This window comes from Pseudidiomarina aquimaris (genome assembly GCF_003987395.1).
Classification (GTDB): Bacteria; Pseudomonadota; Gammaproteobacteria; order Enterobacterales; family Alteromonadaceae; genus Pseudidiomarina; species Pseudidiomarina aquimaris.
In genome coordinates this window covers 57,672-115,342 of the sequence record NZ_PIPT01000006.1, presented here as the reverse complement: position 1 = coordinate 115,342, position 57,671 = coordinate 57,672, and the positions used below count along the sequence as shown (strand labels likewise).

The window sequence follows — 57,671 nt, the reverse complement described above, 5'->3', positions numbered from 1 at the left end:
TTATGTACTCATCGCCGATTTCAGTCCGCTTCTGGCGTTGCTCGTGGGCGGTGTGGTTACTTTGCTAATGCGGCTCGGAGCGATTCGCTGGCAGTGGCATTTGCCAGTTTTCCAAGAACACGGTGAATCACGTTAGTCATGTTACCGACGTCGCTTGCTGTTGTCCTCGCCATTCTCTATATAGCATTACTTTACAGTATTGCCTATCGTGGTGAGCGCAAGACGCCGAACGAAATAAAGCCCTACCGCTATGCGCTCGCCCAAGGTATTCACTGTACCACTTGGGCGTTTTACGGCACCGTCACTCAGTCCGCATACTACGGTTGGTCGATGGCTCCCACCTACCTCGGTGCTATCGCGGTCTTTCTATTTGCCCATCGCGTACAAATGCGTTTGTTGCACGTCTGTAAGCAAAAAAACCTAACGTCCATTGCTGACGTCATTAGTCATCGTTACGGTAAGTCATCTAGCTTGGCAATCGTTGTCGCCCTATTGGCGCTGCTTGGGATTGTGCCCTATATAGCGCTGCAGTTGCGTGCCGTAACGGGGAGTTTTGCGACGGTCACCGGCCTTGTCGATCAGCCGTTGCCTTGGTTTGGCGATGTCGCCGCATTAGTTGCGTTAGCAATGATGGGCTTTGCCATTCTATTCGGTACCCGTCGCTTGAGCCTTGCGGAGCAACACTCAGGCCTGATGGATGCTGTAGCCTTTGAGTCAGTCGTCAAGCTCGGTGCTTTTATGCTGGTTGGGGCATTCGTTAGCTACACCATGTTTGATGGTGTCGGCGATCTCTTCACACAGGCCGCGCAACAAGCCGAAATTGCAGAGGTCATGCAAGGCCAACCTAACGGCGCCTTTATTTATGTTACCCATGTTTTATTGGGGGCTATTTCGATGTTTTGTTTGCCGCGCCAATTTCACGTCAGCTACATCGAAAATACCGATCCAGAGGAGTTACGTACCGCACGCTGGGCATTCCCGCTTTATCTATTTGCCATCAACTTATTTATTTTGCCAATCGCCCTGGCAGGCTTGTTACTGGTACCACAGGCGGCGACGCAAGACACCTTTATGCTGCAATTACTGCTGCTAGCCGACCAACCGACTATTACCGCGGTCGCCTTTATCGGCGGGCTTGCCTCAGCCACGAGCATGGTCATCATCGCGACCCTTGCACTCAGTATCATGATGTCAAATGACGTGATTATGCCGATGTGGTTAAAGCTTACCCAGCGCAAATTGCGCAAACTGACCTTTACCCCCAATCGTATATTGACGATTCGCCGAACCACAATTGCGACCATCATCATACTGGCCTTTGGCTTCCATAAACTGACCGAAGCGAATTTACCGCTGGTGAATGCCGGCTTATTATCGCTCGCCCTGCTTGCCCAACTGGCACCAGCCTTGCTCGGTGGCTTGGTATGGCGTCGTGGCAGTTATTATGGCGTGGTGAGCGGATTGGTCGCCGGCACTGCGTTATGGGCTTGGTTACTCTTCTGGCCATCACTGGCTACGTCTCACAATTTACTCGACGTGGAACTCGCCTCAGGGGTACTAGTGAGTTTAGCCTGTAACCTTGGCCTTTATCTTTCAGTCTCGTGGTTCACAACGCTGCGCACCCCACCGAGCGAACAGCGCGACTGGACCAATCCGACCCTTTATCACCAAGAACTTTATCAACACCAACCTATTAACTGGGGCCGTCTCCGTCAGGTGCTCGCACGCTTTTTCGATTCGGTTGAAATCGAGCGCCTACAACAGCGTGCGCAGCTTAATCTCACCAGCGCTGATAGCGACGAATGGGTGCCCACGCCAATACTTGCGCGAGTCGAACGTGAACTTGCTGCAGTCATTGGTAGCGCCGCCAGCCGCATATTGCTTGAGGCCGTGGCACAACAACCGGCCATGCCCATAGCGCAAGTGGTCAACTGGGCAACTCAAGCGTCGCAGCTCTACAAGTTTAACCGCGAACTGCTCCAAGCCTCGGTCGAGAATATTCCGCAAGGGATCAGCGTTGTCGATCAGGATTTGCGGCTAGTCGCTTGGAATCAACGCTACGAAGAAATCTTCAACTACCCCGAGGGCTTCTTAACCGCCGGCATGCCGGTCGCTGAGCTACTGCGGTATAACGCTGACCGCGGACTCCTTGGTAGTGGGCAGGCTGCGGACCTAGAACTCGAAATCGACAAGCGCCTGAATTACCTACGCTCGGGTAGTGCCTATCGCTATCAGCGCCAACAAGGCTCGCTGCATATTGAATTGCAAGGTGCGCCCATGCCAGGTGGCGGTTTCGTTACCACCTATACCGACATCACAGAACTTGTTGCCGCCCAACAGCAGCTCGAAGAAATTAACCGTGAGCTGGAGCAGCGCGTTGCCGATCGCACCCAGCAGTTGCTGCTAGCCAAGCAAGCCGAGGAAAAAGCACACGAGAGTAAAACGCGCTTCTTTGCTGCGGTCAGTCACGACCTCATGCAACCCTTTAACGCCGCCACGCTGTTTTGCGACATGTTACGTCAGCGCTTGGATGGCGAGCACGGCGCGTTGGCACGGCAGATCCAGCAATCACTGCAAAATGCCGAAGAGCTGTTGACCATGCTCTTGGATATGACACGACTCGAAGCCGGCAACCTGCCGGTGAATAAACAACGCCTTAATCTGCATGAGGTGGTGGCGCCGGTTATCGACGCACAGCGCGTGATTGCGGCAGAAAAAGGTCTCACCATCAGCTATGTGCCTTGCCAAGCGGAGGTTTATACGGACCGCAAACTACTCAGCCGTATGCTACAAAACCTGCTTTCGAATGCTGTGCGCTACACCCAGCAGGGCAAGATAGTGGTTGGTTGCCGGCGACATGAACAAAATGTGCGACTGCATGTCATCGATAGCGGCGAGGGCATTCCACCGAATCAGCTCAAAGCTATTTTCCGAGAGTTTCATCAAGTTTCGCCCCAAGGTGACAATCCAGGTATTGGGCTAGGTTTGGCTATCGTGGAAAGGTTGGGGCAATTGTTGGAAATACCGTTACAAGTGCGCTCTACCGTCGGCCAAGGCACCGATTTCTCAATGCAACTGCCAGTGGAGCGTTGGCGCAGTGTCAGTCTGCGTTCTGAAGCACCTGCGCTGCCCAATGATGAGCGTTTTTTACACGGCAACGACTTCTGGCTTATCGATAACGATAGCCGTATGTTAGCGGCGGTCCAACAGCTGCTCGAAAGCTGGGGGGCCCGCGTCACCAGTGCAACCAGTGCAACAGCGCTCGCGGCAGTCAGCAATGGTCAACAGCCAGACCTCCTTATCATCGATTACCACCTCGACAACAACGTGACTGGCATCGAAGTGCTGCACGAATTGCGCCAGCAACCCGGCCTCCATGACTTAGCTGCCATTGTCATTTCAGCTGATCCTGATGAAGTGTTACGTGAACAGGCAATTGCGGCACAAGCGGGATTCATGCCTAAGCCTCTTAAACCAGCAGCATTACGTCGACTCCTGAAACGTTACCTAAAGTAAGTCGCAGGCTTATTCTTGGTGTTGATCCGGCACGCTGAGCATTTGCTTAAACACAATACCTGCTTGCGTACGATTGGTGACTTCTAGTTTACGTAGAATGGCCGAAACATGCTGTTTAATCGTGGTTTCTTGCACATTAAGCTCATAGGCGATTTGTTTGTTCAACAAGCCATCCGCCAAACACTCCAATACACGGTATTGTTGTGGCGTCAAAAGCTCTAAACGCTGCGCAAAATCAACCTCGGGCGCACTTTCATCATTGGCAATAGCATCTCGCAGGTGCGCTGGCAGCCAAGTATCACCCGCTAAAACATGGTGAATGGCAGCCTGTAACTCTGCTAAGGGCATGGATTTGGGGATATAAGCACTGGCGCCAAAAGCCATTGCTTGACGGATCACCGGAAGTTGCTCATTCGCCGAAACCACCACTACCAAAATGTCGGGATAGCGACTACGCAGCGAGGTGATGGCCGAAAGCCCTTTGTTACCCGGCATCGACAAGTCGAGTAGCACCAACTCGAGTTGCGGTTGCTGCTGAAGAACTTCAAGCAATTGCGGGAAGCTCGCGGCCTCGGCAATATCGGTTGAAAGTGTTTCGCCAAGTGCCTGCTTTAACGCCGCGCGAAATAAAGGATGATCATCAGCAATAACAGCTCGAGCCATAGTTGTATCGGATTGGTGAAGACTGATGACCATGCTAGCGTGTCCAGAGAGAAAAGTCAGTGGTTACCTACTCGCAATTCCCTGTGAGTAAGTAACCACTTGTAACAGAGGGGTTTAGAACTTATACCCCACTGACAGGGAGACAGTACGTGGGTCACCGTAGTAACCAACGATGGCGTCATCACCGAAGGTCGGGCCAAAGTTATAGCCACCTACGCGATACTCCTCATCGGTCAGGTTTTTACCGTGCAAGCCCACACTCCATTGACCACTATTTGAGTACCACACCACGCTGGTATTGAGCAGACCATAGCTATCTTGGTCCAGCGGCGATGCTGCTTCAAACATTTGTACGTCATCGCGGTAAGCATAGTTACCCGACCATACGATTTGCCCACTTTCGAGGTCAAAGGTCTGGTTAAAACCGATGTTGTAGGTCAGTTCAGGTGTGTTTTGGAACGACCATGCGTCAGTCACATCCGTTGTTTCGCCGGTAGCCGGTTCAGTGTAAACCACCGCATCGAATTCAGCATCGATGTAACCTAACATTGCCGTAAAGTTAAGACTATCGGTCGCAGCAAAGACGGTTTCAACTTCAAAACCTTTCACCGTTGACTCACCCGCATTCAAGACTTGCGATGAGATACCTGCTTCAACTACACGCTGCACAGTGACTTGCATATCGGTGTAATCCGAGAAGAACACCGCACTGTTCAAGCGCATGCGGCCATCTAGCAACTCTGACTTCAAACCAAATTCGAAGGTATCCACGATTTCTGGATCATACGGCTCATCAATGGTTGGGTTGAGCGACTTGTCAGCCCGCATATCCACACCGCCCGACTTAAAGCCGTTACTGTAGCTTGCATAAAGCATTACGTCGTCAGTCGCTTGGAAGTTGACCGCAACGTGCGGCGAGAAACGGCTCCAATCACCACCACTCGTGAATTCAGAGTTCACCGCGAATGGGTCACCATAAGCTGCTCGTACTTGTGCCGGATCGTAAGGCGTACCAACACTTCCATCATTGATGTAGTGCACACCTAGGTAGGTGTAACGGAAGACATCTGCTTCTTTTTCGTCTTTGGTATAACGACCACCGAGCGTAAGGCTCCAATCGTCGTTCATTTGGTAGGTACCTTGGCCGTAGAATGCAAGGCTATCAGTATCTACACAACCGCCGTTATCCACGGTAACCCCACCTAATGCAGCAAGGTACATTGGCAATACGGTACCGAATACACCACAAGCTTCACCGTCGTAGAAATAGACACCGCCAACGAAATCAAAGTCACGGTTGTTGGTATAGCTTAACTGGAATTCTTGGGTGAATTGCTCATCTTCATAAATTGCTGGAACCATGAAGATCGGCTCACCTGTCGAGTTAAAGTCGATATTGGTGTTGGTATAACCCTCACGACTCGCGGTTACCGACTTGAAGCCCCAATTAGCGTTCACATCCCAATTATAGATAAGTGACCAGCCTTCGGTTTCAACCAAGTTATCAACCGGCATTGCAGTATTCGAGTTATAAACGTCGTCATAAGGTTCTTGACCCGTTACGGCGCTAGTTTGTAGGCGATAGGCACCCTTCGCATTCGAGTCATCTTCGGTTTTGTCATAAGAAAACTTCAGATCCATATCGCTATTGATCAGCCACTTGGCTGAAATACGATAGGTGAGTAGATCTTTATTGTAGTTATCTTCACCGGTGTTAACGTATTCACCGAAGCCGTCACGTTGCAGAGAAGCCACCGCTGCGCCAACATAAAGATTGTCGCTGATGGCAGTTTGTCCCGAAATTTTGATATCGCGCTGGTTGTAGCTACCTACAGTGCCTTGAATCGACAGCTCATCGTAACCGGTCAACTCTTTAGTCACGTATTTTAACGCGCCACCGATGGTGTTCTTACCGTAAAGAGTTCCCTGCGGGCCACGTAAAACCTCAATACGCTCAAGATCGAAGACTTCCAATACCGCACCCTGTGGCCGCGCCATGTAAACGTCATCGATGTAGACACCTACGCCAGGTTCGAAGCCCCACAAAGGATCTTGTTGGCCAACACCGCGAATGTAGGCAGTCAGGGTTGAGTTGGTACCACGACTGACCTGAATAGTAGCATTCGGAATACGTTGTTGGAGCTCTGTGATGTCCTCAACACCAACGTCTGTAAGATCGCCAGCACTGAATGAAGACACCGAAACCGGAACCTCTTGCAGACTTTCTGTTTTACGGCGTGCGGTTACTTCAATACGCTCAAGCGCTTTCGCTTCATTTTCTTCGCTTTGCGCTTCTTGTTGCGCGTACGCAGGCATGCTGACCACTGACGCGACGGCTAAAGCCAGCAAGGAATGTCGAAACTTGGGTTGACTCATGATGTCATTCTCCCGGTAACTGTTATTGTTGTACTGTTATCGTTACGTGCTGTCGTAGCACATTTTTTTTATGGCAGGCTTACCCTAGCGCAAAGAATCGAGTTTGTATTCTGTACGTTAGTACTATGTAAATTCTACCGCGTCTCACGCATGATGTTGCTGTCAAAAATAATAACAACGAGGTAATGCATGTTAAGCATGATTGGATTAGTCGGCGGTCTGGTACTTTTAATAGTCCTTACCTTGCGCGGCATGAACCTGTTTATCAGTGCGCCATTGTGCGCCGTTATCGTCGCCCTCACCAGTGGAGTGCCACTGTTTCAAGGCGACATTAACTTTGTCAGTGCCTACATGGACGGCTTTGCTAGCTTTGTTGCCGCTTGGTTTTTCATGTTCTTACTTGGTTCGCTGTTCGGTAAGTTTATGGAAGATACCGGCGCCGCAGATAGCGTTGCCCATTGGATTATTGGCAAGCTTGGTAAAAGCCAGGCAGTCCTTGCCGTAGTTTTAGCCTGTGCAATTTTGACCTATGGTGGCGTGAGCGTTTTTGTCGTAGCTTTCTCGGTTTACCCCATGGCTCTGGCATTGTTCAAAGATGCCGACCTACCGCGACGCTTCATTCCAGCTGCATTAGCCTTTGGCTCGGTCACCTTTACTATGACTTCGGCCGGTTCACCAGAAATTCAGAACTGGATCCCGATTCAGTACCTCGGTACTTCACCTTACGCCGCTTGGGAAGTTTCTTTAGTGGTCGCCGTCATTATGTTCGTGTTGGGCTACTGGTGGCTGTCGAAAATGATCAAAGCTGCAGTTTCTCGTGGCGAGAGCTTTCAACAACGCGAGGGTGACCCAAAGCTCGTTGAACGGAAATTACCCTCACCGTTTAGCGGCTTAGTACCGTTGATTGTCGTGCTCACCCTGAGCTTTTTATTTCATGAAGACCTCAAGCAAAATGCTTTGATTATTGCCTTAAGTGGCGGTGTTCTTGCCATCGCAATCATCAACTTTCGCTACTTCCAGAATATGTCACGGGCGATTGGTGAAGCTTCTACCGGCGCACTTATTGCCATCGGTAATACCTCAGCTGTGGTTGGCTTTGGCAGCATTGCGAAAGTCACACCAGCCTTTGCCGATGCGGTGACCTTTATGACCAGCCTTCCAGGTAACGAACTAGTCGGTGCTGCGGTTGCAGTTAGCGTTATCGCTGGCTTAACTGGTTCCGCATCGGGCGGTCAGGCCATCGCGCTACCGGAAATTGGACCTCATTATATGGAGCAAGGGGTCAACGCCGATCAGTTGCACCGTATCGTGGCTATCTCATCGGGTGCATTAGACTCGTTGCCACACAACGGCTACGTGGTGACCACAATTCGGGCAATCTGTGGTGAGACCCATCAGGCAGCCTATTGGCCCGTGGCGGCCGTTACTGTCGTAGTGCCGTTTATTGGCTTGAGCATTGCTATTGCCTTGTTCAACTTCTTCTAATTTCACCTGTTTTAAGCGAAGGCCGTAACATATGTTTGAAACAACACCGCAATCCGCTCCAGTGATGGCTGCAGCAATGCAGCCAAGCCAATTGCTCATTATAGATTTACTCCGTCATGGCGTGCGCCGGCACCCACAGCAAGAAATCGTCAGTCGCCGCATCGAAGGCGATATTCATCGCTATACCTATGCTGATTGCTATGCCCGCACCAGCCAATTAGCTCACACCCTGGCCAAGCTCAACATTCAGCCTGGTGACCGTGTTGCCACCTTGGCTTGGAATACCTACCGCCACCTCGAACTCTATTACGCCGTAAGTGGCATAGGTGCGGTTCTACATACCGTCAATCCACGCCTGTTGGCAGAGCAAATTGCCTGGATCATGGCCGATGCCGATGCCCAGTGGCTATTTGTTGACGCCTGTTTTGCTGAACTTGCCGCAGAAGTGGTTGCGCAGCTTCCTAAGCTAAAAGGTATTGTGGTTTTAGCTGATACCAAGAATCAACCTGCGTTCAGTGATGTTAAGCAACCCCTTTATGCCTATGAACAACTGTTGCTCGAACAAGCCACAGATTACACTTGGCCTGCCTTGCATGAGGATACCGCAGCATTGCTCTGTTACACCTCAGGCACTACCGGTCATCCGAAGGGCGTACTCAGTTCCCACCGCGCCATGGTGCTACATGCCCAAGCAACCGCCAGTGCCGAGTTACTCGATTTACGTGCGAACACCGTACTAATGCCAATGGTCGCGATGTACCACGCAGGCGCATGGGGCGCACCTTATGCCGCGCCGTTGGCGGGTAGCAAACTGGTATTACCGGGCAGCGGTATGAGCGGCGCCGACATGCATGAGCTGATAACGCAAGAACACGTCACCGTGGGCCTCGGCGTACCGACGATTTGGTTAACCCTGCATAACTATTTACATGAAAAGGCTGCTGCGGTGCCCTCACTCGAACGAGTTTGCGTCGGCGGCGCAGCATCACCGTTAGGTTTGGTCAAAACGTTCGATGAAAGCTACGACGTTTACTGGCAGCCGATTTGGGGGATGACCGAAACCGGTCCACTGGCATGCTCAGCACCACCTGAACCGAGTCTGATGGCGTTGCCAAAAGAGCAGCGCTACCGTATCCAAACCACCGCAGGACGCGCCTGTTTCGGTGTCGAGATGGAGATTGTCAATGCCGATGGCGTTGCCCAGCCCCACGATGGCGAGACCAGTGGTGAGCTGCGGGTACGCGGCCCGTGGATAGCGAGCAGCTATTTTCAGCGCGACGACCCTGATACCTTTGCTGATGGCTGGCTCGCCACTGGCGATATTGCCGTCATTGATGCGCATGGCTACATGAAAGTCGTCGACCGTAAAAAAGACGTGATCAAGAGTGGTGGCGAATGGATAAGCTCGTTGGATATTGAAAATATCTGTAGCCAACACCCTGCAGTGAACGAAAGCTGCGTGATTGGCGTGAAGCATCCAAAGTGGGACGAACGACCGTTATTGTTAGTCGTTGCCAACAAAGGCAAGAAACTCGACAAAGCGATGCTTTACGATTTTCTACAAGGCAAGATTGCCAAATGGTGGATGCCCGATGACATTCTCATCGTCGACGACCTGCCCCATACCGGCACCGGCAAACTGGTCAAGAACGAGCTGCGCAAGCAGTATGCCAACTATCTTATTGAAGCGCAGGACGCGAACGAGGAGTAGCCAATGCAAACTATGATGCAACGTGTATTTACCAGCATTTTTATGATCTCGGCAGTATTTTTTAGTGCTAGCTGTGCCGCACAAGAAGCCTCCGAGCCGCTGCTGGTCGAGAAGCAAAGCTTTACCTTTAACAACTACACCACCTTAGGTGGCGAGGTGATTCCAGAAGTAACCGTTGGTTGGGAGAGTTATGGTGAGCTCAATACGGCCAAAGATAATGTCATTCTGATCACGCATTTCTTTTCCGGCAACAGCCATGCCGCTGGAAAATACAGCGCTGACGACGTCTTACCAGGCTACTGGGATAGCATTATTGGTCCGGGCAAAGCCATTGATACGAATAAGTTCTTTGTTATCAGTTCCGATACCTTAGTGAACGCTTTTCCTAACGATCCGAACGTCATCACCACGGGCCCTGCTTCGCTGAATCCAGAAACAGGGAAGCCTTACGGTCTCGACTTTCCAGTCGTAACTATTCGTGACTTTGTGAATGTGCAATATGAGTTGCTGAAGAGTCTAGATATCAATAAGTTACACGCTGTTGTGGGTGCCTCAATGGGCTCACTGCAGGCATTAGAATGGTCCGTTGCCTATCCTGACATGGTCGAGCGCATGGTTTCCGTGATTGGCGCCGGAGCAATGGACGCTTGGACCATTATGGCTTTAGAGCACTGGGCACGACCTATCAAGCATGACCCTAACTTCAACGGTGGCGATTACTATGAGGGCGAGGCGCCACTGACAGGAATCACTAGTACGCTAGCAATGATCACGCAACAAGCCATGCATCCAGTCATCATGAACATGCGTGCGCCACAACCGGAAGTGATGCCTGAAACTGCGCTTGAGAGTGTGCTTAAAAGCACTCCTGTGCTGGATTATTTGTTTGCTAACTCGGCTAACCGCGCGCCTTTAGCCGATGGTAACCACTTACTTTACCTCGTCCGTGCCAACCAGCTGTTTGTTGCTGGGCATGAGGGCGATCTAGCGAGTGGGTTGGCAAAGGTCAAAGCAAAAACATTGTTTTTACCGGCAACCAATGACCTCTTGCTACAACCTTACTTAGCCAAACAGGCGGTTACGATTTTAGAGAAGCAAGGGAAGAATCCTCAGTATGCCGAAATAGAGGGCGTCTGGGGTCACCTCGATGGATTGTTCTCGATTCCGACCAAAGCAGAAGATTTACGAACGTTTTTAGAGAGTGATTAAAAAAGGGGCATTGCGCCCCTTTTTTCTTGATTTTAGTTGCCGCCGAGCAGGCCTTTAAGCTTATCTTTCACTTTATCTTCGAGCTTATCTTGCAGCTTGGCTTCGAGTAAACTTTGCAGACGCTCTTCACGATTTTCTGCATCGGTAAGCAAACCCGATAACTCACTTAAATCATCACCGTACTCACCGACAAAACCCTCTGACTGGGTGGCTAACCGTTGTCGAAGCTCCGTAAGTTCACTGCCGGCAGCGTCCATTGCGGCACTTTTCAGCGCTTGCCCCAACTGACGGTCAAGGTCAGAACTTAATTTGAAATCAGGTGACATTAAGGCGCCTTTGATATCGGCATTTATATCCAATCGGTTCAAGCTTTCCAGCGCTTTTGCGATAACTTGTGCCCATTGATTCTCGGCTTCCGCATCAATGGTCATATTGGCGAGTCGTAAGATGGCGTTACCATCAAATTGGCTATCGCGCAGCACGATATTGCCCTCACTGTCGAGCAACGCCGACAAGATCTTAGCTGCAAACTCACTGCGTTGACTCAAAGCGGTTTCAGCTAAGTTAACGCCCTGCACTTTCCATTGCTGACGCGCATCGAAACCTTCGGCAGTCAGCGCGAGCTCACCATTTAGCTGTAACAGCGACCACAATGCATTATTTTCACCACGGGCACGGAACACCGTCGGCTGGCCAAGTTGTGCATGTTGATGGGTGATGTTTTCCCAGTCCACGTCGAGCACCGTAGGCCCGACTGCAAACTCAGTTCGCGCTTTCTTAATCAAGAAATCCGGCGGCGCATCTGCGCCGGTGAAGGAAAACCAAATGCCCTCGCCGCGTGGCGGTTTGACTGCCGTTTCGTCAGCAGAGCGCTGTAACATCGGCATCAATTGCTCATAAGCGAGGAGCATATAGTCAGCCCAACGGCGCGCCTGCTCACCAAACAGCACCGCGGTGATCTCACTTAGCCCTTGGCTATTGAGCTGCATCAACTCACCGACGCGATCGAGGTCATGCTGCGGCGCCTCTTTAACGTTTTGCATTTGCGTCTTCAGCTCTGCTACCGCAGTGGTCGCCACTTCTTTAAATTCTTCAATGGCGGCCTTGTCGCTGGCGAACTGTTGTTTTAACTTGTCGAACTTCTCTTTGCGCTGCTGCAACTGCGCTGGAGTAGAGATATCTCCTTCAGACAGCTCTTTAACTTGGGCTTCATATTCGGCAAGACGCTCCTTACTCGGTAGCTTGCTGATGAGACCTTCGACACGTTGTTTCTGTGTTTCAAAACTTTGTCTCGCTTCGCTAATCGCGGTTGGCGTGCGCAAATCCACGCGGTCTATGACTTCATCAACCGAAGGCATTGAAAGTTGCAGCTCTTGCATGTTCTCACCGAACCAACTTTGCATCTGCGACTTATCGGGGAGCTGATACACCTCACCGGCGTTATCCCGCTGCGTATGCACACGAATACCGGTGCTAACCACCTCTTCGAAATGGAAGCGTCCGAGCAACAGTTGTTCCCAACTCAATTCGCCCGCAACTTCACCAATAGCCACACGGTTGTACTCTGGCTGTGCCGGGTCGGTCACCTGGACGTCACTCATACGAATCTTCAGCGGCACCCACTGATGCTCGACTTGTGCAATGTTCACTTCTGCGCCATTGAGAGTGCCCAAGGTCCGCTCCAGCGACCACTTCAAAATAGTATCGAGCAACAACCAAGAAAATGCTGCAATCACCCCAACAATAATCAAGAAGGCGACTAATCCCGGCCAACGGAAGGCGCTACGGCGGACGGTATGCTGTTCCATGCTCATTACCCCTTTAAGTTCGCATAAATGGTGTAAAAGCGATTTGCTTTCAACGCCTGCACAATCTTTAACTTATTAAACCAAGCCTGAATACGGCGCCGATACTGACTCACAATCCAGAAACTAACGACCGCCAAAATAGGAGCGAAGGCTAGACTTAAGACGAGACTGCCGAGGGTAATGGTGTGATGAAATTGCACCACTCGCCAAAAGGCCGAGTCGTACATGCTTTGCCATACTGGCTGCCAGCTCTCTGCCGATAAAATCGCAAAGCCGATAGCGTGGAAAACGGGATCAAGGAGATAGGCCAAACCGGAGCAGATGACAAAACTCAAAATAAAGCCAGATAGATTGACTCGGAATAACAATGCTACGAGTAAGATCACTAGATTATGTACACGCCACAACGGCGTAAATCCCATAATCATTCCAAGCACGAAGGCGATAGCAAGCGCCCATGCACCCGACTCAGAATTGAGTGCTTTCAATAGCCTAGCTAATAAAGTTAGCATCCGATAGCTCCCTTAGTTAATGCTGATTTAAAGCATAGCGTAATGGTTTTTATCTGCTACCCTTTTTTTGTAAACACACGACGAAAATTTTACTTGTGTTTTCGTTAATTTAGCCTTAAATATGCGCGCAATTTTCATGCGGAGCTTTTATGCAAAATGCAGCCTTGATCATCCTTGATGATATTACCGATTGGCAACCCTATTACCCGAGCCAATCTATCGTTACCGCCAGTGAGTATTTACTGCAACAAAACGCCAAAGCACGTGCGCAAATCCTTAATTTGTGCGGCGACCTAAGCTATTTGTCGACTGGCTACTATGTCAGCCTTCTCGCTGAGGCGCGGGGCCAACGTGTTCTGCCTTCGGTAACCACAATTAACGACTTGGCGAACTTTTCACACTATCAATTGGTGCTGCCCGCTAATACCGATAAGCAAATTAGTAAGTACTTAGCTCAGCAGTCGACCGCGGCGTCGCAACGCGTACTTATTTGCTTCGGACAAGCCGAAAATCAACAACTGAGCAACTTTGCCCGACAGATCTTCGACCGCTATCCGTGTCCGATTCTCTGGGTTGAGTTCAGCCATCAGGGACGTTGGTTTATCACTAACATTGGTGCGGGTCACCTCGCTGAGCTAGATGATGAGCAACAAACCTTTTTCGGCAACGCACTTGATAGCTTCAGTAAACGCGTGTGGCGGAAAGCTCGCGCGCCTAAAGAGTACCGCTACGACTTGGCGATCTTGCACGATCCAGAAGAGACCATACCGACCAGCGACAAGAAAGCCTTGCAGAAGTTTATCAAAGCGGCCAAAGACGCCGATATTGACGCGGAGCTGATCACCGCTGACGACTACAATCGGCTGCTGGAATTTGATGCACTGTTTATTCGCGAGACCACGCGAATTAACCATTACACGTATCATTTTGCCAAGAAAGCTGAAGCTAATGGCATGGTTGTAATTGACGCACCGCACTCGATTTTGCAATGTGCGAATAAGGTCTTTCTGAAAGAGCTATTGGACAAACATAAGATCCCTACGCCGCGTACTGAGCTTTTGTTAAACCAACAAGCGATTGATTTTCAAGCGATTGGTGAACGTTTAGGTTACCCGGTGGTGTTAAAGATTCCAGATGGCTCTTTCTCGATTGGTGTCGAAAAAGCCGAGAATATCGACGAACTTAAAGCGATCGCCGCCGATCTTTTCAAAAAATCGACGATCTTATTGGCGCAAGAATTTGTTCGTACTGAATTCGATTGGCGTATCGGTGTGCTCAACAACCGCCCCATTTACGCCTGTAAGTACCTCATGGCGCGCAACCATTGGCAAATCTACAACCATGCCAGTGCAAGCAGCCGCGGTAAGTCGGGTGGTTTTGAAACCGTGGGCGTGCATCAGGTACCGAAAGAAGTAGTCAAAACCGCTTTGCAAGCCACCCGCTTGATTGGCGATGGCCTCTATGGTGTTGATATGAAGGTCACCGACAAAGGGCCTGTGATCATTGAGATTAATGACAACCCTTCGATTGAGTCTGGGGTTGAAGATTTACTGTTGGGCGATGAGCTGTATTACATCATTATGCGAGATTTCGCGCGCCGCTTGGATGAGAAGTAATGACGCAAACTTTGCGGCAAGCGACGCTTGCAGATCTGAGTGACTTGGTCACACTGGAAGCGGCCACCTTTAATTACAGTCAACTCGGCAGGCAAAGTTTTCGCCGTCTACTGCAAAGCCCGAGCGCTAAGTTATTTGTCATGCATGACGCCCAACAACTGCTTGGTTACAGCTTATTGCTCACGCGCAAAAATAGCCGTGTTTGGCGCTTGTACTCCATTGCAGTAGCTGCGGCTGCACGCGGGACAGGCGTTGGGCGCAAATTGTTAGAGCACGCACTAGAGTTGGCGCGCAGCCAAGGCGCTAGCGCTCTCTCATTAGAAGTAAAAGTGGATAACAAAGCGGCGATAGAACTCTATCGCCGCTATGACTTTGAAGTTGTCGATGTGTTGCACGATTACTATCCGGGCCATGCCGATGGCTACCGCATGCGTCTAAGCTTCACTTAACTTGGCTTGTACCAAACTCGTTCGCCGCTATCACGATAGCGTGCGAACATTTCATTAATTGGCTCCAACTCAAGGTTTAAGCCCCGACCTTTCAGGTAATCTTCATTGTAGAGTTTACTCGCCGAGCGCTCGCCTAGGTCACAAGCGAAAGTGACGATGGTTTTGCCGGGGCCATGCAGTGCGGCAGCTTGCAATGCACCGGCGAGATTAAGCGCTGAACTACTGCCCAAGACAATGGCATCGTGATCGCGTACATAGCGCGACAACGCCAGCAAGTCTTGGTCAGGGAGATTGACCGCCGCATCTATTTTCGCTTGCTTGAAATTCTCGACTAAGCGCATGATGCCTATGCCTTCAGTGAACGAACCACCGTTAGCTACGTACTCGCCCTGCTTCAAGTAGCTATAAATGCCTGAGCCATCAGGATCGGTGAGCCAAACTTGCACGTCTTGCTTACGCTCTTTCAAATACATCGAATTGCCCGCAATGGTGCCACCGGTACCCGCTACCGAAACGAATATATCAACGTCTCCGTCCGTCTGCTGCCAAATCTCTGGCCCTGTGGTTAGATAGTGAGCACGCGCATTGCTGGTGTTTTCAAACTGATTCGCCCACCAATAGTCATCACGACTCTCAGCTAGCTTGCGCGCCGTGTGATAGAAGTGGTTTTCATTGCGAAACGGCACAGGATCAACGGTTTTTAGCTGCGCACCGTGCAAGCTGATCATGCGCTCTTTTTCTGGCGACTGATCGTTTGGCATAACCGCCAGCATGTTGAGCCCAAGTGAACGAGCCACAATCGCCAAACCAATGCCGGTATTACCTGCAGTCCCCTCGACCACCGTCATACCTGGCTCTAGTTCGCCACTGGCCATCGCATCTTTGATAATTTGTAAGGCGGCGCGATCTTTTATCGAGCCACCGGGGTTCTGTGATTCTAATTTTAACCAAATTTCACAGCCAGTGAGCTTCGATAACGACGCCACTCGAATCATGTCTGTCTGACCGATCAAGTCAATCGGACGGTGCGCACTACGCATAAACGACTCCTATACAGCTTACTCGTTCACTTTGCCTATTGTAACGGGCGCATTTGGAAAGCGGTACCCTCGCACCACCAACGCGCCGTACAGCCATCCTTACTATCTTGTTGACAACGTTTTAGCACAACACGATTGGCTTGCTTGTCTGCTGCGGCTAATTTCATTGCGATAAGCGCCTCTTCCTGCGAGGCCTGGCCGTCAAGCAAAGGCCGTTGGCACGATTCACCACGGACCGTGCCCATATCAACAAACTCAACGTCCGTCCTCGATAGCTGATAAGGCTGGATGAACTCAACCGAATTACTGCGCGCTAGCTCAGCGGCAGGAAACCGATCGACCTGTGTTGCACAGCCCAGCAACACACCACAACTTAGCACTGCCATCAGTAAAATACGCATACTCTGCCTCTTCCATGTTTACTTTCATCACCCTAAGGCGCTCGTTACTATAAGTCTAGTCTGTTTGTGACTAAGCTATAACTTTCCTGCGCTTAGCTGCATTTTTTCTCAGCTTAGCTACACTTAGTGGCAACCTGCGGAGGCCTTATGAAAACTGAAGCTTATATCGCAAAACTATTAGAACAAGCCGATGTACAACTCAATGGTTCGCGCCCTTGGGATCTGAAGGTTCACAATAACAAGATGTTCGCCGACGTTTTGGCGCGCGGGAACCTTGGTCTTGGCGAAGCTTATATGCGCGGCGATTGGGATTGCGATCAACTCGACGTGTTTTTTCAGCGCATTTTACAGGCACAGCTTGGCCAGCATATTCGCCCTGTCAAACTTCTTTGGCATCACCTTAAAGCGCGACTCTTAAATCTACAAAATAGCCGCCGCGCCTGGCAAGTTGGCCAGCAGCATTATGACTTGGGTAATAACCTTTACCGCGCGATGCTCGACCAACGCATGGTCTATACCTGTGGCTACTGGCGTAAAGCGGATAACCTCGATGACGCACAGCGCGACAAGCTCGAATTAGTCTGTCGTAAACTACAATTGAAACCCGGTATGCGCGTGCTTGATATTGGCTGTGGTTGGGGGAGTTTCATGAAATACGCTGCCGAAAATTACGGCGTGCGTTGTGTTGGGCTCACTGTATCCGAAGCACAGGTTGAATTGGGACAACAACTCTGTGAAGGACTCCCCATAGAGTTTCGCTTGCAAGACTATCGGGAAATTAGCGAACCTTTCGATGCTGTGGTCAGCATTGGTATGTTTGAACACGTCGGACAGAAAAATTACGCCTCCTTTATGCAAGTTGCGCAGCGCTGTCTCAGCGACGATGGACTTTTTTTACTGCACACCATCGGCCGCAATCGTGATGTTCGCGGCACGGATCCATGGATTAATCGCTATATCTTTCCCAATGGCGAACTCCCTTGCATCAGCCATATCGACGACGCCTCGCGTGAGCTTTTCTGCTGCGAAGATATGCACAATTTTGGTGCTGATTACGATACTACTCTAATGGCATGGTGTGCTAATTTCGAAGAGCACTGGCCTGAGTTAAAGGACCAGTATGACGAGACGTTTTTCCGGATGTGGCGTTACTATCTTCTGTCATGTGCCGGTGCTTTCCGGGCCCGCGACCTACAAGTTTGGCAGTGGGTATTTAGCAAGCAGGGCCTAGCAAATGGCTATCACCGCCCTGTTCTCGATTAACTGGCGAGCAATTAAAGCTCGCCATTAAAGTCCTTCATAAAAATTTGCCAGGTTGCCATGAAAAGAGCGGCGACGAGCGGGCCAATGACAAAGCCATTAATACCGAACAAGACAATCCCGCCAATGGTGGAAAACAACACCACATAATCCGGCAACTTCGTGTCACGACCAACTAGAATAGGACGCAACAAGTTGTCCGCCAAGCCAATCACGATGGCGCCGTAAGCCAACAGCACCGTTGCGCTTATCCAAGCGCCGGTCGCATATAAATACAAACTAACTGGGAACCAAATAATTGCTGCACCCACCGCTGGGATAAGGGACAGAAAGGCCATTACCACCCCCCACAACAGCGGGCCCGGAATGTCCAATATCCAAAATATAATCCCGCCCAGCGCACCCTGGACGATTGCCACCACCAAGTTGCCTTTCACGGTTGCCCGCGTTACCTCGGCAAACTTGGTAAATAACGCATGTTCACGCTCATCACCGAGCGGTAAGGCTTTGATAATCAAATTCACCAAAGTCTTGCCATCGCGCAGCAAGAAGAAGGTCAAATACAGCATTAGTGCAAGACTGACCAAAAAGCTAAAGGTGTTCTGGCCGATCGTAAATGTTTCTTTCGCCAAGAACTGGCTGGCACTCATCAGTGCTTGCGATAAGCGTTCCTTTAGATTGTTCGTATCAACACCAAACTCAACGAGGAGCTGATCAACCCATGGGAAGGCGTCGCGTAGGCGTTGCAAGATTTGCCGCGGATCGATTTCGCCAGCTTCAATGCGCTGGTAAAACTGGATACCCTCGCTGACAAATGCCGAGGTTAGTAAAATCACCGGAATCACGACAATCGCCATGAGCGCGAATAGCGTCAATAAAGCAGCTGTATTCGGTCGTTCGCCAATCTTGCTAAGCACCCAGCGCTGCAACGGTGCAAAAATGACCGACACGGCACAAGCCCAAAAGATAGCGCCCCAGAAGGGTTCTAAAATAAATCCAAACGCAATGCTGACCAATACCAGCAATATCAAAAATGAGCGACGTTCCAGTTTATCGCGCATGGGCTTTCCTTTCTGTTTATTTTCTATTTATAGTAGATGGCAGAGCTACATAGTGACAAGAGTTCATCAGGGTAGCAAAGATTAATTGCCAAGAGCGGAGCAAGCGTATGAAAACTATTACCGATCACCTCGCCGATTATGCGGCGTATCATCGTGACCGCCGCAATATTGCGACCCACCTCGTGGGCATCCCAATGATTGTCATTGCCTTGCAAATTCTATTGTCGCGTCCCTACTGGGGCTTTGACGGCTGGTTTATTACCCCCGCGCTCATCGTTGCCGTGTTGGCGTCGCTGTTTTACTTACGTCTTGACCGCCCTCTTGGCATCCTAATGACGTTACTACTGGCGCTCACGGTTATCCTAGGCGTGAAGGTTGCGGCACTCAGCACTACGCTGTGGCTAACATGGGGAATTGGGTTATTTGTGGTTGGCTGGCTATTTCAGTTCATCGGTCATTATTTTGAAGGACGCAAGCCAGCATTCGTTGACGATATTATGGGTCTTGCGATTGGTCCGCTGTTTGTTGTCGCCGAAGTGGTGTTTATGGTCGGCGGAAAAAAGCAGCTGCAGCAAGCCATTGAGGCTCGCTTCGAGAAAGGCTAAATGACATCCGTGTCAACAATGACGTCCTAGCTTAGCTTTAATGCTGAGTCTTACTTGCACCATTGTCGGCTACTTCTTCCGTTGGTGGATTGACCCAAATGATGCGGTTTTGGACTGTTGAACGGTTCGCAGCCGCTTCTACTGCTGCTACATACTCCTGATCAACTACCCGTTTGGTTGACGTTTGTGCTGTGTGCGTGCTCGAACATCCACTGATCAATACAACGCCCAACAGGCCTAGTGTGAGTACTAACGTACGCATAATCACCTCCTGCGGTGTCTGTTGCTAACTAAAGTATAGCTACAATTTTTGGGATTTTTGCAACTTCAATTGTCTCAATGAGTTACAAGTTGTATGCTAGCTAAAACACCTAAATAAGCTACTTGCATCAAGTTGTACAATGAGAAAATTAAGTGCACTTCTTATCTCCGTATCAGTGTTTTCCGCGCTTGCGCAGGAACCGCGTAGTAATGTCAGTTTCAGTGACGTGCTCGCAGTACCTTTTGCTGAGCCTGACCAACGAATTTTCTATGGCGATTCACCGATACAGTTTGTTGAAAATTGGCAAGCTTTGGAGCGCCAATCGTCAGCGCCCATCATCCTATCGATTCATGGTGGCTGTTGGTTGAATGCTTATGCAATTGAACATACCTATGCCATGAACACAGCGTTACGCGATGCCGGCTTTGACGTCTGGTCACTCGAGTATCGCCGTGTGGGAGACCATGGCGGAGGTTGGCCGGGTACTTTCAACGATATTCAAAACGGTCTCGTAACCATCGCCGCACAGTATGGTGGAGAACAAGCCTTGGCCCAACGCGATGTCACCTTGATTGGCCACAGTGCTGGCGGACATTTAGCTTTGCTGGCAGGAAAGCAACAAGCAGCGCTCATTGACCGCATCGTTGGCTTGGCAGCAATCACGGATATCAAGGCCTACGCTGCAGGTGAAAATAGCTGCCAACAGGCAGGTAAGCGTTTTATGGAAGGCGCGGATGATCAAGCGTGGAAGGCAGCAAACCCAGCAGAGCAAGCAGCCCAACACATCACCTATCTGTTCCATGGTGATGCAGATAACATCGTGCCAGTCTCCCAAAGCCACGAATTTGCCACCCGCGAACAGGTCGAAGTGGTTTGGTTGGAGGGCGCAGGACACTTTGATGTCATTGATCCGCAAAGCAGAGCATGGCTTACTATCCTAAACAAGCTTAAACAGCTAAGCGCACAAGATTAGGAAGCTTTTATGAGTAGTATAGACTTCGCCGCCCTTGCCGAGCGGGATCATGCCGATCCGCTTGCCGCCAAGCGTAACCTGTTTCGTATCCCCACAGATACGATTTACCTCGATGGTAACTCGCTCGGCTTAATGACCCATGCCACCGCCACACGGGTGCAAGAGGTGGTACAGCGGCAATGGGCAAACGACGGCATTAAGAGTTGGAACCAGCACGACTGGGTCAATCTGCCCTCGCTGGTGGGTGATAAGATTGCCCCCATCATCGGTGCAGCGCCCGGGCAAGTGATTTGTTGTGACTCTATTTCGGTCAACCTTTTCAAAGTTCTGAGCGCAGCGATCAAACTGCAAGATGGCCGCACACAAGTGGTTTCAACGCAGGATAACTTTCCCACCGACCTCTATATGGTGCAAGGGCTCAGCCAACTGCTTGGTGAAAAACATTGTGCGTTAACGACGGTTGATGAAAACGCTATACTCGAACAACCGAGTCAGTTCATCAACGAGCACACTGCGGTCGTGCTGTTGACTGAAGTCAACTTCCGTACCGGTCGGCGCTTACCTTTACAACAACTCATTGCACATGCGCATGCGGTCGGAGCTTTAGTCATTGTCGACCTTGCCCATAGTGCTGGCGCGATGCCGGTCGAGCTAGACGCGTGGCAAGCCGACTTCGCTGTAGGTTGCACCTACAAGTACCTGAATGGTGGCCCTGGCGCACCAGCCTTCGTCTATGTTGCCAAACGCCACTTACAACGCCTGAACCAACCACTGGCTGGTTGGTTCGGTCATGCCCAACCGTTCGCTTTTGACCCTGTTTACCAGCCAGCGGATACCATTAAACAAATGCTCAGCGGTACCCCTTCGATCATTGCGATGAGCGCAGTTGACGCTGCCTTAGATGCTTTTACTGGGGTGGACCTGCAACAGGTAAGAGAAAAGTCGATAGCGCTGAGTGAACTCTTTCTCGAGCTGCTTGCTAGTTATGACTTTGCTCACGCATTTGAGTGTATTTCGCCAGCCGATCCACGAGCACGCGGCAGCCAGCTTTCGTTTGCCCACGACGATGCTTATGCTATTTGCCAGGCCTTGATCGAAGCCAACGTTATCGCCGATTTTCGCGCACCTAACTATTTACGGGTCGGATTTACGCCGCTTTATACCAGCTATACCGACATCGGTGTGGCGGTCGAACGCCTCGCGGCGATTATGCAGGAAGAAAGTTACCGCGCGCCGCGCTTTCAGCAGCGACACGCAGTGACTTAGGCAGCTTGAAGTGAGTTTATTAGCGCAGCACCAGCACTGGAGTGGTGCTTTCTTGCAGCATACGCATGGTGGTGCTACCGACTAAGAACTGGCGGATGCGTGAGTGCCCAAAGGCGCCCATCACCATCATGTCAATGCTGTGCTGCTGTTGGTAACGATGCAAGGCGTGCTCAACATCACCGGCAAGCAGCGCCGTTTCGACTTCATGGCCGCCGGCACGCAACTGCTCTGCCGCCCACTCCAGACGCTCACGATTGTCCGCTGTATCCGCATCCACCATTACCACATGCACTGGCATACCTTTGAATAACGGACTTTCCGCTAATAGCTCAACACCTTTTTTGGTGGTCGCACTCGCATCAAACGCTAACATCGCACTTTGCGGTTCATTAAAAGCATCAGGGGTAAGCAACAAAGGCCGATGGACGGTGCGGATCACCGTTTCCAAATGACTGCCGACTTTATGCAGTTGATTCACCGAGTCCTCGCCATGCAGCCCTAGTACCGCCAAACGCACATCGCCTTCCATCTCAACCAAAGTTTCCGCAAGCTCACCGTGGCGTTGACGTTGATGAACGGTCTCAACGCCCAGCTCCCGTACTTTGCTAGCGGCTTGATCTAGCACCATATGCCCATGCTTGAGTGCCAGTTTGGCGCGCTGTTCGTCCAGCGCGGCAAGTTGCTCAAGTAAGCCTTCACGCGTGCCTAGGCCGATGTTACCGGTCACATCCGTACTCGCTTCCCGTTCGTGGTTTTCCAGCACGTGCAACAGCATCAGCGGCGCAGACAATTGCCGTGCGGCCCACGCCGAATAGTCACATACGGCGGTATTCGTCGTTGCTGCATCGATGCATCCAATTACATATGACATGGTTTTCTCCTCAACTGGGTCGCTTAATGGCCGCCCATAATCTCGTCCGTTGCGCCTGGCTTATCATGCACACCAAAACGGTCAACGATGGTGGCACTTGCTTCATTAAGGCCAATCACTTCAACTGCAGCACCTTCACGGCGGAATTTGATGACAACTTTATCAAGTGCGCCGACCGCAGTGATGTCCCAAAAGTGGGCTTTGGTCAAATCAATCACTACCTTATCAACGGCTTCTTTAAAGTCAAAGGACGCGACAAACTTATCCGCTGAACTAAAGAATACCTGACCTACGACCTGGTATTGACGGGTCACACCATCGTCATCAATCGTTGAGCTGACATGCATGAAATGGCCAATCTTGTTGGCAAAGAACATTGCTGCCAACAGCACGCCCACACCGACACCCAGCGCTAAATTATGCGTTGCTACTACGACAACTACAGTGCTTACCATCACAATATTAGTCGACAACGGATGCTTGCGCAGGTCACGTATCGAAGCCCAGCTAAAGGTACCGATGGATACCATGATCATCACTGCGACCAGTGCCGCCATCGGGATTTGTTTGAGCCATTCGTCGAGTACCACAATCATCACCATGAGGAACACCCCAGCGACGAGGGTCGACAGCCGCCCACGACCGCCTGACTTCACATTTATGACAGACTGTCCAATCATGGCACAACCCGCCATACCACCGAACAAGCCAGCACCAATATTGGCAATCCCTTGACCACGACACTCGCGGTTCTTGTCACTGGTGGTATCGGTAAGGTCATCCACAATGGTTGCGGTCATCATCGACTCAAGTAAACCCACCACGGCCAAACCGATGGAGTACGGCAAGATGATCATCAGCGTGTTGAGATTCAGCGGTACATCAGGCCAGAGGAATACCGGTAACGTATCCGGTAATTGCCCCATATCGCCAACGGTACGGATATCAATGTCCCAGACAATCGCGACGATGGTCATGCTAACGATACACACCAACGGTGACGGCAGTAACTTGCCGATTTTAGGCACATAAGGGAACAGATAAATGATACCCAAGCCCGCAGCGGTCATCGCATAGACATGCCACGTCACATTGGTTAGCTCTGGTAGCTGTGCCATAAATATCAAGATGGCCAACGCGTTGACAAAGCCAGTCACAACCGAGCGCGACACGAAGCGCATTAAGTCACCAAGCTTCAAGGCGCCCATGATGATCTGCAATACGCCGGTCAAAAGGGTCGCTGCCAATAAATATTCCAATCCATGCTCCCGGACCAGCGTCACCATAAGCAGAGCCATCGCACCGGTGGCGGCAGAGATCATGCCCGGACGTCCACCAACAAAGGCAATGATCACGGCAATACAGAACGAGGCATACAGCCCGACTTTTGGATCGACACCGGCGATAATTGAAAACGCGATGGCCTCAGGAATAAGCGCCAGCGCGACCACGATACCCGCAAGCACATCGCCACGAATGTTCGCTAGCCACTGACTACGAATCGTATTCATCATAATTTTCACTTTTAAAAGTTATAGGTTTTCTATCTCGGAGCGAGAACAATAAAATTGCCGCCTCTTCATGAGGCAGCCAACAAGGGAGGTCTGTTACGTCTAGGGTGGCGTAAGCAGCTGCAACGCTCTTTCTCCAAATACTCGAAAAACAGGGCGCGGAGTATACACTACCCGCCCCCTGTCCTCAAATTTACAAAGCTCTGCGCTATGCTGCTTGGTTAGTTGCCGCGGCTTCCTGACAGCACATCGGCGATGCTACCTTGGCCTTTTTGCGGACGCACAACGGCACAGGGACTGCCGGTGTCACCACACCCTACTCCTTGGATACGCGAACCAATGGAGCGCTTATCAAATTTGGGAGAAGATTCTAAATTTTCCAGCAATCGTCCTAATTGAGTTCGGTACAGACTGGCATCCGCCGTCACCGTAATACGTTCCATGGCTTGTTCGGCCGCCTGCAGGCGTTCACCTTGCTCAGTTTGCGCAAATTCCGTTTGCTTCAGTTCTTTGTTGATAGCACTCAGTTGTTGCCTCGCGTCGCTATAGCCAACGCGTGCTAACCGAGCAAAGAACACGCCCGCCGTAGGTAGGTCTTGCTCCACTAGGGTACCCGTCTGATACAAGCGAGCTAACGCATAGAGTGCCGTCAGTAAGTTCGCCTCGGCGGCTTGCTCAAGTAACGGGACCCCAGCCATTTGCTCATCACGATCGGCTGAGCCAAGAAGCTGCACTGCACGTTCATACTGCGCCGGCGCATAGCCGGCAGCAACCGAGCGTTCAAGCCATTGTTGCGCTAACGCCTGATCCTGCTCGACGATAAAACCACGAGCATGCCAATCAGCCAGCACAAACATCGCCATTGGGTTGCGGCGATGCGCACCTTCTTGAATAAAGCTTCGGGCTTTATCATGGTCTTGTGCAACCCCATCGCCACTAGCGTAGGCGAGTGCGACAACAGCAGCAGCATCGCCACTGCCCTTGCGCGCAAACCGTTCTAACTTGGCTAATTCGGTTGCGCAATTGCCGTCTTGGCAAATCGTTACCGACTCGGTTCCATCCGCAATAGCGACGCTGGGCATCAAGGTTAAAGCGCCTAGTAGAGCTAGCGTGCCTAATCGCATCATTACATCATCTGCCCTAAAGGTAACTGCTGGCCATTTAGATTAAGCATGCCTTGCGCGACTTCCGCATGGAATAAATAATGCTCTTCTTCGCTCGTTAACATGCCTTGCTGGACAAAGTTCTGCAGCATCGTGGTTGCCTGTTGTTCGGCGAGCTCATTTAACTGCTCAGGGTCCATGTCAACCGGTCCACCTGCGGCAAATGCGGTGCGCACGTAGGCGCTCGCAAGTTTATGCGCTAGCGCTTTGTCGATTTTCAGATCGGCATTGGCTATCAGGTTCTGCTGAATAAAGGCATCGTCAACTTGCGCGGGCAACTGATCAATTTGCGCTAGCGTCATCAACATTGAGCCATCCAGACTTCCTTCTGTCATGCTAAAGCCAAAGTCAGGGAAAGCGAGCTCAGGTTGTGCTGTCAGTAAGTCAGCCTTATGCCGCTCCATCATCGCCGTCATTCTCGTGGCAAGAACTTGTGGATCGTCCTCACCCACAAGATCTTTCATTGAGCTAAAGTAGTCATCGATAAACCCACGATCAATATTATTTACCTGCGTCAGCATACGCACGTCGCTCACTTCGGTCCCATCGACATAGAGGTTATCCGCTTTATAACCCATGTGAACGTGCACGAGGCTGCCGTCTTCACTTTCTAGCATCGCTATATCACTGACTAAGTGACTCATCAAAAAGAGTTCTTCTTCAGCAGCAGCCATACGCATCTGCCCCAGCGTAAAAGTGACTGCAGAGGGGTAATAAACACCTCGCAGCATGGTCTTCAGATCCGCAGTTGCATCAAAGTTTATCGCCATCGCATTAACATCAACCGAAAACTCATCAGCTACGTTTAGCTGTAACTGTTCGTGGTTACCTTGATAGCTGAATTCACCATTACTGTAGTGACCATCGCCACGGAACTCGGTCATACTAAAGCTGAAGTCTGGCAGTGCAGAGGTGCTCTGAATAGCAGGGATGTAGTCTTGAAAAACGCCGATGCCTAAGAGGTTGACTGTGCCTTGCTGCAAATAAAATGGTTGTTCAGTATCCCACTGAACATAAGTCTCAAGCCCGGCGCCATCATTGGTGGCTTGCCAAGCGGCGAGACCTAAGCCAAATCCTTGATCCGTCAGAATCGGACCATGCTGAATCGAAACGTCGATAAGCGTACTGACTTCCTCAGCGTCTGGATCTACCATTAACGTTGCCAAATCGACACTCATTTTTAGCACCGCATTAGCGCTAAACCAACCGCGCTCGTAACTGACCACTTCTAGACTGTAGGCAGGTTGCTCTTGGTCAAATAGCGCCACATGTTCACGTATACTCGATTCTGCTTGCGAGCCAATTAATGTTGGGCTGATAACCAACCCAGCAACCACTACAGCAACGCCAATGCCCCATCCTTTTTTGCTCATTTTGTAACTTCCGTAGCTTGTTGTAAAAACGTTATCCTAACGAAATAAAAGCAATAGTTCACTAGAATTCCGTTACAAATGCTAGGTTGAATTGTAAACAAACGCGTAAGGTCACTTAATTTACCGTCTAATGTAACTTAAGGCGTGGCCGCAAGCGGCGATTGATAACTTGCGCCAGCATGTATAACAAGGTCCGAAAATAGCCATGTACCGCTACCTGATGCATACGGTAGAGCGATTTATACATCACCCGGGCCAGTAAACCTTCGACTTTCATTGAGCCTTTGGTCAAATTGCCCATAAGACTGCCGACTGCTGAATAACTCGATAGCGAAACCAATGAACCGTGATCACGATAACGGAAAGACGGTAGCTCGTGCCCTTGTTTTTGTGCACAAATGACCTTGTAGATATGGCTTGCCATTTGGTGTGCCGCTTGCGCTCGTGGCGGTACACGAGAACCATCGGGCTGCTCAACCGCAGCGCAGTCGCCGAGCACAAACACATTGTCGTAAGTCGAACTTTGCAACGTTGGGCGAGCAATGATCTGGTTGCCTCGATTACATTCAAAGCCATTGAGATTGGCGAGAAATGGTGGCGCTTTTACCCCTGCTGCCCATACTTTGATGGGTGCTGCGATGAGTTCACCGTCTTTAGTAACCAGGCCTTGCTCATTGATTTCGGTGACTGCCGTGGCGGTCCGCACCTGCACGCCAAGCGCTTCTAATTCATGCAATGCCGACGCCGCAATGCGCTCTGGTAATGCCGGCAAGATCCGCTCACCCGCTTCAACCAAAGTGATTTGTAGCTGGCTCATATTGAAATCATCAAAGCCATAAGCACGAATAAGTTCCGCAGACTTATGTAATTCGGCCGAAAGCTCTACTCCCGTTGCGCCACCACCAACAATCGCGACACTTAGTGGTTGCGGATATTGCTTCGCTTGGAGTGCGAGAAAGGTATTCATAAGAGTATGGTGGAAGCGTCGCGCTTGGCGCACACTATCAAGAAAATAACAGTGCTCGGCCGCGCCTTTCGTACCAAAGTCATTCGTCACCGAACCGATTGCGAGAACCAAAGTGGTGTAGGGAATCACGCGTTCCGCGACAATTTCATGCCCCGCATCATCAGTCATCGCGGCTAAGCGAATCTGTTGCTGCTCAGCATCAACATCGATTAACTCGCCGGGCTGAAAGCGAAATCCCGCACTTGCCGCCTGTACGCGATAATCAACGCCATCAACATCAGCATCCAATGCGCCTGCAGCCACTTCATGCAATAAGGGTTTCCAGATATGCGTGAGATTGCGATCCACGAGCGTGACTTGAACTGAGCTGTCACGTTTAAACTTGCGCGCAAGACGCGTCACCAACTCTAAACCACCGGCCCCACCCCCTACCACAACAATGTGTTCGGTCATCTCGTCATCCCTATTTGCTGTTTTCAATGTACTCGGCGTAAGCTAATTGTAACAGCGAATGAAGTGATCTTTTAGCTACTCAAGGCAGAATTAAATAGTCTTAAACTTGAATTTTGGAGTTAAAACTTTGCAGCGTTCTATCTTTTCAATCTTTGCCGTACTGCTGCTAACGAGCAGCGTGGTTGCCTGTTCCTCGCAAGACTGGCGCAACACTTCGCGCGAGCCGGCAGGCCTTTCGTTATCGCCAACTGTTACCAGCGAGGCGGTGATTGAAGCCTATGCTGCGGACGCCTTTGGTTGGCGCGGCTGGTTTGCTGTGCATAGCTGGCTCGCAGTGAAGCCTGCCGATGCGAGTGAATATACGGTCTATGAGGTGGTCGGTTGGCGCGTCGATAGTGGCCAACCAGCACTACGCATTTACCAAACGGCAACGCCGGATCGTTATTGGTATGGCGCACGACCAGAGAAGCTGCTGACAGTTACAGGGAGTCAAGCTGCACAGCTAATTCCACAGATTGCCGCTGCAGCAGATGAATATCCTTGGGCGAATGAATACGAAGCAGTGCCGGGTCCAAACAGCAACACCTTTCCCGCCTGGATCGCGCTGCGTTTTCCTGAATTAGGTCTACAGCTACCGTTCAGTGCTATTGGTAGCGGTTACGCTGACAACGACCCACGCTTGCCTTATTAATTGGTCTCGCGCGAAAGGCTCACGTCGCTGGCCTCACCATAGACACAGACACAGTCACGGCCGTTGCCTTTCGCTTGGTAGAGAGCTGTATCCGCATCATGTAGCGCCAGCTCGATAGATGACACATTGAGGTCGACACCAGCAACGCCAACACTCACGGTGACCCTCAAGGCTTGAGAGCTCGGTTCGGCTACATTGATATCGTGCACTTGTCGACGCAAGGTTTCAGCAATGGCTTCAGCGCTGTTCAAAGAAGTGCGGTAGAGCAAGATCATGAACTCTTCGCCGCCAAAGCGCGCAACGATGTCATGTGATCGACATGAGGCGGTTAGAAGCTTTGCTAGCTCTATCAAAACACGGTCGCCCACATGATGGCCATGCGCATCATTCACCTGTTTAAAGTCGTCAAGATCAACAGCAAGTACCGCCATCTCGACGCCCTGCGCTTTCGCTTTCTCTAACAGCTCGTTCGCACGACGATGAAAATAGCGGCGATTATAAAGACCGGTCAACGAGTCGGTTTGCGCCTCGATACGCAATTGCTCTTGGCTGGCTTTCACCTGCTCTAACATCTTGATGCGATAGGCGACAATGAAAGCAAGCATGAGTGCTTCAAGCATAATGCCAATGCCAACACCATGCTTGGTGATATAGCTGAAATCGAGGATAGACTTGTAGTACAGCACCGCAAGCGCATTGAAGATAAAGAAAAAGCTATGGCCAAGTAAAAAGTAGATCGCCAGCGGATGCCCTTTACGCCAAATCGAGAGGCCAACGGAGAGTGTGATCACGATCATAATTGCGGCAATACTACTGGCATAACTAAGCGCTGCGACAATATCAAAAATGCCATAGATAAAGTCCGCCACGATGACGGCAAGAAGTGCTACCAGTATCTTGTGTTCAATCGGAAAGCTGCGCTTGGTATCAAATATGGCAATCATGAATAACACCAGAAACATTGCCATTGCCATGAGCGATAAATGAAACTGCAACGCTATATCGCCAAATAGCCCAAGCATATTGCTCAGCAAGCCGTATGAAAGTGCAATCCATGTTGCGCCTGATATCAAATACAAGGCGTAGTAGACGTTTTCAACAGAGCGAGAAGAAAAGTAGAGCAAGAAGTTAAAGATAAACAACGCGAGTAAAATACCTACCATCAACGCGATATCGAGCATTGTTCCTGCCAGCGCATCACGTGAATGTTGCTCGTCATAAACATTGAGTGCGAACCATTGATGTGAATATGACCAGCTATGCACGTAAAAGGTAGCACTTTGCCCAGCCGCAAGCGTGGTGTCATAAACCGCCTGCTCGCGAATCATCTTCGGATGTTGCTCAGCATCATTTAATTCTATTTTAACGCGCTCATGCACGACGCCCTCGCGTAATTCGTAAAATTCTACCGCGCGGTTGTGATAAGCCTCAGGAAAATGAATAAATAGTCGGCGCGCCTCACTGCCCGTATTTTCTATACGGAAGCGGACCCATACTGATTTCGCCTCAGTTCCAAGCGCCAACCTGCTTTCATAAGGGGTGTAAGACAGCGTGCGAACTTCACTTAAGCTCATATCAGTGCGCGGTGCAACTGTGTACTCAATCGGAAAGCTTTCGAGTCGAATCGGCTCGGCACCAATCTTGCTGGTAGGTATAGCAGCACGAGCCGACGTTGCCGTAGCCAACAATAGGAAGCTGAGTAAGCAGATAGACACCCAGCTGAGCTGGCGTAACAATGCATTCATGTAGAAAAGTCTTTACGGTTTGTATAATTATTATTGTTTGCCAAGCGTAATACATAATGGCGAAAAATTCCACGCAGACGAAAGGGGTGAAAATGTGGATAATAGCGCAGGTTGAATACATTCAGGGCAAACGCCCCCGCAAAAAGTAGCGCACATCATGGAAATCAAAGTAAATTTTCTCGACAATCTTCGTCTTGAAGCTAAATTCGACGACTTTACCGTCGTTACCGATCAACCGATTCGTTATAAAGGCGACGGTTCGGCACCTAGCCCATTTGATTATTTCTTGGCTTCTTCAGCCATGTGCGCCGCCTACTTTGTCAAAGTCTATTGCTTGTCACGCGATATCCCGACTGAAAATATTCGTTTGTCACAGAACAATATTGTTGACCCAGAAAATCGTTACAACCAGATTTTCAAAATCCAAGTCGAACTACCGGAAGATATTTCCGAGAAAGATCGCCAAGGTATTTTGCGTTCTATCGAGCGCTGCACAGTAAAAAAAGTGGTGCAAACTGGGCCTGAGTTCCAAATTGAGGTGGTCGAGAATCTTGACGAAGATACCCAAGCATTGCTCATGGGAGCTCCTGAAGGAAGCGCTCTCACCTACATCGAAGGGAAGGACCTACCGCTCGAGCAAACCATCGCCAATATGACCCAGATCTTGGCCGACCTAGGGATGAAAATCGAGATTGCCTCTTGGCGCAACATCGTCCCCCATGTTTGGTCGCTTCACATACGTGATGCCGCCTCCCCTATGTGCTTCACCAATGGTAAGGGCGCGACCAAAGAGGCTGCTTTGGCTTCAGCTCTAGGCGAGTTCATTGAACGTCTGAATTGTAACTTTTTCTACAACGACCAGTTTTTTGGCGAAGAGATTGCCAATAGTGAATTTGTCCATTATCCCAATGAAAAATGGTTCCCATTAACCGCCGATGATGCTGTGCCAAGCGGACTGCTTGATAGCTATTGCCTGCCGATTTACGACCCCGAAGGCGAGTTGCAGGGCTCGCATTTGATTGATACCAACTCTGGGCGTCGTGACCGCGGTATCTGTGCCTTGCCTTTCCGCCGCCATTCTGACGGCGAGACTGTGTATTTTCCGTCGAATCTTATTGAAAACTTATACCTGAGTAACGGCATGAGTGCTGGCAATACGCTGGTCGAAGCGCAAGTACAATGTTTGTCTGAGATCTTCGAGCGCGCGGTGAAACGCGAAATTTTAGAAAACGAGATCGCCCTACCTGACGTACCTGCTGAAGTCATGGCGCGCTACCCTGATTTAGTTGAAGCCGTACAGGCATTGGAAGCCCAGGGCTATCCGATTTTAGTTAAGGATGCCTCGCTCGGCGGTCAGTTCCCAGTCATGTGTGTCACGCTTATGAACCCACGTACCGGAGGTGTGTTCGCTTCGTTTGGCGCTCACCCAAGCATGCACGTGGCGCTAGAGCGCAGTCTTACTGAGCTAATGCAAGGCCGCAGTTTCGAAGGTTTGAATGACTTCCAGCCACCGACATTTAATTCGATGGCGGTGAGTGAACCGAATAATTTTGTTGAGCACTTTATCGACTCATCAGGCTTGGTCTCATGGCGCTTTTTCAGTGCTAGCAGCGACTATGACTTTGCTGATTGGGACTTTTCTGGGAGCAACGCTGAAGAATCTGAGCGACTCTTTGATATCTTAGCGGATATCGGCAAAGAAGCTTATGTCGCCGTGTACGAAGAATTGGGTGCACCGGTGTGCCGCATCCTTGTGCCGGGCTATTCGGAAGTCTACCCAGTTGAAGATTTGGTCTGGGACAACACTAATGTTGCCCTCGATTATCGCGAAGACATTCTAAACTTGCACCGCCTCTCCGACGCGCAATTGCTCGACTTGGTCGAACGGTTGGAGGAAAGCCAACTGGATAACTATACCGATATCATTACCTTGATCGGTATCGAGTTTGACGAAAATACCGTATGGGGCCAGCTCACGATTCTCGAGTTAAAACTACTGATTTATCTTGCACTGGGTCGCCATGAAGACGCTCTCGACTGTGTCGAAATGTTCTTGCAGTACAACGACAATACCGTTGAGCGCGTGTTGTTTTACCGAGCGGTCCAAGCCGTACTCGAAATCGAGCTCGACGACGAACTAGAACTTGATGATTATCGCTATAATTTAGCGCGTATGTATGGTGACGACACCATGGAAGCCGTGATTGGTTCTGTCCTTGGTGACGTACGTTTTCATGGACTGACACCGACTAATATGCAATTAGAAGGGCTAGATAAACACTTACGCCTCATCGAGAGCTACAAGAAACTGCATGCCGCTCGGGCCTCCAGTTACAAGTGATCCATATGCTCGAAGGCCGCCCGCAAACCAGCGTTGTAACCAATTTCTAGGCGCTCACGTTGGCGAGTAAAACGCCCTACTGGCATATACTCAGGGGGCGCAATGATATGTATGGTGCAGTCTTCCGGTGGGTTTTCAATAAAATCGATGGTAGCGTTGTAGCGATCTGCACGATCTTCAATGGCGTCACATAGCTTTGGGTATTGGCTCAAAATTCGGCGAGTAATGCCCAGTGAGCGGCCTGAGGTTTTGCGGTAGCCCTCGGCGCGCGACAAGATGACAGTGATCTCCCGCGCGCCCATCTCATAGGCCTTCAATACCGGAATTGAATCGGCTACGCCACCATCGGTCATCGCCACACCATCGACCTCGGGAAAGTCACGAAAAGCCAAGGGAATAGCGCACGACGCAGGGAACAACTGATGCATGTTTTCCGCATCGACTTGAAAATAACAAGGCGCGCCATCTTCAACTCGTGTCGTAACCGCGTATAGCGGGATCTTACCTGCCACGTAACGATCAAAGTGCAATTCAATTTGATCATACGACGTGCGCCACAACCATTCGACATCGCAGAGGTGGCCACCTAGCATTCCCCGAATCGGATCGATGAAGTCTTTTGATTGTGCCAGCTCAGTGAGGATGCGATAACTACGTTGATAATCTTCAGTAAGATAGCCGATCAAATTGGTCGAGCCCGCAGAAACACCAATCGCTAAATCGAAGGGTTTGAAACTCTCGCGCAAAAATCCATCGAGTACGCCTGCGGCAAATATGCCGCGCATCGCGCCGCCTTCAACTACCAGTGCTCGTGAGATTGGTTTCATCAAAATGCCATCGCCGTAATTTCAACAAAGATTCCCATAGAATGGACTTATACAGCTCTTAACTACAACGGTCAAAATATCTAAATAAAAAAGGCGCCGATGACGCCTTTTACAAACTTAAACCGTAGCTTATGTAGAATACTGTCGGCTTTTATTCACTAACTGTCCCCGCTACATGAGTTCCGTGGCCCGAAGTGTAAAGGCCCACTCTTAACCTTCCGCATCAACTCGCGGTGCACGTTTCAGGCGTTTACTTTAGTAAGGCGGCAATCTCTTGCGCAGAACGCTCGATATGCTCCTGCAGTAACGCACAGGCCGCGTCGATGTGCCGCTCTCGGCAACATTCAAGGAGAGCAGCATGCTCACGCTCTGCATTATCGACACCACCAGCTAAAGCTAGGTGCACTCTGATGTAACGATCTGACTTCACTAGGAGGTTTTGTACCAACTCCAAGGTCTGTGGACGCTGCGCTGCTTCATACAGACTCAGGTGAAAACGCGTATTCAAATCACTCCATGAGTTTTGGGCGGAGTTATTGGTATAAGCAGCTGCCATCTCCTGCACGAGACGCTCACTTGCCCTGAAGTCATCTATTTTCAAATTAGGAATCGCGCGGCGGAGCAAATCGCACTCCAAAAGCGCACGCAACTCGAATAGCTCATGCACTTGATCTGCAGCTAACCTCGTCGCTGTGGCGCCTTTGTGAGCTTCAAACTCTACCAACCCCTCGGCCTCTAACTGAAGGAGTGCCTCACGAATAGGAATGCGACTTACCTCAAGCTCATCCGCTAGAGCACTTTGTCTAAGCGGTTCACCGGCCTGAATAACACCTGTCAATATTTTCTCTCGAATCGCCTCCACAGCGAGCTGTGTACGTGTTTTATAAGCGTTTGTCATAGTTTGCTATAACTTATTTTCCTAGCGTGATGAAAGGGGACCATAGCAAAAGAATGCATTAAACAGAACTGACCAATGGGGTCTTTTAAGCAAAATATAAATTGTATACAATATACAATAACAGTTGTAAACATTGTAAACATGAGTAACGTTGATGCAGTTAAGACAAAACGCTTATTTTTGGGCTCTTTTGGCCGTAACACTCTGGTCCACTGTCGCAACCGCTTTTAAGTTGGCATTAGACCATCTGCAGCCAACCGCTCTCGTCGTCTATGCTACAACGCTATCAGCGCTCGCACTCGTCGCGACTTGTGCGTTCCAAGGAAAGTTGTCCGCCTGCCGTATTGAATTAAAAAAACGCCCACTTTTCTACTTATTCACCGGTATCATTAATCCAGTTGGCTACTATCTCGTTCTATTTAGTGCCTATGATCTACTACCGGGCTCACAAGCGCAGCCCATCAATTACACATGGGCCATATCACTGACGATTTTGTCGGTCGTTTTTTTAGGTCGAACACTTAGAAAAGTTGATGTGGTTGCCTGTTTTCTTGGCTACACTGGCGTCTTGATTGTTGCTACTCAAGGCAATATCACCGACTGTCAGTTTGATAGCGCGTGGGGTGTGTTACTGGCGCTGATTTCTACGTTTCTGTGGTCCGCCTACTGGATCATCAATGCACGCTCAGAGGTGGACTCGACTGTCTCACTAACAAATAGCTTTGTTGTAGCGACACTCCTACTTTGGCTAGTGTTGGGCCACACCCTCGATAGTAGCGCTTTGTCAGTAACGTCTTTTGGTGCCGTGCTTTATATCGGTCTATTTGAGATGGGCATTACTTTTTTGTTTTGGTCGAAAGCCATGCGCTTAGCCACAAATACTGCCATCATAGCAAACCTTATTTTTTTATCGCCTTTTGTCTCACTTTGGCTATTACATGTTATTCGTGGAGAAGTGATTTACCCTTCCACGATTCTTGGGCTCAGCATCATTGTCTGTGCCCTCCTTATTCAACGCTTTCCTAGAGCAAGGAGCTCCAAATGACTATTGGTGTAGGAGTTGCGCAGCAACAACAAGCCCTTAATGCACTTTCGGATATGACGACAGACGTCAGCCCAATCACGCTCGAAGAATACCAACAGCGCGTGACGAAAGCGCAACGACTCATGCGCAAGCACGAGATTGACGCTGTCTACTTGAATGCCGGAACCAACCTTGAGTACTTTACTGGTTTAAGCTGGTATCCGAGTGAACGTCTTGTCGGTGCAATTCTTTACCCAGAGGGAGCACCTGTACTTATTGCGCCAGCCTTTGAACAGGGCTCATTAACCCAAGCTATGGTGTTGCCGCTAGAGAGCGTGTGGTGGGACGAGCATGAGTCACCAACCGACGTGATGCTCGAGCAATTGAGGCAGAGATTTGGGTGTGAATTGCGTCTTGCCGTTGATGAATCAACCGCCTTCTCTTTTGTCGCAAAAATTCAAAATGCGCATCCTGACGTAACACTCGTTGATGCAGCGGGCATCACCGCAGCTTGTCGCATGCATAAATCTGCCGCTGAATTAGCGCTGATACAAACCGCCATGGATATGACGCTAGCTGTTCACCGCGCAACGGCATCCATTCTCCATGAAGGAATTTCAGCATCAGAGGTTCGAGCCTTTATTCATGCGGCTCACCAAAAAGTTGGAGCCACCGGATCGTACTTCTGTATCGTGCTGTTTGGTGAAGCGACAGCTTATCCACATGGCGTGAACTACGAGCAGCATCTACAGAAAAATGACTGGGTTTTGATTGATACTGGCTGCAAACTGCACGGGTATCATTCCGATATTACACGCACTTACCCATTTGGTACGGCAAGTGATGCGCAAAAAGAGTTTTGGAACTACGAACGCCGACTGCAACAAGCTGCCTTTGACGCCGCACAAATCGGACGAACCTGCGCTGCTGTCGATGACGCAGTGCGGACCGAGCTTGCACAGCTCCAACTCAAAGATAACTACCAACTGCCAGGTGTTCCTCATCGCACCGGGCATGGCATTGGAATGGATCTGCATGAATGGCCGTATCTTGTCGGCGGTGATCAAACGATGCTCGCTGCTGGGATGTGCTTTAGTAACGAGCCGATGGTGATTAACCCAGAACAATTTGGCGTGCGGCTTGAAGATCATTTCTACATGACCAATGAGGGACCGGTGTGGTTCACCGAGCCATCATCGAGTATCGATAACCCTTTCAATCTTTAAAGCTGTATTTACTTGAGAGTGACGATGAACAACAGAATTGCGATTTTAAGCATGGATAGCCTCGACGGCTTTTTTAGCTATGACCATTTGCTAGAACAGCCCTTTCGAGAGCAAGGTATTCAAGTAGAAACTGTTTCATGGCGCGATGACCAGTGCGACTGGAATCATTACGACGCGGTTATTATCCGTACCACGTGGGATTACCAGGATGACTGCGATGCGTTTCTGCGCGTATTGCAAACTATCGAAGCAAGCTCAGCACGGCTCATGAACTCACTTGCAGTAACCCAATGGAACATCAGTAAAACCTACCTTAAAGAACTTGAGGCTACGGGTGTTCCAGTGGTGCCAACACGTTGGACAAACCATCTCAATGTCGACGCGATTGCCAACGCCCGGAGTCAATGGCCGAACCGAGAGCTTATTGTGAAGCCAGCGGTTTCAGCAAATGCCGATGACACCTTCCGCATCCCCTTAAGCGAGACCAGCGAAGCACTTCTCGCACGCATCGGCAGCCTTTTTCCTGCGGGTCGAGAAGTTATGCTGCAACCGTTCTTGCCTTCAATCATCGAAAATGGTGAATACTCACTCTTCTATTTCGGTGGTACCTACAGTCATGCCATCAAGAAGCGTCCCAAGAACGGTGACTTCCGCGTGCAAGAAGAGCACGGTGGCACCTTCGCGCTCGCAACACCCACTGCAGCGGTTAAAGAGGTCGCCGAGCAAGCACTCAATTGCGTCAATGAAGATCTGCTTTACGCTCGCATTGACGTCGCGATGCTCGACGACCAAACTCCAGCCATCATCGAGATGGAGCTGATTGAACCAAGTCTTTACTTTGGCGTCGACGCTGAAAGCCCTAAGCGCTTCGTGCAGGCTTATTTGGAATTAATAAAAAGATAATGTGGAGATGGTGGCCCCTCCCAGATTTGAACTGGGGACCAACCGATTATGAGTCGGCTGCTCTAACCACTGAGCTAAGGGGCCATTTCAGGAAGGTGGTTAATCCCGTGGGATTAACAAAGCGGGCGCAAGTATATGCAATTTTGGCCCGCTTGTCATGACCCCAAAGCGGTGTTTTTACAGTTTGAGGTTATAGAATTCGGCGGCGTTGCGCGCGAACACTTTGTCGATAGCATCGTCGTTATCGAGTGCCTTAGCAACCGTGGCGATGTCACTCACGTTGAACGGGCGCTCAGCACGGTTTGATGGTAGGTCGGTACCGAACATTAAGCAATCTGGGTTCGTTTGATAGAGTGCTTTTACGGCCTCGGCAACATTAACTTCGGTGCGACCAAAGCCACTAGCTTTAATGTGAACGCCAGCTTCTGCCAGTTTGCGCACCTGTGACAAGCCTGAACGCGCCATGCCAAGATGGTCCACCGATGCCTTCGGTAACTTGATAAGTTTCGGAATCACTTCATCGAGTTCACGGCTGTCGACATACATTTCGAGATGCCAACCGGCAAGGTCCCAGATCCGCATACCGAAATCGACTAAGTTATCGAGTCCACTTACCACACGACGTTTTAGGTTCACTCGCACGCCGCGTACGCCGGCATCGCGTAACGATAGGATCTTCTCGTCGGAAACCGTGCTGGGTAAATTGGTAATCGCACTGAAGTTCTCGCCCAACTGCTCAAGTGCTGGGGCGATGTATTTTTGATCAAAGCCTTGCGATGAACCTGACACCAAAACACCACCTACAATGGGTAGGTCACGCGTGCGGTGTTGGTAATCCTCCACCGAAAAAGGTGGTGGCAAGAAGCCTTGATTCTCGATTAACGGATACGCGTCATTGTAGATATGCAAATGCGCATCCACGATACGACGTGGTTGCGGAGTATCAGTCTTATTCTGATCCATTGCGGTCATAAAGTATCCTTTTCAGCGAAATTAGCACCACCTTAACAAAAATGGCGGCAGATTTCATATCAGCGGTATTTATACTGGCTACAGACCAGTGCGAATTCAAGCATAAAAAAAGCCTCTGCAGCTCGACACTACAGAGGCGTTTTCGTTCGGCTTCAGCCTTACTCGTCCAAGAACGACTTAAGTTGTTCTGAACGGCTTGGATGACGAAGTTTGCGTAACGCTTTCGCTTCAATCTGACGAATCCGCTCACGGGTCACGTCAAACTGCTTACCAACTTCTTCCAAGGTATGGTCGGTATTCATATCGATACCAAAACGCATACGCAGAACTTTCGCTTCACGCTGAGTCAAGCCACCTAATACGCCGCGAACCGCATTCTTGAGGCTCTCAGATGTTGCTGAGTCGACCGGTAAATCGAGAGTTGTGTCCTCGATAAAGTCGCCAAGATGTGAATCTTCATCGTCGCCAATCGGTGTTTCCATCGAAATAGGCTCTTTTGCGATCTTCAGTACCTTGCGGATTTTATCTTCCGGCATCACCATGCGCTCTGCTAACTCTTCTGGTGATGGCTCACGCCCCATTTCTTGTAGCATCTGACGCGAAATACGATTCAATTTATTGATCGTTTCGATCATATGCACTGGAATACGGATGGTACGTGCTTGGTCAGCAATCGAACGTGTGATCGCCTGACGAATCCACCAGGTTGCATAGGTCGAGAACTTGTAACCACGACGGTATTCGAACTTGTCCACGGCTTTCATCAAACCGATGTTACCTTCTTGGATGAGATCCAAGAACTGCAGGCCACGGTTGGTGTATTTCTTCGCAATCGAAATAACCAAACGTAAGTTCGCTTCGACCATTTCTTTCTTGGCGCGGCGAGCTTTCGCTTCACCAATCGACATGCGACGGTTGATGTCTTTCACCTTGGCAATGGTTAGGCCGGTCTCGACTTCAACTTCTGACAGTTTCGCTACACAACGCTCAAGTTCGGTACGTAGCTCAGCGATGCCATCGGCGTAGCTTTCACCACTCTCTACAGCGGCATCAATCCAAGCAGTACTGTTCTCGTTGCCCGCAAAAGCTTTCATGAATGCACGCTTCGGCATGTTCGCCTGTTCAACGCACATTTTCATAATCAAACGTTCTTGCACACGGACACGATGCATCATGTCACGCATGTCTTTAACTAAGCGGTCAAACTGCTTCGGCACCAGGCGGAACTGTTTGAATAAATCACTTAACGCGTCGATTTCGATACGAGCTTTGGCATGATCACGGCCATTTTTGCTAATCGCAGCACGGGTCTTTTCATACTGGTCACGCAGCTCACCAAATTTTTGCCGTGCGAACTCAGGGTCGATGCCGCCTTCATTCGCGTCATCATCATCGTCGTCATCGTCATCGGCATCATCATCTTCGTCTTCGAGTTCTTCTTCAGAAAGCTCAGAGCCGATGTGTGTCGCCGCGACAGGCGCTTCGTCGACCTCGTTCGGATCGATAAAGCCAGAAATGATGTCGGTAAGACGCATTTCTTCTGCTTCACACTGATCCCACTGATCGAGCAAAAAGTTAATCGCTTCAGGATATTCGGCGACGGAGCATTGAACTTGGTTGATCCCTTCTTCAATGCGCTTGGCAATGTCGATCTCACCTTCGCGAGTCAATAGCTCGACCGTACCCATTTCACGCATGTACATACGCACAGGGTCAGTGGTGCGACCTAATTCGCCGTCAACACTTGCGAGCGCTGCCGCCGCTGCTTCCGCAGCATCTTCGTCTGCGGTGTCTTCGCTCATCATCAAATCATCGGCATCAGGGGCGTTTTCAAACACCTTGATACCCATGTCATTGATCATGGCGATGATATCTTCAATTTGATCGGAATCTACAATCTCAGAAGGTAAATGATCGTTAACCTCGGAAAATGTCAGGTAACCCTGCTCTTTTCCTTTGGCAATAAGAATTCTGAGTTGCGATTGACGACTCTGCTGCATACAGATCTACCACCTGTGATTTCAAATGGATAAATGATAACCGGTCTTAAACTGAGGTATCGAATTCAAGACCGGTTAGTCTAGCAGATTATGCAGTTTCGAGCCAGAAAATAATCAATTCTATTGTGGGATTCGGTCCAGTGCTAATTGACCCGTACCTACCAGTTTGCCATCTTCAAAAACCAGCGGCGTACACTCGTCGCGGGTGGTATTACCGTCACCTTCAACCCGATGCGTGCGGTAATAAAGTACGTCGTAGCGTATACCATCAACAGTTGTGCGATCAGCAAAGTCAGGTGTACCCATAGTAGCACGCACGCTCTCTGGAGTTGCCGCAGCCGACAAAGCTGCAATATGCGCGCGGTTTTGTTCTTCAAGCTTACGGAAATCGCTCGTAGACCAGTCGTTATCACCGTGGCCATCTGCAACGATGAGACAACCCTGTAGGGTTAAAACTGAGGTAAAGATAATCGCGCCGGCGGCGAAAGCTTTCATGGTTTTCATTCTTATTCCTTTGTCTTCCAGTTTTGAAAAATGATTGCGTGACCAGGGAGGTGCTCACTTCACTAGTAAAAGCAAAGATAATGCCAACTCATAATTACATTTAAAATCCATTATTATTCATGAGGTTACGGTCGCACCCACATTTTAAATACAGCCAGAGCATTGGGCGATTTCACTACTTTTTGGGAGTTTCGCTAATTTTGTACGGCGTTTTTCTGCGCTTTGTGTTGCATCAATGCCATATACTCGCGCTTTTCTGCCGCTGTTAACGGTGCTTGCTGCTCTTTTGCGAGCAGTTCATTCGCGCGCTGTTCAACAAACAGATCGATGAAATAGAGAAAGGTATCAAAGAATTCTTGGCTAATATTGTCCTGCTCAAGGTGGTGCTCCCAACTCACCAACTGACGCAGTAACTTCTCTTCTCTGCGTCCTCGCCAAAGCTCCACCAATTGGGCAGAATTAAGGTTCTGTTCTCGCGTCTGTCGGTGCAATTCAAGTAGCACATTAATACCGGGCAACTTAAGTTGGGCGAGCTCTTCATGTAGCGGGATTTCGTGGCCAAGTTGCGGATACTGCAATAGCAACGCAATGGCCCGTCGAATCGGGGTCATCTTGAGTTGCTCGGGCGCTTGTGTGCGTTGCCCACCTTGCTTCACTTGTCCAGCAATTTGCGACACTTCGCGGCGCAGTAACCGCGCTAGTTCCCGCAATAATTCCTCGCGGTAGTAATCGCTCGCAACCTTTTCAATAAGCGGCCGCGCCTGACTCAATAAAGCTGCACGTCCGGCATCGCTGGTCAAATCGAGTGCTTCAGTCAAGTGATTAAAAAAGTACTGCGTGAAACTCTGCGCTGTCTGCAAGCGCTGAGTAAATGCCTCGGCCCCTTCTTGGCGAACTAAGCTATCCGGGTCTTCACCATCGGGTAAAAACAGAAAGTTAAGCTCGAGACCATCGGTCAACAGTGGTAGTGCATTTTCGAGGGCACGCCAGGCAGCATCACGGCCTGCACGATCACCATCGTAGCAGCAGGTGACCCGCTTGGTGGCACGGAAGAGCATTTGTAATTGTTCTGTGGTGGTCGCAGTACCGAGTGAAGCCACAGCAAAATCGATCCCCGCTTGTGCGAGCGCCACCACGTCCATATAACCTTCAACAATGACCACTTGTTCGAGATTACGGTGCGCCTGCTTAACTTCATAGAAGCCATAAAGTTCGCGGCCCTTGTGGAAGATACGGGTCTCGGGAGAGTTTAAATATTTCGGCCCATCGCCAGATAAAATGCGCCCACCAAAGCCAACCACGCGGCCACGACGATCACGGATGGGAAACATCACACGATCGCGGAAGAAGTCATAGTAGCGGCCATTGTCATTACGATTCACGAGCTTCAGATCAACTAATTGCTCGCGCGATCGTTGATCCTTGGCAAGGCTTTTCAGCAGATCATCCCAGCCATCAGGCGCATAACCAATCTGAAAGTGTTTGACCACTTCACCGCTTAAACCTCGGCCCTTAAGATACTCGACGACTTCTGCTGATTTCTTATGCTGACGCAATTGATAAGCAAAGAACTTGCTGGCACGCTCCATTTGCTCAAAATCATCGGCGGCTTGCTGGCGTTTACGCGCATCGGCTTGTGGATTCGCTGAGGTTTCGCGCGGTACCTCGACGCCAAGCATCGCCGCGAGTTCCTCGACAGCGTCCGGAAACTCTAAGCCGTCATAGCGCATGAGAAAATCGATGGCGTTGCCATGCTCACCACAACCAAAACAGTGAAAGAATTGTTTATCGGGCGCAACAGTAAAACTCGGCGTTTTCTCGTTGTGGAATGGACAACAGGCTTGGTAATTACGACCGGCCTTTTTCAAAGGCACACGGCTATCTACAACCTCCACCACGTCAGCGCGGTCGAGCAGATCATAAATGAAGCTTTTGGGGATAAGCCCTGCCATGGTCGTTGCGGTTCCCTGTAAGTTAAATCGAGCGAAGGTGTCTCGATTGTACCGCTTCTTGCAGAAATGAAAAAGCCGAAGCGTATGATACGGCTTCGGCTCTCAGCAGTCACTGTAAAAGCAGGATGCTCATCAGTAACCAGTCGCGATGTAAAAGCGTAAGGTCGGCGAACGACCTTACAACTTAGTACAAACGAGTGCGACGCGCGTTTTCGCGCGACAACTTCTTCGCGTGACGTTTTACTGCTGCTGCTTTCTTGCGCTTACGCTCTGCAGTTGGCTTTTCGTAGTGTTCACGGCGACGTACTTCTGACAATACGCCCGCTTTTTCGCAAGAACGCTTGAAACGACGCAGCGCTACGTCAAACGGCTCGTTTTCTTTTACTTTAACAACTGGCATTAAAATCTCACCTCAATGAAAATTCTGTTGTTTGGTTATCAACTTTGGTCGTTTTTTGACCAAGACGAATAAAAATGGTGCTGAATTGTAGCGAGTTCAGATCCTGATGTAAAGCCCGCGATCGATTTAATTCTTTTAGGTTTGCGCAGAAAAGGATGGAAGCGGTGAAGCATGACAATCAGGCTGGTCGGCATGACACTCATGCTATTCATTCACCGCTTCCAAAAGTGGAAACGCTTATTAACTGCATTGGGAGATTATGTTTTATTTTTGTATCGAGAAGTATGGCACTTTTATACGTCAAATTGTGTCGCAACTGGAAGTATTTTTTATGTTTTTTACCTCTTTTTTTAAAACTTGATAGAATACTGTAACTTACCGAAGCAACATCGGTGCTCGTTGACAAGGCTTGTGGGGAGTCTGGCATGTTCGAAACCTTTATTTTTCAATTTACCTCGTTGTTTACCATGATCAATCCAGTGGCAGCGGTGCCGATTTATATTGCTCTGACCGAAGCTATGACACCAAAGGCTGCGCGTTGGGTCGCCATGCGCGCAGCAGTGACTGCATTTATTGCTCTCAGTGTATTTGCTCTGTTAGGCGAAGCCATATTCAGTTTTTTTAGCATCTCGGTAAATGGCTTGCGGGTTGCCGGTGGTATTTTGTTCTTTGTGATGGGCTTTGAAATGTTGCGTGGACGCACCGTCCCCAAGTGTGTCGACGGCGAAAGTGACGGCGACTTTGGCTCCGATGTGGCGGTCACACCGATCGGTATTCCTATGATTGCCGGCCCAGGTGCTATTACTATGGTGATCTTGGTCATTCAAGAAGGCAAAACTGCGGCCTCGACCACATCGGCAACTATCAGCCTTTTCCTTGCCATTGCTTTGGTTTGCGCACTGACTGCTGTGGTTCTAGCGAGCGGTCGGCAGCTTTTAGCTAAGCTGGGTCGCAGTGGGAGTAAGATTTTGATGCGTTTGATGGGGCTTATCGTAATGCTGATCGCGGTGGAGTTTTTCTTCGCTGGTATCAAGCCTTACGTGATTGATATCGCGCGATCGATCCCAGCCTAACACTGGGATCGACCCACTGCTTACGCGAGAGCAGGTACCTCTAAACCACGTTTGGCATAAAATTCTGCCACGTGCGCTTCGAGCCGATCTGCGGCAATAGCGTCACGCAAATCTTGCATCACTTTCTGATAGAAATGCAGATTGTGAATAGTGTTCAAGCGCCCACCCAACATCTCATTACTGCGGTCAAGATGGTGCAAGTACGCTCGTGAATAATTCTGGCAGGTGTAACAGTCACACTCAGGATCAAGCGGCCCCGTGTCAGTGCGGTGCACGGCATTACGGATCTTAACTACCCCGCTGCTCACAAATAAATGGCCATTACGGGCATTACGGGTTGGCATGACGCAGTCAAACATATCGACGCCACGGCGCACAGCTTCCACTAAATCTTCTGGTTTACCCACGCCCATAAGGTAACGAGGCTTATCCTCAGGCATTTGCGGAGCGATATGATCAAGCACTCGCATCATGTCTTCTTTTGGTTCACCGACTGAAAGTCCGCCAATGGCATAGCCATCAAAACCAATCTTGGTTAAGCCGTCTAATGAGATGGTGCGGAGCTCTTCGTACATGCCGCCCTGAATGATGCCAAACAAGGCTGAGGGATTGTCACCATGCGCTTGTTTTGAACGTTCGGCCCATCGCAGTGATAATTCCATTGAACTACGCGCTTCAGCTTGCGTTGCTGGGTATGGGGTACACTCGTCAAAAATCATGACTATGTCTGAGCCCAAGTCACGCTGCACTTCCATCGATTTTTCGGGCGTAAGCAAAATCTTTTCGCCATTGATAGGTGAACGGAAGGTCACCCCTTCTTCGGTAATTTTGCGCAGCTCACCAAGACTAAACACCTGGAAGCCGCCTGAGTCCGTCAGAATCGGTTTGTCCCAGTTCATAAAGTCATGCAAATCGCCGTGTTGCTTAATGATTTGCGTGCCCGGTCGCAGCATTAGGTGAAAGGTATTCCCCAAGCAGATGTGGGCGCCGGTCGCTTTGACTTCTTCAGGGGTCATCCCCTTAACTGTGCCTGCGGTACCCACCGGCATAAAAGCTGGCGTTTCAACCACGCCGCGCTCAAAAATCATGCGCCCGCGGCGTGCTTTGCCGCAGGTATTAAGTAATTCAAACTTCATTTCATCACCGTTCGATTAGATTCACGGAAAAACAGTCCGAGACGGCCAGTATACCTTAGCTAGGTTTACGGGTCACAAACATCGCGTCACCGTAACTGAAAAAGCGATAGCGCTCTTCTATTGCTGCGGCATAGGCCGCCAACACCTGCTCGCGCCCAGCAAAGGCTGAGATCAACATGATCAAGGTCGATTCTGGTAAATGGAAATTGGTGACCATGGCATCAATGATGCGAAATTCATAACCAGGATAAATAAAGATATCGGTGTCAGAGAAGAACGGAGCGATGAGCTCGCCTTGCTGCAGTGCAGCTTGTGCCGCTGACTCCAATGAACGTACGGAGGTTGTCCCCACAGCTACGACGCGTTTACCCGCAGCTTTCGTTGCCAGAATTGCATCGACTGTCTCTTGCGGGACTTCAGCGTACTCGCTGTGCATGTGATGTTCTTCGATGTTATCCACCCGCACCGGCTGAAAAGTTCCTGCACCCACGTGCAAGGTGACGTAAGCAAACTGCACGCCTTTTGCTGCAAGCGCCGCTAGAATTGCGTCATCAAAGTGTAGGCCGGCGGTAGGCGCTGCAACAGCACCGGGCTTTTTATTGTAGACAGTTTGATAGCGTTCGCGGTCGCTGGCCTCGTCTGGACGGTCGATGTACGGCGGCAACGGCATGTGGCCATAACTTTCAAGCACCTCAAGTACCGGCGCTTCAGTTAAAAACTTCAATTCAAATAACGCACCCTCGCGGCCTAACATTTCAACTTCAACTGCGCCTTCGAGTAAAAACTTAGCGCCGACCTTGGGTGCGCGGTTACTGCGCACATGCGCCAGCACCCGCGAATCATCTAATAGACGCTCAACCAAAACCTCAATTTTGCCACCCGACACTTTCTCGCCAAGCATCCGCGCCGGGATCACACGGGTATCGTTGAAAACCAACAAGTCGCCCTCGTTAAGCTCATCTACGATGGCTTTAAACTGGGAATGCTCAACGGCTCCGGTCGCGCCATCAAGACGTAACATGCGACTCGCACTGCGATCGGGCTGGGGATAACGAGCTATCAGCTCATCAGGTAATACAAAGGTAAAATCTTTTACGTCCATAGGTTTCACTGCCGCTATTTTGAGCGCGTACTTTACCTGTTTTGGCGGGCAAAAAAAAGCACGCCCGAAGGCGTGCGAAACAGAGATGACAACCGATCCTATTGATCAGCTAAAAGTTGTACGTCGTAGCCTTAGTTAAAAGATCACTTGGTGACTCACAATTTTCTAGTTGGCGTTTTGAGAAGATATAAATCTTATCTTTACCGCCCTGTTCTTCTTGACCTGCCCCCTCGAGCACAAAGGTGACATTTTCTGCGTCAGGCAAAGCGCGCAAGGTACGGCCGTAGTCACAAAGAGTACTCGCCATTGTTTGTTCAAAACTCGCCAGTTGCTGCTGTAATTGCTCGGTGCGTTCTGCCTTGCGAACTTCAACCTTTTTACGCACTTCTTGGCGAGCTTCTGCGATTTCAGCGCGCGCGACTTCTAACGCCTCTTGCGTCGCTTCCAACTCTTGGCGCGCTTGCTCAAGTTCCCGGGCAATGGCTTCGCCCTCGGCTCCGTCAGCATTGCGTTGTGCGAGTTCTAAGTCACGTACACGTCGGCGCAATTCACGCATTTCACCGGCATTCTCGCGAACCTTATCGGTTACATGGCGAATAACGCGGATGTTCCCTTCACCATCATCCTCGATATCTTCAGTAACAATCTCTAAGCCCTCAAGTGCTTCCTCCGCCGCAGCTAAACCTTCGGCAACCGCCAGCTCGATTTCAACACTGTCCACACCCGCCAAGCTAACAACTTCTGGTGGCATCGGTGGAATTGGTACTTCACCGCCGAAGAACATAATGCGGTTGCCACCGATACGGGTGCGGTAGACCACGCCCTGCCCGGCAAGATAGTTGTAGTTCAATCGGTCACGACTGAATACACGGCGTTGCTCCGACTTACTTTCTTGCTCTAAGGCAGTCGAAAAGATACTGTTCATGATTTCAAGTTGCTTTCGTAACTCGCTTCGTTGTGCTTGGTCAGCATGCGCTGCAGAGCTTGTAGTCAATGCTAATGCGACCGCTGATAATGCCATTAATGTGCGCATGTTCTTACTCCTTCGTCTCAAAATTTGGGGTAGCATTCAAGTCACTTGGCTCAAGAATCTGGTCAGTGACTTGTGAAAGTTGATAAGCAAAATAAACTTGATCGTCTTCGCGTTGCGCATTTACATAACGAATCAGATCTTCCATATCTTCTTGGCGTTCGGTGCGACTGGTGTTGAGTACATAACTCACCAGTTGTTGGTTGGCTGCCGCAACATCATCACGAAAGTCTTCGCGTAAATTAGCCGCATATTCCGCCATCTGTAGTTGTTGTTCAGCCGCGTAGCTGGTCATTCGTTCAGCCACAGCCGCCTGTAATTGCTGCTCGGTTAAACCGCCACCAAAATGCACATTGAAACCTTGCTCGGTTACCTGGACTTGCAGTTGGCTAACAATGGCTAGCAAAGCGAGTGCCGAACACGCCAATGATGCAACAGGTAAAAAAGGTCGTTGCCACCAGCGTAGCGGCTGTTCGGCATGGCCGCGGAACGTAAGCTCACGAGGCCACTCGGGAACACGCTCGGCTTGGGTGGCATCCGCTGTCTGCTGAATCCAGTTTTCAAATTCGTGTGACTTATTCATACTTCCTCCACCAACTGCTGTAGGCGTTCGACTGCTTTATATAACCGTGACTTCACCGTATTCAATGGCACATCCAGTTGTTGACTTATCTCTTGTAACTTCAAATGCTGAAAAAACTTCAATTCGACGACTAAGCGTTGTTCGACCGGCAATTCTTGCATCGCTCTTACCAGTGTCTGCGTGCGTTGCTGTCCCTGGTAGACGGCTTCTGGATCATGCCAGTCGTGCTCACTCTCGTGTTGCTCAAAGTCATGTTCGTCAGCGAAATCCTTACGGCGACGAAAATGCTCGATGCAACGATAATGGGCAATCTTCATCAACCAGTTCTTGAACGAACTTTCACCGCGCCAGCCAGCTAGGTTCCGAAACAGTGATAGAAAGACATCCTGCATCAAGTCCATCGCATCATCGCGGCTGCCGCTCATACGCAGGGCGTAGTTAAACACTAAGCCTTCGTAGCGCTGTACCAATTGCAACCAAGCCTGTTTGTTATTTTCTAAGGCTCGCCGCACGAGCCGCTCATCTGATGGTGCAAACACAATTGAGTTCCTTTGTTCTTTGCTACTGTAGTCGAGCGCCAACCACAAAAAGTTTTCACAACAGGCGAAAATTTTCTTACACGCACAAAAAAAGGCGACCAAAGTCGCCTTTTTATAGTGTACGAGATTTGCTTAAACGCCAAATGCCGCCTTCAAAATAAAGAAGAAGATAATCGACATAATGGCACCTGCTGGCAAGGTCACGACCCACGACACCACGATATTACGTACGACGCCTAAGTTAAGTGCGGCAATACCACGTGCCATACCAACACCTAATACCGCACCAACAAGAGTCTGTGTGGTAGAGATAGGAAGACCTGTACCCGAGGCAATTACAACGGTCGAAGCTGCTGCTAACTCGGCCGCGAAACCACGGCTCGGCGTTAGGTGCGTGATACCTTTACCAATGGTTGCGATAACGCGCTTACCAAGCATCGCCAAACCAAGGACGATACCAATTGCGCCCACCGGCAATACCCACCACGCCAGCGCCGCTTTGCTGGAAATCTCACCGCCGCTCTGAACCACACTAACAACTGCAGCCAACGGACCAATCGCATTTGCAACGTCATTAGAGCCGTGTGCAAAAGCCATGGCACAAGCGGTTACCACCATAAGTACGGCGAAGACCTTTTCGACGTTGGTATAGTGCATGTCTTTGTCAGCTGACGGGTCAAAGCGCAGACGGCTAATCATGATCTTACCGATAATACCGACAACGACACCAATCGCGATGGCAAGGGCAATGCCGTCAAAGGTCGTGAACTGCACACCAACGTGCTTGAGACCCTTTTTGATAGTCACTAGAGCGATAACGAAACCCGTCAACGCCATGTAAAAAGGCACATAACGCTTGGCCATATCAAGCGGGTTTTCACGGTCAAAGATGAGCTTTTGCGCACTTATAAATATGAAATACGCAATCAGACCCGCAATCATGGGGGTCACAACCCAACTACCGACGATACCTAATACTTTTGACCATTCCACTGACTCAGGGCTTACCCCGACTGCGGCGAAACCAACGATTGCACCGATAATCGAGTGCGTGGTCGACACCGGCCAGCCTAGGTAAGAAGCTATCAGCAACCAAAAACCTGCTGCTAACAGCGCACCAATCATACCGAACACCAATAATTCAGGTGCATCGACGAAATAGGCTGAGTCAATGATACCTTTGCGAATCGTTGACGTGACCTCGCCCCCGGCTAAATAAGCCCCAGCAAACTCAAAAATCATCGCCACGATGATCGCTTGTTTAATCGTTAATGCTTTGGAACCTACCGAGGTACCCATCGCATTCGCCACGTCATTTGCGCCAATACCCCACGCCATAAAGAAGGCAAATGCTGCCGCCATCAAAATCAGCGTGAGGTTATAAGTAGAAATAATATCCATTGTTTGTCTCCGACTTAGACTCGTGCAAGCATGAGCTCAAATCGCGCGCCCACGCGCTCGGCTAGGTCCGCGAGATCACCGACCCAATCAAGGATTTTATAAAGGAACATTGCATCAAGCGGGTTCATGTCCTGCTCCATTGACCGCAATTGACGGCGCAATTTCACCTGCAGGGCATCGGTATCTTGCTCAATGCTGTCCAGCTCAGAAATAAGACTATCGACAATTTTACGTTCACGGCCTTTAAAGCCTACCTCGAGCAAATCATCGAATTCACCAATGGTCTCTTTGGCTTTGTCCGTCGCATCCAAGCAACGCTGGAGATAAGCATCAAAGCCCTCTACCATAGCCGCCGGAACTTGTAACTCACGCCCTGTAATCAAGCCGGAAATATCTTTTGCTTTGTTAGCGATACGGTCTTGTTGTGATACCAACTCGAGCAAATCGGTGCGCTCGACTGGCATAAATAGACCACCAGGAAGGTTCAAACGAATTTGGCGTTTCAGATCATCTGCGGCTTTTTCTTTCTTTACAATCGCCTTGCGATGCTCTTCAGCGTCATCCCAATTACCGGCATAAACGGCTTGGAAGAAGGGTTTTAAAGTCATTGCACAGTCATGCACTTGTTCGATGTGCTCGATCATCGGTTTGATCGGAGACTTAGCAAATACACCTAGAAACGAGTTTGCAGACATAAAAGTTCGCCTTTGTTGCTGCTATTAGAATCATCGTGTTCCCGACATTTTATCGGGGTGCGCATACTAGCCAAAATGAAAGCGCTGCGCAAAGAGTATTCCACATTGTTTTTGCGAAATAACCTGTTTATTGTAATTCAATCACACCACAATGTAAGAGAAAGCTAAATGTTTGAATGGATCTTTTTACCCGAAGCTTGGATTGCACTGGCTACGCTCACAGCCCTCGAGGTGGTCTTAGGCATTGATAATATTATCTTTATTTCGATTTTAGTCGGCCGCCTACCGGAACACCAGCGACAAAAAGCACGACAAATTGGTTTGCTACTGGCGATGGGGATGCGCATTGCCTTATTGCTCAGTATCGTTTGGGTCATGGGCCTTACGGAGCCCTTGTTTGAAGTGCTTGGTTACGCGTTTTCAGGCCGTGACTTAATTCTCTTCTTTGGTGGTTTATTCTTGCTCGGTAAGAGCACCCTTGAGATTCATCATAGCCTAGAGGGTGTAGAAGAAAGCAAAACAATCGGTAAAGCAGCTACCTTCGGTGCCATTATCACGCAGATTGCGGTCATTGATATCGTCTTCTCACTCGACTCGGTTATTACGGCGGTGGGTTTAGTGGATTATGTGGCGGTGATGATTATCGCAGTCGTTGTAGCGGTCTTGGTGATGATGCTGGCGGCGAAAGCGATTGGTGATTTTGTCGATCGCCATCCCACCATCAAAATGTTGGCCTTGAGCTTTCTTATCTTGATTGGTTTTACCCTGATGGGCGAAGGCTTAGGATTCCATGTACCGAAAGGCTACGTGTACTTTGCAATGGCGTTCTCGCTTATCGTCGAGCTACTCAACATTCGTGTGCGGAAGCGTAATAAGCCGGTTCATTTGAAAAAGCGGATTGCCGAGGACTAATCGGCAACCCGCTTAAGCTGTTCCGAGCGAGAGAAGTTAGAAGCTGTAGACGAGCGTCACAGCCGTTTCAGTATCAAGCTTCTCTTTGCTTGGGTCTTCTAGATAGGAGTTATGGTTGGCAGCGACCGAAAACTTCAGTGCGAGTGAGCTATTTACGTTTGCCGATACCGACAACTCACCACGCGACTTGGTATTTTCTTCACCAATTTCGGTTGATGCTAAGGCATTAAACTTCGAATTCTTTGTAATGTCCCACACCAAGTTACCAGCTAGACGCAAAATTGCGCTGCTTTCTTGCTCTTGCACAACACCGTTTACAATGGGTTTATTCACCGAGTAACCCGGACCGATCTCATAATCAGCGAACAAGGTCGGGCTATAACGATAGCGCGCGCCATAACCTACGGCGACAGTACCTTGGTATTCGTAACCACTAAATTTGTCTTTTTCATACGAGCCGAACACGAACAGCGATGAACGGCTATCAGGACTAAACTTATAGTTTGACTGCCCTGATACAAACAAACGATCGCCTGTGACGTAGGTGTCACCGGTATTCTGATCTTCTTGCTCCGAGCGGTAATAGTCGATCATGCCCTTGTGACGCCAATTTTCGTAGTCACGGGCTGCATTCAATTTGGTTTTGAAAGTTTCAGTTTTGGTATTACCTGAGGTGAAAAGTAAACCGAGCTCAGCAGAGGCATCCCAGTCTTTTTTCTCTTCCGTATTGAGGTCACTCGCATCATCGAACATAAAAATCGATGCTTGCGCGTAGGCACCTGGCGTGCTCAAACATGCTACTACGGCAATAGCCGGCAAAGTCTTTTTAAAATTCACAAACACCTCGTCTTTTTCACGATCCCACATTATCTGTAAGTATAACGTGGGATCGTAATGAAAAAGAACCCCGATTAGTTCACTTTAGCGTCCAATTCGCCCTTTTCGTAGCGTTTGAACATCTCTTCCAGAGAAATCGGCTTGATTTTGTGCGCTTGTCCAGCACAACCGAAGGCTTCGTAGCGCGCCTTACAAATGTCGAACATCGCATCTGTTGAAGCTTTCAAGAATTTACGTGGATCGAAATTACTGGTGTTTTGCGCTAAATGACGGCGCACCGCACCGGTTGACGCAAGACGCAAGTCAGTATCGATATTCACTTTACGAACACCATGCTTGATGCCTTCCGCAATTTGCTCGACCGGCACACCATAGGTTTCTGGAATCTCACCACCGAATTCATTGATCACTTTCAACCATTCTTGCGGTACTGAAGACGAACCATGCATAACCAAGTGAGTGGTCGGGATACGCTTATGAATTTCTTTGATGCGATCGATGGCTAAAATGTCACCTGTCGGTGGACGACTAAACTTGTATGCACCATGCGAGGTACCACAGGCAATCGCCAACGCATCAACGTTGGTTGCCTTAACAAACTGTGCCGCTTCTTCTGGATCGGTCAGCAATTGGTCGTGGCTGAGTTTACCTTCGGCGCCAACACCATCTTCTTCGCCAGCTTCACCGGTTTCTAGTGAGCCCAAAACACCCAACTCACCTTCAACCGACACACCACAAGCGTGCGCCATCGCAACGGCTGTTTGCGTTACTTGCACGTTGTAATCGTAATCAGCAGGCGTCTTACCGTCTTCTTTCAGCGAGCCGTCCATCATCACTGAGCTAAAGCCCAATTGAATTGAACGCTGACAAACTGCTGGTGAGGTACCGTGGTCTTGGTGCATTACCACCGGAATATGCGGCCACTCTTCGATGGCGGCTAAAATTAAGTGGCGTAGGAAAGGTGCGCCCGCATAGCTACGCGCACCCGCTGAAGCCTGCACGATCACAGGACTATCGGTCGCGTCCGCTGCTTCCATGATGGCGCGCATTTGCTCGAGGTTATTTACATTAAACGCAGGTACGCCGTAACCATTTTCGGCTGCGTGGTCGAGCAATTGGCGTAGTGAAATTAAGGCCATGATTTATCTCCTGATGATTGAATCGTAATGGTTTTTAACCATTCTCTGCGCGTTCTTCCAGAATCGCGACTGCAGGTAATTTTTTACCCTCTAAAAATTCTAAAAAGGCACCGCCGCCGGTTGAAATATAGCTAATTTTATCAGCGATACCGTACTTATCAATTGCCGCTAGGGTATCGCCGCCGCCAGCAATTGAGAATGCTGAGCTCGCAGCGATGGCCTCAGCAAGCGCCTTAGTGCCAGCACCAAACTGATCAAATTCAAACACGCCAACCGGGCCATTCCATACGATAGTACCGGCATTTTGCAGAATTTTTGCAAAAGCTGCAGCGGTTTCTGGACCAATATCGAAAATCATGTCGTCGGCAGCTACTTGGTCGACCGCTTTTGTTTCTGCTGTGGCCTCAGCGCTAAATTCTTTGCCAGTGACGACATCCGTCGGAACGGGAATATCTCCGCCTTTGGCTTGTGCTGCAGCGATAAGACGTTGCGCTTCATCCTGCAGGTCGGCCTCATAGAGTGACTTACCGACAGCATGACCGCTCGCGGCGATGAACGTATTGGCTATCCCGCCGCCAACAATCAACTGATCGACGACCCCTGACAACGATTCCAATACGGTCAATTTAGTCGATACTTTTGAACCACCGACAATTGCGACCAAAGGCCGTGCTGGATTGGCCAAAGCTTTGCCTAAGGCTTCAAGCTCAGCTGCCAATAATGGCCCCGCACATGCCACGTCGGCATATTTTGCTACCCCATGGGTAGACGCTTGCGCACGGTGTGCAGTACCAAACGCATCCATCACAAAGACGTCACATAAGGCTGCGAGCTTTTGTGCTAGAGCATCATCGTTTTTCTTTTCACCGACGTTGAAACGAACGTTTTCGAACACCAGCACTTCGCCTTTGGCGGCCGTAACGCCGTCAAGGTAGTCATTGCTGAGTTTTACCGGTACCGACAACGCTTCGTTTAGATAGTCAACGACTGGCTGTAGGGAAAACTGCGCGTCATAGACACCCTCTTCAGGACGTCCTAGATGCGACATGACCATGACTTTGGCACCCGCATCCAAGGCTTTTTGAATGGTCGGAATTGCCGCTTTTAAACGTGCATCTGAAGTAACCTTACCGTCTTTAACCGGTACGTTCAGATCTTCACGAATCAAAACGCGCAAATCGGTTAAATCGAGATCATCCATCGTGATGACTGAAGACATTCCTGCACCCTCTTACTAATTCGTTAAGTTGAAACTGCTTGTTTTGCGAGCATGACTTGTGCGGTATCCAACATACGGTTGGCAAAACCCCACTCGTTATCACACCAGCACAGAACTTTAATTAAATGCTTATCGGCGACACGGGTCTGCGTACCATCGACGATACTGGAACGCGGATCATGATTAAAATCGATCGATACCAAAGGTTCATCTATATAGCCAAGTATCGATGCCATACTGCCGCGCGCAGCTTGTGACAAGACACTATTGACGCGCTCAATACTCACCTCGTCACGCACGGTGACACTAAGGTCCATGGCCGTCACATTGGTGGTCGGCACCCGTACCTGAATGGCTTCAAACTTACCGGCAAAGTGCGGCATGATACGCTCAATTCCGCGCGCTAAACGCGTATCCACCGGAATAATCGAGCGCCCTGCGGCCCGCGCAAGGCGTGGGTCTTGGTGATAAGCATCGATGACTTGTTGATCGTGCATGGCGGCGTGAATTGTCGTGATTGCGCCGCTTTTGATGCCAAATGCGTCGTCCAAGACCTTGAGAACCGGGACACTACAGTTGGTCGTACACGAGCCATTCGAAACGATTTTGTGCGCGGCGGACAGCTGATCGCTATTGACGCCAAAAATTGCTGTGAAATCGACATCCGGGTCGCCTGGATGAGAAAACAACACGCGCTCAATACCGAGCTCATGATAATGCGCACCATCTTCACGCGAGCCATGTACACCCGTGCAATCCAAGACGATATCGACGTTCAGTTGGGTCCACTCCAAACAACTGATTTCCGACTCGGCTGATACCTTGATGCGATCATCGCCGACCTGCAATACATGGGCATCAGGCGTTGCCACGGGCTGCTGGAAGCGCCCGTGGCTGGTGTCGTACTTGAGCAAGTGGGCCATCGCCGACACCGGTGCCAGTTCGTTAATGGCGACAATCTGCAACTGCTCACGATAGCCGCGCTCGTAGAGAGCACGCAGGACATTGCGGCCAATGCGACCGAAACCATTGATAGCTATCCGCGCAGGAGCTTGTGTCATTCTGCGAGTAACTCCTCAGCTGTCGCGACAATATGTTCCGCAGTGAAGCCAAAGTGCTTAAACAGATCGCCAGCCGGCGCCGACTCGCCGAAGCTCGTCATGCCTACGATACGACCGTTCAAGCCAACATATTTAAACCAGTAGTCGGCAATCCCAGCTTCAACAGCAATGCGCTTGGTAACTGCTTTCGGCAATACACTCTCGCGGTACTCGCTGGACTGCGCGTCAAACACGTCAGTTGCCGGTAATGAGACAACCCGCACTTGTTTGCCTTGCGCTTGCAAGGTTTTCGCCGCAGCGACCGTGATACCCACTTCAGAGCCGGTCGCGATCAAAATAAGTTCTGGGGTTGCAGGGCTATCAAGCAGCACGTAACCACCGCGGGCAACATTTGCAAGTTGCTCCGCACTGCGAGGTTGCTGTGGTAGACCTTGGCGACTGAAGATCAGCGACGTCGGGCCATCTTTGCGCTCAAGCGCAGCTTTCCACGCAACGGCCGACTCGACTTGGTCACACGGGCGCCACGTACTCATGTTTGGCGTCATACGCAGACTGGCCAACTGCTCTACCGGTTGGTGAGTTGGACCGTCTTCACCCAAACCAATCGAATCGTGGGTGTAAACAAAAATGCTTTGCTGTTTCATCAGCGCGGCCATACGCACTGCATTGCGCGCGTACTCCATAAACATTAAGAAGGTCGCACCATAGGGTACCAAACCGCCGTGTAAGGCTATACCGTTCATAATGGCCGACATGCCGAACTCCCGCACCCCGTAATAAACGTAATTACCACTGGCGTCGTCGGCGGTGACGCCTTTAGCGCCGTCCCACAACGTTAGGTTGGAGCCCGCAAGGTCCGCAGAACCGCCGAGTAATTCAGGCAGTTTAGGGGCAAAAGCATTGATCGCAT

Annotated in this window: 51 protein-coding genes and 1 tRNA gene (2 of these 52 cut by a window edge); 18 read left to right on the top strand and 34 right to left on the bottom strand. The window is 50.0% G+C overall.

The genetic code is table 11. The features are described 5' to 3' along the window. Together CWE21_RS08770 and CWE21_RS08765 are read left to right on the top strand one after the other, a co-directional pair. Positions 1–136 carry the 3' end of a trimeric intracellular cation channel family protein gene (locus CWE21_RS08770; RefSeq protein ID WP_126834060.1) on the top strand. 482 nt of this gene lie to the left of the window's left edge, so only the last 136 of its 618 coding nucleotides appear in the window; its start codon lies off the left edge, out of view; it ends in the stop codon at positions 134–136. 2 nt (positions 137–138) lie between these two features. Next, positions 139–3,516, top strand: coding sequence for a PAS domain-containing hybrid sensor histidine kinase/response regulator (locus CWE21_RS08765; RefSeq protein WP_126834059.1), 3,378 nt, complete (start codon positions 139–141; stop codon positions 3,514–3,516). Between the two features lie 9 nt (positions 3,517–3,525). On the opposite strand, the gene CWE21_RS08760 is transcribed toward CWE21_RS08765, so the two are convergent. Next, positions 3,526–4,212: a response regulator gene (locus CWE21_RS08760; protein WP_420821127.1), complete on the bottom strand. Its 687-nt coding sequence runs from the start codon at positions 4,210–4,212 to the stop codon at positions 3,526–3,528. Between the two features lie 81 nt (positions 4,213–4,293). Continuing rightward, a complete protein-coding gene (locus tag CWE21_RS08755; RefSeq protein WP_126834058.1) occupies positions 4,294–6,555 on the bottom strand; it encodes a TonB-dependent receptor in 2,262 nt (753 codons plus the stop codon). A gap of 189 nt (positions 6,556–6,744) precedes the next feature. Here CWE21_RS08755 and CWE21_RS08750 point away from each other — a divergent pair, with 189 nt between their 5' ends. From CWE21_RS08750 to CWE21_RS08740, 3 genes are read left to right on the top strand one after another with little or no spacing between them, the layout of a single operon-like run. Continuing rightward, positions 6,745–8,040 carry a GntP family permease gene (locus CWE21_RS08750; RefSeq protein WP_126834057.1) on the top strand — a complete coding sequence of 432 codons (1,296 nt, stop codon included), beginning with the start codon at positions 6,745–6,747 and terminating at the stop codon, positions 8,038–8,040. A gap of 31 nt (positions 8,041–8,071) precedes the next feature. Then, complete coding sequence (locus tag CWE21_RS08745; RefSeq protein WP_241970262.1) at positions 8,072–9,751, top strand: long-chain fatty acid--CoA ligase; 1,680 nt, start codon at positions 8,072–8,074, stop codon at positions 9,749–9,751. Between the two features lie 12 nt (positions 9,752–9,763). After that, on the top strand, positions 9,764–10,960 hold the full coding sequence (locus CWE21_RS08740; RefSeq protein WP_420821129.1) for an E22 family MetX-like putative esterase: 1,197 nt from the start codon (positions 9,764–9,766) through the stop codon (positions 10,958–10,960). A gap of 32 nt (positions 10,961–10,992) precedes the next feature. Here the strand turns inward: CWE21_RS08740 and CWE21_RS08735 are convergent, their stop codons facing one another. Together CWE21_RS08735 and CWE21_RS08730 are read right to left on the bottom strand one after the other, a co-directional pair. Beyond that, complete coding sequence (locus CWE21_RS08735) at positions 10,993–12,768, bottom strand: TIGR03545 family protein (RefSeq protein ID WP_157982749.1); 1,776 nt, start codon at positions 12,766–12,768, stop codon at positions 10,993–10,995. A gap of 5 nt (positions 12,769–12,773) precedes the next feature. After that, on the bottom strand, positions 12,774–13,280 hold the full coding sequence (locus CWE21_RS08730) for a TIGR03546 family protein (protein ID WP_126834055.1): 507 nt from the start codon (positions 13,278–13,280) through the stop codon (positions 12,774–12,776). Between the two features lie 149 nt (positions 13,281–13,429). Here CWE21_RS08730 and CWE21_RS08725 point away from each other — a divergent pair, with 149 nt between their 5' ends. Together CWE21_RS08725 and CWE21_RS08720 are read left to right on the top strand one after the other, a co-directional pair. Beyond that, positions 13,430–14,896: a RimK family protein gene (locus CWE21_RS08725; RefSeq protein ID WP_126834054.1), complete on the top strand. Its 1,467-nt coding sequence runs from the start codon at positions 13,430–13,432 to the stop codon at positions 14,894–14,896. Further along, positions 14,896–15,345: a GNAT family N-acetyltransferase gene (locus CWE21_RS08720; RefSeq protein ID WP_126834053.1), complete on the top strand. Its 450-nt coding sequence runs from the start codon at positions 14,896–14,898 to the stop codon at positions 15,343–15,345. Before CWE21_RS08725 ends, CWE21_RS08720 begins: the two co-directional genes overlap by 1 nt. On the opposite strand, the gene CWE21_RS08715 is transcribed toward CWE21_RS08720, so the two are convergent. Next, entirely contained in the window at positions 15,342–16,385 is a 1,044-nt protein-coding gene (locus CWE21_RS08715; protein WP_126834052.1) for a cysteine synthase A, read from the bottom strand. The genes CWE21_RS08720 and CWE21_RS08715 overlap by 4 nt on opposite strands. A 35-nt stretch (positions 16,386–16,420) precedes the next feature. Then, positions 16,421–16,786 (bottom strand): Rcs stress response system protein RcsF, encoded by a 366-nt coding sequence (gene rcsF, locus CWE21_RS08710; RefSeq protein WP_126834051.1) that lies wholly within the window; start codon positions 16,784–16,786, stop codon positions 16,421–16,423. A gap of 147 nt (positions 16,787–16,933) precedes the next feature. Here rcsF and cfa point away from each other — a divergent pair, with 147 nt between their 5' ends. Next, the gene (cfa, locus tag CWE21_RS08705; protein WP_126834050.1) at positions 16,934–18,049 is read left to right on the top strand and encodes a cyclopropane fatty acyl phospholipid synthase; all 1,116 of its coding nucleotides are present in this window, start codon (positions 16,934–16,936) and stop codon (positions 18,047–18,049) included. An 11-nt stretch (positions 18,050–18,060) separates the two neighbouring features. Here cfa and CWE21_RS08700 read toward each other — a convergent pair whose 3' ends face one another. Next, entirely contained in the window at positions 18,061–19,107 is a 1,047-nt protein-coding gene (locus tag CWE21_RS08700) for an AI-2E family transporter (RefSeq protein ID WP_126834049.1), read from the bottom strand. A 107-nt stretch (positions 19,108–19,214) separates the two neighbouring features. Here CWE21_RS08700 and CWE21_RS08695 point away from each other — a divergent pair, with 107 nt between their 5' ends. Beyond that, positions 19,215–19,712 (top strand): Mpo1 family 2-hydroxy fatty acid dioxygenase, encoded by a 498-nt coding sequence (locus tag CWE21_RS08695; RefSeq protein WP_126834048.1) that lies wholly within the window; start codon positions 19,215–19,217, stop codon positions 19,710–19,712. 37 nt (positions 19,713–19,749) lie between these two features. On the opposite strand, the gene CWE21_RS08690 is transcribed toward CWE21_RS08695, so the two are convergent. Then, on the bottom strand, positions 19,750–19,974 hold the full coding sequence (locus CWE21_RS08690; protein ID WP_126834047.1) for a hypothetical protein: 225 nt from the start codon (positions 19,972–19,974) through the stop codon (positions 19,750–19,752). Between the two features lie 139 nt (positions 19,975–20,113). On the opposite strand from CWE21_RS08690, the gene CWE21_RS08685 reads away from it, so the two are divergent. Continuing rightward, entirely contained in the window at positions 20,114–20,947 is an 834-nt protein-coding gene (locus CWE21_RS08685) for an alpha/beta hydrolase (RefSeq protein WP_126834046.1), read from the top strand. Between the two features lie 18 nt (positions 20,948–20,965). Next, positions 20,966–22,213 carry a kynureninase gene (kynU, locus tag CWE21_RS08680; protein WP_420821128.1) on the top strand — a complete coding sequence of 416 codons (1,248 nt, stop codon included), beginning with the start codon at positions 20,966–20,968 and terminating at the stop codon, positions 22,211–22,213. A 19-nt stretch (positions 22,214–22,232) separates the two neighbouring features. Here the strand turns inward: kynU and CWE21_RS08675 are convergent, their stop codons facing one another. From CWE21_RS08675 to CWE21_RS08655, 5 genes are all read right to left on the bottom strand, one after another. Beyond that, complete coding sequence (locus CWE21_RS08675; RefSeq protein WP_126834044.1) at positions 22,233–23,084, bottom strand: universal stress protein; 852 nt, start codon at positions 23,082–23,084, stop codon at positions 22,233–22,235. 23 nt (positions 23,085–23,107) lie between these two features. Beyond that, positions 23,108–24,598 (bottom strand): SulP family inorganic anion transporter, encoded by a 1,491-nt coding sequence (locus CWE21_RS08670; RefSeq protein WP_126834043.1) that lies wholly within the window; start codon positions 24,596–24,598, stop codon positions 23,108–23,110. 218 nt (positions 24,599–24,816) lie between these two features. Continuing rightward, a complete protein-coding gene (locus CWE21_RS08665; protein ID WP_126834042.1) occupies positions 24,817–25,722 on the bottom strand; it encodes a tetratricopeptide repeat protein in 906 nt (301 codons plus the stop codon). Beyond that, complete coding sequence (locus CWE21_RS08660) at positions 25,722–27,131, bottom strand: DUF945 family protein (protein WP_126834041.1); 1,410 nt, start codon at positions 27,129–27,131, stop codon at positions 25,722–25,724. The genes CWE21_RS08665 and CWE21_RS08660 overlap by 1 nt, the downstream gene beginning before the upstream one ends. Before the next feature lie 127 nt (positions 27,132–27,258). Further along, positions 27,259–28,551: an NAD(P)/FAD-dependent oxidoreductase gene (locus CWE21_RS08655; protein WP_126834040.1), complete on the bottom strand. Its 1,293-nt coding sequence runs from the start codon at positions 28,549–28,551 to the stop codon at positions 27,259–27,261. Between the two features lie 127 nt (positions 28,552–28,678). Here CWE21_RS08655 and CWE21_RS08650 point away from each other — a divergent pair, with 127 nt between their 5' ends. Next, a complete protein-coding gene (locus CWE21_RS08650) occupies positions 28,679–29,242 on the top strand; it encodes a DUF3750 domain-containing protein (protein WP_241970260.1) in 564 nt (187 codons plus the stop codon). On the opposite strand, the gene CWE21_RS08645 is transcribed toward CWE21_RS08650, so the two are convergent. After that, on the bottom strand, positions 29,239–30,987 hold the full coding sequence (locus tag CWE21_RS08645) for a GGDEF domain-containing protein (RefSeq protein ID WP_126834039.1): 1,749 nt from the start codon (positions 30,985–30,987) through the stop codon (positions 29,239–29,241). The genes CWE21_RS08650 and CWE21_RS08645 overlap by 4 nt on opposite strands. Before the next feature lie 157 nt (positions 30,988–31,144). On the opposite strand from CWE21_RS08645, the gene CWE21_RS08640 reads away from it, so the two are divergent. After that, on the top strand, positions 31,145–33,328 hold the full coding sequence (locus CWE21_RS08640) for an OsmC domain/YcaO domain-containing protein (RefSeq protein WP_126834038.1): 2,184 nt from the start codon (positions 31,145–31,147) through the stop codon (positions 33,326–33,328). Here the strand turns inward: CWE21_RS08640 and CWE21_RS08635 are convergent. Continuing rightward, on the bottom strand, positions 33,319–34,155 hold the full coding sequence (locus CWE21_RS08635) for a patatin-like phospholipase family protein (RefSeq protein WP_126834037.1): 837 nt from the start codon (positions 34,153–34,155) through the stop codon (positions 33,319–33,321). The genes CWE21_RS08640 and CWE21_RS08635 overlap by 10 nt on opposite strands. Positions 34,156–34,405: 250 nt before the next feature. Next, a complete protein-coding gene (locus CWE21_RS08630; protein ID WP_126834036.1) occupies positions 34,406–35,053 on the bottom strand; it encodes a GntR family transcriptional regulator in 648 nt (215 codons plus the stop codon). Between the two features lie 154 nt (positions 35,054–35,207). On the opposite strand from CWE21_RS08630, the gene CWE21_RS08625 reads away from it, so the two are divergent. The 3 genes from CWE21_RS08625 to CWE21_RS08615 are packed head-to-tail and all read left to right on the top strand — an operon-like array spanning position 35,208 to position 38,206. Continuing rightward, on the top strand, positions 35,208–36,098 hold the full coding sequence (locus CWE21_RS08625; protein ID WP_126834035.1) for a DMT family transporter: 891 nt from the start codon (positions 35,208–35,210) through the stop codon (positions 36,096–36,098). Beyond that, positions 36,095–37,303 (top strand): M24 family metallopeptidase, encoded by a 1,209-nt coding sequence (locus CWE21_RS08620; protein ID WP_126834034.1) that lies wholly within the window; start codon positions 36,095–36,097, stop codon positions 37,301–37,303. Before CWE21_RS08625 ends, CWE21_RS08620 begins: the two co-directional genes overlap by 4 nt. A gap of 24 nt (positions 37,304–37,327) precedes the next feature. Then, positions 37,328–38,206 carry an ATP-grasp domain-containing protein gene (locus CWE21_RS08615; RefSeq protein ID WP_126834033.1) on the top strand — a complete coding sequence of 293 codons (879 nt, stop codon included), beginning with the start codon at positions 37,328–37,330 and terminating at the stop codon, positions 38,204–38,206. Positions 38,207–38,214: 8 nt separating this feature from the next. Here the strand turns inward: CWE21_RS08615 and CWE21_RS08610 are convergent. From CWE21_RS08610 to rpsU, 6 genes are all read right to left on the bottom strand, one after another. Next, positions 38,215–38,290: transfer RNA gene (locus tag CWE21_RS08610), tRNA-Ile, on the bottom strand. A 93-nt stretch (positions 38,291–38,383) separates the two neighbouring features. Continuing rightward, a complete protein-coding gene (locus CWE21_RS08605; protein WP_241970259.1) occupies positions 38,384–39,178 on the bottom strand; it encodes an amidohydrolase family protein in 795 nt (264 codons plus the stop codon). 158 nt (positions 39,179–39,336) lie between these two features. Next, positions 39,337–41,178, bottom strand: a complete 1,842-nt coding sequence (gene rpoD, locus CWE21_RS08600) for an RNA polymerase sigma factor RpoD (RefSeq protein ID WP_126834032.1) — start codon at positions 41,176–41,178, stop codon at positions 39,337–39,339. Between the two features lie 120 nt (positions 41,179–41,298). After that, on the bottom strand, positions 41,299–41,682 hold the full coding sequence (locus CWE21_RS08595) for a DUF3192 domain-containing protein (RefSeq protein WP_126834031.1): 384 nt from the start codon (positions 41,680–41,682) through the stop codon (positions 41,299–41,301). A 194-nt stretch (positions 41,683–41,876) separates the two neighbouring features. Further along, positions 41,877–43,634, bottom strand: a complete 1,758-nt coding sequence (gene dnaG, locus CWE21_RS08590; RefSeq protein ID WP_126834030.1) for a DNA primase — start codon at positions 43,632–43,634, stop codon at positions 41,877–41,879. 184 nt (positions 43,635–43,818) lie between these two features. Continuing rightward, positions 43,819–44,034 (bottom strand): 30S ribosomal protein S21, encoded by a 216-nt coding sequence (rpsU, locus tag CWE21_RS08585; RefSeq protein ID WP_026860840.1) that lies wholly within the window; start codon positions 44,032–44,034, stop codon positions 43,819–43,821. 425 nt (positions 44,035–44,459) lie between these two features. Between rpsU and CWE21_RS08580 the strand changes: the two genes are divergently transcribed. Beyond that, positions 44,460–45,107, top strand: a complete 648-nt coding sequence (locus CWE21_RS08580; protein WP_126834029.1) for a MarC family protein — start codon at positions 44,460–44,462, stop codon at positions 45,105–45,107. A gap of 20 nt (positions 45,108–45,127) precedes the next feature. On the opposite strand, the gene tgt is transcribed toward CWE21_RS08580, so the two are convergent. The 7 genes from tgt to CWE21_RS08545 all read right to left on the bottom strand — a co-directional run bounded on the left by tgt (position 45,128) and on the right by CWE21_RS08545 (position 51,593). Beyond that, positions 45,128–46,243 carry a tRNA guanosine(34) transglycosylase Tgt gene (gene tgt, locus CWE21_RS08575; protein ID WP_126834028.1) on the bottom strand — a complete coding sequence of 372 codons (1,116 nt, stop codon included), beginning with the start codon at positions 46,241–46,243 and terminating at the stop codon, positions 45,128–45,130. A gap of 55 nt (positions 46,244–46,298) precedes the next feature. Next, positions 46,299–47,345, bottom strand: a complete 1,047-nt coding sequence (gene queA, locus CWE21_RS08570) for a tRNA preQ1(34) S-adenosylmethionine ribosyltransferase-isomerase QueA (RefSeq protein WP_126834027.1) — start codon at positions 47,343–47,345, stop codon at positions 46,299–46,301. 109 nt (positions 47,346–47,454) lie between these two features. Further along, entirely contained in the window at positions 47,455–48,378 is a 924-nt protein-coding gene (locus tag CWE21_RS08565) for a hypothetical protein (protein ID WP_126834026.1), read from the bottom strand. Positions 48,379–48,382: 4 nt separating this feature from the next. Next, positions 48,383–48,958 carry a hypothetical protein gene (locus CWE21_RS08560; RefSeq protein WP_126834025.1) on the bottom strand — a complete coding sequence of 192 codons (576 nt, stop codon included), beginning with the start codon at positions 48,956–48,958 and terminating at the stop codon, positions 48,383–48,385. Further along, positions 48,955–49,497 (bottom strand): RNA polymerase sigma factor, encoded by a 543-nt coding sequence (locus CWE21_RS08555; protein WP_198675092.1) that lies wholly within the window; start codon positions 49,495–49,497, stop codon positions 48,955–48,957. The genes CWE21_RS08560 and CWE21_RS08555 overlap by 4 nt, the downstream gene beginning before the upstream one ends. A 132-nt stretch (positions 49,498–49,629) precedes the next feature. After that, positions 49,630–50,898 (bottom strand): inorganic phosphate transporter, encoded by a 1,269-nt coding sequence (locus tag CWE21_RS08550; RefSeq protein ID WP_126834024.1) that lies wholly within the window; start codon positions 50,896–50,898, stop codon positions 49,630–49,632. Between the two features lie 14 nt (positions 50,899–50,912). After that, positions 50,913–51,593, bottom strand: coding sequence for a TIGR00153 family protein (locus tag CWE21_RS08545; RefSeq protein ID WP_126834023.1), 681 nt, complete (start codon positions 51,591–51,593; stop codon positions 50,913–50,915). A gap of 168 nt (positions 51,594–51,761) precedes the next feature. On the opposite strand from CWE21_RS08545, the gene CWE21_RS08540 reads away from it, so the two are divergent. Beyond that, the gene (locus CWE21_RS08540; RefSeq protein WP_126834022.1) at positions 51,762–52,505 is read left to right on the top strand and encodes a TerC family protein; all 744 of its coding nucleotides are present in this window, start codon (positions 51,762–51,764) and stop codon (positions 52,503–52,505) included. Positions 52,506–52,541: 36 nt separating this feature from the next. Here the strand turns inward: CWE21_RS08540 and CWE21_RS08535 are convergent, their stop codons facing one another. The 5 genes from CWE21_RS08535 to tkt form a co-directional block, all read right to left on the bottom strand. Continuing rightward, complete coding sequence (locus CWE21_RS08535) at positions 52,542–53,342, bottom strand: DUF481 domain-containing protein (RefSeq protein ID WP_241970258.1); 801 nt, start codon at positions 53,340–53,342, stop codon at positions 52,542–52,544. A gap of 74 nt (positions 53,343–53,416) precedes the next feature. Continuing rightward, positions 53,417–54,481, bottom strand: coding sequence for a class II fructose-bisphosphate aldolase (fba, locus tag CWE21_RS08530; protein ID WP_126834021.1), 1,065 nt, complete (start codon positions 54,479–54,481; stop codon positions 53,417–53,419). A gap of 34 nt (positions 54,482–54,515) precedes the next feature. Next, entirely contained in the window at positions 54,516–55,700 is a 1,185-nt protein-coding gene (locus tag CWE21_RS08525) for a phosphoglycerate kinase (protein WP_126834020.1), read from the bottom strand. Between the two features lie 23 nt (positions 55,701–55,723). Next, on the bottom strand, positions 55,724–56,761 hold the full coding sequence (epd, locus tag CWE21_RS08520) for an erythrose-4-phosphate dehydrogenase (RefSeq protein WP_126834019.1): 1,038 nt from the start codon (positions 56,759–56,761) through the stop codon (positions 55,724–55,726). Then, positions 56,758–57,671, bottom strand: partial view of a transketolase gene (gene tkt / locus CWE21_RS08515; protein ID WP_126834018.1) — the 3' end only. Its footprint extends 1,099 nt past the window's final position; the window shows 914 of its 2,013 coding nt (coding positions 1,100–2,013); the start codon falls outside the window, past its right edge; it ends in the stop codon at positions 56,758–56,760. Before tkt ends, epd begins: the two co-directional genes overlap by 4 nt.

What these genes read in the sequence shown, in the direction of transcription:
- CWE21_RS08765 (WP_126834059.1), top strand. Translation starts at nt 139, where the DNA reads ATGTTACCGACGTCGCTTGCTGTTGTCCTCGCCATTCTCTATATAGCA.
- CWE21_RS08760 (WP_420821127.1), bottom strand. Translation starts at nt 4,212, where the DNA reads ATGGTCATCAGTCTTCACCAATCCGATACAACTATGGCTCGAGCTGTT.
- CWE21_RS08755 (WP_126834058.1), bottom strand. Translation starts at nt 6,555, where the DNA reads ATGAGTCAACCCAAGTTTCGACATTCCTTGCTGGCTTTAGCCGTCGCG.
- CWE21_RS08750 (WP_126834057.1), top strand. Translation starts at nt 6,745, where the DNA reads ATGTTAAGCATGATTGGATTAGTCGGCGGTCTGGTACTTTTAATAGTC.
- CWE21_RS08745 (WP_241970262.1), top strand. Translation starts at nt 8,072, where the DNA reads ATGTTTGAAACAACACCGCAATCCGCTCCAGTGATGGCTGCAGCAATG.
- CWE21_RS08740 (WP_420821129.1), top strand. Translation starts at nt 9,764, where the DNA reads ATGATGCAACGTGTATTTACCAGCATTTTTATGATCTCGGCAGTATTT.
- CWE21_RS08735 (WP_157982749.1), bottom strand. Translation starts at nt 12,768, where the DNA reads ATGGAACAGCATACCGTCCGCCGTAGCGCCTTCCGTTGGCCGGGATTA.
- CWE21_RS08730 (WP_126834055.1), bottom strand. Translation starts at nt 13,280, where the DNA reads ATGCTAACTTTATTAGCTAGGCTATTGAAAGCACTCAATTCTGAGTCG.
- CWE21_RS08725 (WP_126834054.1), top strand. Translation starts at nt 13,430, where the DNA reads ATGCAAAATGCAGCCTTGATCATCCTTGATGATATTACCGATTGGCAA.
- CWE21_RS08720 (WP_126834053.1), top strand. Translation starts at nt 14,896, where the DNA reads ATGACGCAAACTTTGCGGCAAGCGACGCTTGCAGATCTGAGTGACTTG.
- CWE21_RS08715 (WP_126834052.1), bottom strand. Translation starts at nt 16,385, where the DNA reads ATGCGTAGTGCGCACCGTCCGATTGACTTGATCGGTCAGACAGACATG.
- rcsF (WP_126834051.1), bottom strand. Translation starts at nt 16,786, where the DNA reads ATGCGTATTTTACTGATGGCAGTGCTAAGTTGTGGTGTGTTGCTGGGC.
- cfa (WP_126834050.1), top strand. Translation starts at nt 16,934, where the DNA reads ATGAAAACTGAAGCTTATATCGCAAAACTATTAGAACAAGCCGATGTA.
- CWE21_RS08700 (WP_126834049.1), bottom strand. Translation starts at nt 19,107, where the DNA reads ATGCGCGATAAACTGGAACGTCGCTCATTTTTGATATTGCTGGTATTG.
- CWE21_RS08695 (WP_126834048.1), top strand. Translation starts at nt 19,215, where the DNA reads ATGAAAACTATTACCGATCACCTCGCCGATTATGCGGCGTATCATCGT.
- CWE21_RS08690 (WP_126834047.1), bottom strand. Translation starts at nt 19,974, where the DNA reads ATGCGTACGTTAGTACTCACACTAGGCCTGTTGGGCGTTGTATTGATC.
- CWE21_RS08685 (WP_126834046.1), top strand. Translation starts at nt 20,114, where the DNA reads ATGAGAAAATTAAGTGCACTTCTTATCTCCGTATCAGTGTTTTCCGCG.
- CWE21_RS08675 (WP_126834044.1), bottom strand. Translation starts at nt 23,084, where the DNA reads ATGTCATATGTAATTGGATGCATCGATGCAGCAACGACGAATACCGCC.
- CWE21_RS08670 (WP_126834043.1), bottom strand. Translation starts at nt 24,598, where the DNA reads ATGATGAATACGATTCGTAGTCAGTGGCTAGCGAACATTCGTGGCGAT.
- CWE21_RS08665 (WP_126834042.1), bottom strand. Translation starts at nt 25,722, where the DNA reads ATGATGCGATTAGGCACGCTAGCTCTACTAGGCGCTTTAACCTTGATG.
- CWE21_RS08660 (WP_126834041.1), bottom strand. Translation starts at nt 27,131, where the DNA reads ATGAGCAAAAAAGGATGGGGCATTGGCGTTGCTGTAGTGGTTGCTGGG.
- CWE21_RS08655 (WP_126834040.1), bottom strand. Translation starts at nt 28,551, where the DNA reads ATGACCGAACACATTGTTGTGGTAGGGGGTGGGGCCGGTGGTTTAGAG.
- CWE21_RS08645 (WP_126834039.1), bottom strand. Translation starts at nt 30,987, where the DNA reads ATGAATGCATTGTTACGCCAGCTCAGCTGGGTGTCTATCTGCTTACTC.
- CWE21_RS08640 (WP_126834038.1), top strand. Translation starts at nt 31,145, where the DNA reads ATGGAAATCAAAGTAAATTTTCTCGACAATCTTCGTCTTGAAGCTAAA.
- CWE21_RS08635 (WP_126834037.1), bottom strand. Translation starts at nt 34,155, where the DNA reads ATGAAACCAATCTCACGAGCACTGGTAGTTGAAGGCGGCGCGATGCGC.
- CWE21_RS08630 (WP_126834036.1), bottom strand. Translation starts at nt 35,053, where the DNA reads ATGACAAACGCTTATAAAACACGTACACAGCTCGCTGTGGAGGCGATT.
- CWE21_RS08625 (WP_126834035.1), top strand. Translation starts at nt 35,208, where the DNA reads ATGCAGTTAAGACAAAACGCTTATTTTTGGGCTCTTTTGGCCGTAACA.
- CWE21_RS08620 (WP_126834034.1), top strand. Translation starts at nt 36,095, where the DNA reads ATGACTATTGGTGTAGGAGTTGCGCAGCAACAACAAGCCCTTAATGCA.
- CWE21_RS08615 (WP_126834033.1), top strand. Translation starts at nt 37,328, where the DNA reads ATGAACAACAGAATTGCGATTTTAAGCATGGATAGCCTCGACGGCTTT.
- CWE21_RS08605 (WP_241970259.1), bottom strand. Translation starts at nt 39,178, where the DNA reads ATGACCGCAATGGATCAGAATAAGACTGATACTCCGCAACCACGTCGT.
- rpoD (WP_126834032.1), bottom strand. Translation starts at nt 41,178, where the DNA reads ATGCAGCAGAGTCGTCAATCGCAACTCAGAATTCTTATTGCCAAAGGA.
- CWE21_RS08595 (WP_126834031.1), bottom strand. Translation starts at nt 41,682, where the DNA reads ATGAAAACCATGAAAGCTTTCGCCGCCGGCGCGATTATCTTTACCTCA.
- dnaG (WP_126834030.1), bottom strand. Translation starts at nt 43,634, where the DNA reads ATGGCAGGGCTTATCCCCAAAAGCTTCATTTATGATCTGCTCGACCGC.
- rpsU (WP_026860840.1), bottom strand. Translation starts at nt 44,034, where the DNA reads ATGCCAGTTGTTAAAGTAAAAGAAAACGAGCCGTTTGACGTAGCGCTG.
- CWE21_RS08580 (WP_126834029.1), top strand. Translation starts at nt 44,460, where the DNA reads ATGTTCGAAACCTTTATTTTTCAATTTACCTCGTTGTTTACCATGATC.
- tgt (WP_126834028.1), bottom strand. Translation starts at nt 46,243, where the DNA reads ATGAAGTTTGAATTACTTAATACCTGCGGCAAAGCACGCCGCGGGCGC.
- queA (WP_126834027.1), bottom strand. Translation starts at nt 47,345, where the DNA reads ATGGACGTAAAAGATTTTACCTTTGTATTACCTGATGAGCTGATAGCT.
- CWE21_RS08565 (WP_126834026.1), bottom strand. Translation starts at nt 48,378, where the DNA reads ATGCGCACATTAATGGCATTATCAGCGGTCGCATTAGCATTGACTACA.
- CWE21_RS08560 (WP_126834025.1), bottom strand. Translation starts at nt 48,958, where the DNA reads ATGAATAAGTCACACGAATTTGAAAACTGGATTCAGCAGACAGCGGAT.
- CWE21_RS08550 (WP_126834024.1), bottom strand. Translation starts at nt 50,898, where the DNA reads ATGGATATTATTTCTACTTATAACCTCACGCTGATTTTGATGGCGGCA.
- CWE21_RS08545 (WP_126834023.1), bottom strand. Translation starts at nt 51,593, where the DNA reads ATGTCTGCAAACTCGTTTCTAGGTGTATTTGCTAAGTCTCCGATCAAA.
- CWE21_RS08540 (WP_126834022.1), top strand. Translation starts at nt 51,762, where the DNA reads ATGTTTGAATGGATCTTTTTACCCGAAGCTTGGATTGCACTGGCTACG.
- fba (WP_126834021.1), bottom strand. Translation starts at nt 54,481, where the DNA reads ATGGCCTTAATTTCACTACGCCAATTGCTCGACCACGCAGCCGAAAAT.
- CWE21_RS08525 (WP_126834020.1), bottom strand. Translation starts at nt 55,700, where the DNA reads ATGTCTTCAGTCATCACGATGGATGATCTCGATTTAACCGATTTGCGC.
- epd (WP_126834019.1), bottom strand. Translation starts at nt 56,761, where the DNA reads ATGACACAAGCTCCTGCGCGGATAGCTATCAATGGTTTCGGTCGCATT.